This is a genomic window from Maricaulis maris, assembly GCF_003634045.1.
In the GTDB taxonomy this organism is placed as follows: Bacteria; Pseudomonadota; Alphaproteobacteria; order Caulobacterales; family Maricaulaceae; genus Maricaulis; species Maricaulis maris.
Genome location: NZ_RBIM01000002.1, coordinates 508549 through 550183, shown reverse-complemented (window position 1 = coordinate 550183; position 41635 = coordinate 508549). Strand labels below are relative to the sequence as shown.

The 41635-nt window shown below is 61.6% G+C and carries 46 protein-coding genes and 1 tRNA gene (1 of these 47 cut by a window edge); all 47 read left to right on the top strand.

Annotation, left to right across the window (positions count from 1 at the left end; all coding sequences use genetic code 11):
* Positions 1-3 precede the first annotated feature (3 nt).
* Positions 4-1194, top strand: a complete 1191-nt coding sequence (gene tuf, locus C7435_RS05815; RefSeq protein WP_121210354.1) for an elongation factor Tu — start codon at positions 4-6, stop codon at positions 1192-1194.
* 233 nt (positions 1195-1427) lie between these two features.
* On the top strand, positions 1428-2189 hold the full coding sequence (locus C7435_RS05810; protein ID WP_121210361.1) for a 2OG-Fe(II) oxygenase: 762 nt from the start codon (positions 1428-1430) through the stop codon (positions 2187-2189).
* Positions 2186-4315: a tetratricopeptide repeat-containing sulfotransferase family protein gene (locus C7435_RS05805; RefSeq protein ID WP_121210360.1), complete on the top strand. Its 2130-nt coding sequence runs from the start codon at positions 2186-2188 to the stop codon at positions 4313-4315. Before C7435_RS05810 ends, C7435_RS05805 begins: the two co-directional genes overlap by 4 nt.
* A complete protein-coding gene (locus C7435_RS05800) occupies positions 4312-6105 on the top strand; it encodes a tetratricopeptide repeat protein (RefSeq protein WP_121210359.1) in 1794 nt (597 codons plus the stop codon). Before C7435_RS05805 ends, C7435_RS05800 begins: the two co-directional genes overlap by 4 nt.
* A 278-nt stretch (positions 6106-6383) precedes the next feature.
* Entirely contained in the window at positions 6384-9278 is a 2895-nt protein-coding gene (locus C7435_RS05795) for a TonB-dependent receptor domain-containing protein (protein ID WP_121210358.1), read from the top strand.
* A 145-nt stretch (positions 9279-9423) separates the two neighbouring features.
* Positions 9424-10419 (top strand): methyltransferase domain-containing protein, encoded by a 996-nt coding sequence (locus C7435_RS05790; RefSeq protein ID WP_121210357.1) that lies wholly within the window; start codon positions 9424-9426, stop codon positions 10417-10419.
* A 120-nt stretch (positions 10420-10539) separates the two neighbouring features.
* Positions 10540-10615 (top strand) — tRNA-Trp (locus tag C7435_RS05785).
* 81 nt (positions 10616-10696) lie between these two features.
* Positions 10697-10957 carry a preprotein translocase subunit SecE gene (gene secE, locus C7435_RS05780; RefSeq protein ID WP_121210356.1) on the top strand — a complete coding sequence of 87 codons (261 nt, stop codon included), beginning with the start codon at positions 10697-10699 and terminating at the stop codon, positions 10955-10957.
* Positions 10958-10968: 11 nt separating this feature from the next.
* Positions 10969-11502 (top strand): transcription termination/antitermination protein NusG, encoded by a 534-nt coding sequence (gene nusG / locus C7435_RS05775; RefSeq protein WP_075189491.1) that lies wholly within the window; start codon positions 10969-10971, stop codon positions 11500-11502.
* 98 nt (positions 11503-11600) lie between these two features.
* Positions 11601-12029, top strand: a complete 429-nt coding sequence (gene rplK / locus C7435_RS05770; protein ID WP_075189490.1) for a 50S ribosomal protein L11 — start codon at positions 11601-11603, stop codon at positions 12027-12029.
* Between the two features lie 4 nt (positions 12030-12033).
* Positions 12034-12732, top strand: coding sequence for a 50S ribosomal protein L1 (gene rplA, locus C7435_RS05765; protein WP_075189489.1), 699 nt, complete (start codon positions 12034-12036; stop codon positions 12730-12732).
* 303 nt (positions 12733-13035) lie between these two features.
* Positions 13036-13551 carry a 50S ribosomal protein L10 gene (rplJ, locus tag C7435_RS05760; RefSeq protein WP_075189488.1) on the top strand — a complete coding sequence of 172 codons (516 nt, stop codon included), beginning with the start codon at positions 13036-13038 and terminating at the stop codon, positions 13549-13551.
* 57 nt (positions 13552-13608) lie between these two features.
* Complete coding sequence (gene rplL / locus C7435_RS05755; RefSeq protein WP_075189487.1) at positions 13609-13980, top strand: 50S ribosomal protein L7/L12; 372 nt, start codon at positions 13609-13611, stop codon at positions 13978-13980.
* Positions 13981-14192: 212 nt separating this feature from the next.
* Positions 14193-18266, top strand: a complete 4074-nt coding sequence (gene rpoB / locus C7435_RS05750; protein ID WP_075189497.1) for a DNA-directed RNA polymerase subunit beta — start codon at positions 14193-14195, stop codon at positions 18264-18266.
* 66 nt (positions 18267-18332) lie between these two features.
* A complete protein-coding gene (gene rpoC / locus C7435_RS05745; RefSeq protein ID WP_121210355.1) occupies positions 18333-22550 on the top strand; it encodes a DNA-directed RNA polymerase subunit beta' in 4218 nt (1405 codons plus the stop codon).
* Positions 22551-22878: 328 nt separating this feature from the next.
* Positions 22879-23250, top strand: a complete 372-nt coding sequence (gene rpsL / locus C7435_RS05740) for a 30S ribosomal protein S12 (protein WP_011643738.1) — start codon at positions 22879-22881, stop codon at positions 23248-23250.
* Between the two features lie 11 nt (positions 23251-23261).
* On the top strand, positions 23262-23732 hold the full coding sequence (gene rpsG / locus C7435_RS05735) for a 30S ribosomal protein S7 (protein ID WP_011643737.1): 471 nt from the start codon (positions 23262-23264) through the stop codon (positions 23730-23732).
* A gap of 39 nt (positions 23733-23771) precedes the next feature.
* Positions 23772-25847 carry an elongation factor G gene (gene fusA, locus C7435_RS05730; RefSeq protein WP_075189485.1) on the top strand — a complete coding sequence of 692 codons (2076 nt, stop codon included), beginning with the start codon at positions 23772-23774 and terminating at the stop codon, positions 25845-25847.
* Between the two features lie 53 nt (positions 25848-25900).
* On the top strand, positions 25901-27091 hold the full coding sequence (gene tuf, locus C7435_RS05725) for an elongation factor Tu (protein ID WP_121210354.1): 1191 nt from the start codon (positions 25901-25903) through the stop codon (positions 27089-27091).
* Positions 27092-27172: 81 nt separating this feature from the next.
* Positions 27173-27487 carry a 30S ribosomal protein S10 gene (rpsJ, locus tag C7435_RS05720; RefSeq protein WP_011643734.1) on the top strand — a complete coding sequence of 105 codons (315 nt, stop codon included), beginning with the start codon at positions 27173-27175 and terminating at the stop codon, positions 27485-27487.
* Positions 27488-27491: 4 nt separating this feature from the next.
* Positions 27492-28298, top strand: a complete 807-nt coding sequence (gene rplC / locus C7435_RS05715; protein ID WP_075190876.1) for a 50S ribosomal protein L3 — start codon at positions 27492-27494, stop codon at positions 28296-28298.
* Positions 28295-28930, top strand: coding sequence for a 50S ribosomal protein L4 (gene rplD, locus C7435_RS05710; RefSeq protein WP_075190875.1), 636 nt, complete (start codon positions 28295-28297; stop codon positions 28928-28930). Before rplC ends, rplD begins: the two co-directional genes overlap by 4 nt.
* A gap of 1 nt (position 28931) precedes the next feature.
* The gene (locus C7435_RS05705; RefSeq protein WP_075190874.1) at positions 28932-29228 is read left to right on the top strand and encodes a 50S ribosomal protein L23; all 297 of its coding nucleotides are present in this window, start codon (positions 28932-28934) and stop codon (positions 29226-29228) included.
* Between the two features lies 1 nt (position 29229).
* Positions 29230-30066: a 50S ribosomal protein L2 gene (gene rplB, locus C7435_RS05700; protein WP_121210353.1), complete on the top strand. Its 837-nt coding sequence runs from the start codon at positions 29230-29232 to the stop codon at positions 30064-30066.
* 10 nt (positions 30067-30076) lie between these two features.
* A complete protein-coding gene (gene rpsS, locus C7435_RS05695; protein ID WP_011643729.1) occupies positions 30077-30355 on the top strand; it encodes a 30S ribosomal protein S19 in 279 nt (92 codons plus the stop codon).
* Between the two features lie 3 nt (positions 30356-30358).
* Entirely contained in the window at positions 30359-30739 is a 381-nt protein-coding gene (rplV, locus tag C7435_RS05690) for a 50S ribosomal protein L22 (RefSeq protein WP_075190871.1), read from the top strand.
* Positions 30739-31443, top strand: coding sequence for a 30S ribosomal protein S3 (gene rpsC, locus C7435_RS05685; protein WP_075190870.1), 705 nt, complete (start codon positions 30739-30741; stop codon positions 31441-31443). Before rplV ends, rpsC begins: the two co-directional genes overlap by 1 nt.
* 11 nt (positions 31444-31454) lie before the next feature.
* Positions 31455-31868 (top strand): 50S ribosomal protein L16, encoded by a 414-nt coding sequence (gene rplP / locus C7435_RS05680; RefSeq protein ID WP_011643726.1) that lies wholly within the window; start codon positions 31455-31457, stop codon positions 31866-31868.
* A 13-nt stretch (positions 31869-31881) separates the two neighbouring features.
* Positions 31882-32088: a 50S ribosomal protein L29 gene (gene rpmC / locus C7435_RS05675; protein WP_075190869.1), complete on the top strand. Its 207-nt coding sequence runs from the start codon at positions 31882-31884 to the stop codon at positions 32086-32088.
* A 2-nt stretch (positions 32089-32090) separates the two neighbouring features.
* On the top strand, positions 32091-32327 hold the full coding sequence (gene rpsQ, locus C7435_RS05670; protein ID WP_047162728.1) for a 30S ribosomal protein S17: 237 nt from the start codon (positions 32091-32093) through the stop codon (positions 32325-32327).
* A 41-nt stretch (positions 32328-32368) separates the two neighbouring features.
* Positions 32369-32737, top strand: coding sequence for a 50S ribosomal protein L14 (gene rplN / locus C7435_RS05665; RefSeq protein WP_075190868.1), 369 nt, complete (start codon positions 32369-32371; stop codon positions 32735-32737).
* Positions 32737-33051 (top strand): 50S ribosomal protein L24, encoded by a 315-nt coding sequence (rplX, locus tag C7435_RS05660; protein ID WP_075190867.1) that lies wholly within the window; start codon positions 32737-32739, stop codon positions 33049-33051. The genes rplN and rplX overlap by 1 nt, the downstream gene beginning before the upstream one ends.
* On the top strand, positions 33044-33604 hold the full coding sequence (rplE, locus tag C7435_RS05655) for a 50S ribosomal protein L5 (protein WP_075190866.1): 561 nt from the start codon (positions 33044-33046) through the stop codon (positions 33602-33604). Before rplX ends, rplE begins: the two co-directional genes overlap by 8 nt.
* A gap of 49 nt (positions 33605-33653) precedes the next feature.
* The gene (gene rpsN / locus C7435_RS05650) at positions 33654-33959 is read left to right on the top strand and encodes a 30S ribosomal protein S14 (RefSeq protein ID WP_075190865.1); all 306 of its coding nucleotides are present in this window, start codon (positions 33654-33656) and stop codon (positions 33957-33959) included.
* 16 nt (positions 33960-33975) lie between these two features.
* Positions 33976-34374, top strand: coding sequence for a 30S ribosomal protein S8 (gene rpsH / locus C7435_RS05645; RefSeq protein ID WP_075190864.1), 399 nt, complete (start codon positions 33976-33978; stop codon positions 34372-34374).
* Between the two features lie 12 nt (positions 34375-34386).
* Positions 34387-34920: a 50S ribosomal protein L6 gene (gene rplF, locus C7435_RS05640; protein ID WP_075190863.1), complete on the top strand. Its 534-nt coding sequence runs from the start codon at positions 34387-34389 to the stop codon at positions 34918-34920.
* 8 nt (positions 34921-34928) lie between these two features.
* Complete coding sequence (rplR, locus tag C7435_RS05635; protein ID WP_075190862.1) at positions 34929-35291, top strand: 50S ribosomal protein L18; 363 nt, start codon at positions 34929-34931, stop codon at positions 35289-35291.
* A 12-nt stretch (positions 35292-35303) separates the two neighbouring features.
* On the top strand, positions 35304-35927 hold the full coding sequence (rpsE, locus tag C7435_RS05630) for a 30S ribosomal protein S5 (protein ID WP_075190861.1): 624 nt from the start codon (positions 35304-35306) through the stop codon (positions 35925-35927).
* A gap of 12 nt (positions 35928-35939) precedes the next feature.
* Positions 35940-36125, top strand: a complete 186-nt coding sequence (gene rpmD, locus C7435_RS05625) for a 50S ribosomal protein L30 (RefSeq protein WP_011643715.1) — start codon at positions 35940-35942, stop codon at positions 36123-36125.
* Between the two features lie 39 nt (positions 36126-36164).
* The gene (gene rplO / locus C7435_RS05620; RefSeq protein WP_075190901.1) at positions 36165-36644 is read left to right on the top strand and encodes a 50S ribosomal protein L15; all 480 of its coding nucleotides are present in this window, start codon (positions 36165-36167) and stop codon (positions 36642-36644) included.
* Between the two features lie 33 nt (positions 36645-36677).
* A complete protein-coding gene (gene secY / locus C7435_RS05615; protein WP_075190860.1) occupies positions 36678-38018 on the top strand; it encodes a preprotein translocase subunit SecY in 1341 nt (446 codons plus the stop codon).
* Positions 38015-38581: an adenylate kinase gene (locus tag C7435_RS05610; RefSeq protein ID WP_075190859.1), complete on the top strand. Its 567-nt coding sequence runs from the start codon at positions 38015-38017 to the stop codon at positions 38579-38581. Before secY ends, C7435_RS05610 begins: the two co-directional genes overlap by 4 nt.
* 144 nt (positions 38582-38725) lie before the next feature.
* Positions 38726-39094 carry a 30S ribosomal protein S13 gene (gene rpsM / locus C7435_RS05605; RefSeq protein WP_075190858.1) on the top strand — a complete coding sequence of 123 codons (369 nt, stop codon included), beginning with the start codon at positions 38726-38728 and terminating at the stop codon, positions 39092-39094.
* 11 nt (positions 39095-39105) lie between these two features.
* Positions 39106-39495, top strand: coding sequence for a 30S ribosomal protein S11 (gene rpsK, locus C7435_RS05600; protein WP_075190857.1), 390 nt, complete (start codon positions 39106-39108; stop codon positions 39493-39495).
* A 74-nt stretch (positions 39496-39569) separates the two neighbouring features.
* Entirely contained in the window at positions 39570-40589 is a 1020-nt protein-coding gene (locus tag C7435_RS05595) for a DNA-directed RNA polymerase subunit alpha (RefSeq protein ID WP_011643709.1), read from the top strand.
* 45 nt (positions 40590-40634) lie between these two features.
* Positions 40635-41057, top strand: a complete 423-nt coding sequence (gene rplQ / locus C7435_RS05590) for a 50S ribosomal protein L17 (RefSeq protein WP_075190856.1) — start codon at positions 40635-40637, stop codon at positions 41055-41057.
* An 89-nt stretch (positions 41058-41146) separates the two neighbouring features.
* Positions 41147-41635: the 5' end (the start) of a Do family serine endopeptidase gene (locus tag C7435_RS05585; RefSeq protein WP_170150345.1), read on the top strand. It continues 915 nt past the right edge of the window; only the first 489 of its 1404 coding nucleotides appear in the window; its start codon is at positions 41147-41149; its stop codon lies beyond the right edge, outside the window.

The following is a 41635-nucleotide window of genomic DNA, read 5'->3' as shown; positions in this document are numbered from 1 at the left end:
TCGATGGCGAAGGAAAAGTTTGAGCGCACCAAGCCGCACGCGAACATCGGCACGATTGGTCACGTTGACCATGGCAAGACGACGCTGACGGCTGCGATCACGATGGTACTGGCGGAAGCATCCGGCGGTACGGCGAAGGGTTATGACGAGATTGACAGTGCGCCGGAAGAAAAAGCGCGCGGCATCACCATCTCGACGGCTCACGTTGAATACGAGACGGCCAACCGTCACTACGCCCACGTTGATTGCCCGGGCCACGCTGACTATGTGAAGAACATGATCACGGGTGCGGCGCAGATGGACGGCGCGATCCTGGTTGTGAACGCCGCTGACGGCCCGATGCCGCAGACGCGCGAACACATCCTGCTGGCGCGCCAGGTTGGCGTTCCGGCGCTGGTGGTCTTCCTCAACAAGGTCGACCAGGTCGACGATGAAGAACTGCTCGAGCTGGTGGAAATGGAAGTTCGCGAACTTCTGTCCTCCTACGAGTTCCCGGGCGACGACCTGCCGATCGTGGCCGGTTCGGCCCTGGCGGCTGTTGAAGGCCGTGACGACCACATTGGCAAGGACAAGATCCTTGAGCTGATGGCGGCTGTCGACGACTACATCCCGACGCCTGAGCGTCCGATCGACCAGCCTTTCCTGATGCCGATCGAGGACGTGTTCTCGATCTCGGGCCGCGGCACGGTTGTGACCGGCCGTATCGAGCGCGGTGTCGTCAAGGTTGGTGAAGAGATCGAAATCGTCGGTGTTCGTGACACCTCGAAGACGACCTGTACCGGCGTTGAAATGTTCCGCAAGCTGCTCGATCAGGGCCAGGCCGGCGACAATGTCGGTGTGCTGCTGCGCGGCGTCGATCGTGAAGGCGTCGAGCGTGGCCAGGTTCTGGCCAAGCCGGGCTCCATCACGCCGCACCACAAATTCGTGGCAGAAGCCTATATCCTGACCAAGGAAGAGGGTGGCCGTCACACGCCGTTCTTCACCAATTACCGTCCGCAATTCTACTTCCGCACGACCGACGTCACCGGCGTCGTGACGCTGAACGAAGGCACGGAAATGGTGATGCCGGGCGACAATGTCGAAATGAATGTCGAGCTGATCGTGCCGATCGCCATGGAAGAGAAGCTCCGCTTCGCCATCCGTGAAGGTGGCCGCACCGTTGGGGCAGGTGTGGTCTCTAAGATTATTGAATAGTCTTTGAGGCAAACCGGCCGGCCCAACCGTCAGCAAGATCTGGCGGCGCCGGCGTCGTCTCGAAAATCATCGAGTAGACACACCCGATATCGACGCAAGAATGCGGCGCGCTCCTCGTGGAGCGCGCCGTTTTCGTTTGCGCCAGGGCTGGCGCTTGCTGACCGCTCATCTGGACACCGCCGAGTGGCGTGGATAGGTGTTTTCGGTCCGTTTGTTACAGGTAGTGACCCGCCATGGCCGATACACTCGATCTTCGCCTCAATCCGGCCCTTGATGCCGCCGAGTGGGCGAGCCGTTATGCCGAGATGCCGCTGGTCCAGATCCCCGACGTGTTCGAGCCTGACCTTGCCGAGCAGATCAGCGCCCTCCTGCGGGAGACGCTGAATTGGCGCCTGGTCTTCCCCGAACCGACGCCGCACGGCGAGGACGTCATTGTCCAGCTGACCCAGCAGGACGTCCAGCGCATGGGCCGCGAAGCGGTTGCAGCCCAGATCGGCGCGGTGATGCAGCGGGCGCAGAAAAATTACGGCTATCTCTACGACGCCTATCCGATGATCCAGGCCTATACCTCGCACTGGGATCCGGGGCATCCGATCCACCGGGTGACCGAGTTTCTCAACTCCCGCGAATTTCTCGATTTCGGCCAAGCCGTGACTGGGGCGCCACTGGTGACCAAGGCCGATGCCCAGGCGACCCGCTATGCGCGGGGTCATTTTCTGACACGCCATGTCGATGAGGGGCATGAGCGTGAGCGTGTTGCCGCCTATACGCTTGGCTTCACGCGCAATTGGCAGACCGATTGGGGCGGCCTGCTGATGTTGATCGAGGACGGGCTGGACGTGTCGCGGGCCTTCCTGCCGCGTTTCAACATGCTGTCGATATTCGACGGGCGACGCATGCATGCGGTCAGCCCGGTTGCGCCATTTGCCGGCGAGGGCCGCTATCAGATCACCGGCTGGTTTCGCAATGACCCCGCCGCCGGGGCGGCAGGATGAGCGATCCGCGTCTTGCCGAGGCCGGGCAACGCCGGCTGGCCGAGGATTTCGCGGGGGCTCGCGGCCTGTGCGATGCCGTCCTCGCCGAGATGCCGGATAATGCCGAGGCGATGGCGATCCAGGGCGTCTGTGCCCTGGAGACCGGGGACTTGGCCGCCGGCAGCAGCTGGCTCGACCGCGCCGAGGCGGCCGATCCGGCCAATGCCTCGGCGCCGCTTTATCGCTCGATCCAGCATGAAATGTCCGGCAATCTTGCTGCTGCCCTCGAGGCCGCAAGCCGGGCAGCGACGCTCGCGCCGGGCCGGTTCGACGTCCAGGGCCGGTTGGGTGATGTCGCGGGCCGGGCCGGGGTCTATGACCTGGCCGGGGACGCGTTGTCGCGGGCGCTCGAGATCGAACCGCAACATCCTGCCGCGGCCCATCTCGCCCTGATGCTGGCCGCGGCGCGCCTGGAGACGGGCGACTTTGCCGCTGCCCGCAAGGCGGCCCGCAGTGCGGAGACCGGCGGGCTGGCCGGTTCACCGGACTTGCTGCGCGTACAGGCGATGGTGTCGCGTCAGCTCGGTGACTGGGTCGCCATGAGCGATCAGGCCGGGCGCTGGCTGGCTGCCGCGCCGGACGATGAGGAAGCACGCGGCGCGCTGGCGCTCGCGCTGGGTGAGCAGGGTTATTATCGCCGTGCCGTCGAGATATTCCGGCCGGTTGTCGATGCCCATCCCGGGGACGCGGAAAACTGGGCCGCGCTGGGGCGCTTGATGATCGGGGCGCGTGACATGGCCTCGGCCCGGTCTGCTTTCCAGCGTGCACTGTCGCTGGATGATGCCTGCGCCGAAGCGAGTTTCGGCCTGGCCCGGATCGAGACCATGTTCGGTCATACCGACGAAGCCATCGCCCTGGCCCGCCAGACCCTGGAACATGATCCGGCCCAGCTGGAAGCCTATGGCATGTTGTGCGAACTCACCCGCGGCGCCTTGCCGGAAGTCGATATCGAGCGCCTGCAGGCGGAGATCGACCGGCCCGACCTGGCCGTTGATCGCAAGGCGATCGGCCTGTTTGCGCTGGGCGATTGTCGTCACGCCGCCAAGCAGCGTGATGCCGCCTTCGCCGCCTGGCGCGCGGCCAATTCTTGCAAGCATGTCCAGCACACGGGCAAGGCCCGTTCAGCCTATGACCGCGGTGCCCACGAAGCCCGCGTCGACCGGCTGATCGCCGCGTTTGACGAGGTTGATACCACCGCACCGGTCATGGGCACGGGACCGACACCGGTCTTTATCGTCGGCATGCCCCGCTCTGGCACCACGCTGTTGGAGGCGGCCCTGGCAGCGCACGAAGATGTGGTCGGTGGTGGCGAGTTGAGCGCCATGATCGTCATTCTTGCGGAGTTCGAGCGCTGGGCGAAGCAGGACCGCTATAGCGGTGGCCCCATTCCCGAGGCCCGGCTGGAGGCCTGGCGCGCCCGTTATCTCGGCCAATACGAGGCGCACGGGCTTGAGGGCGCGCGCTGGGTGACGGACAAACAACCCTCCAACTTCCTCGCCATCGGCCTGATCAGGCAGATGTTTCCCGACGCACCGGTGCTGCATATCCGCCGCAAGCCCGTTGAGACGGCCTTTTCGATCTATCGCCGCAATTTCTCGCGCATGTGGCCTTTTGCCCATGACCTCGGGGACATCGCCCATTACTACGCCCACCAGGCGCGGATCGGCGATCATTGGGCGCGGCATTATCCCGGCCGGGTCACGACGATCCAGTACGAAGACTTCGTGCGCGATTTCGAGGACCGGCTGCGCTACATCCTGGCCCGCACTCGGATCGGCTGGTCGCGTGCCTGCCTGGAATTCTACAAGCAGGATCGCGCGGTGATGACGTTTTCCGCGTTGCAGGTCCGGCGGGCGCCATCGCCGCAGCATCTCGACAGCACGACCCCCTATCGCGACTGGCTCGGCGCCTTTGACGATGAGCTGTCCTGCTGGCCGGTCGATCCGGACACCGGTGCCTGGACCGGACATGATGCCGACAATCATCCCCATGAAAATGCCGACGATGACACGGGTCGGCGCCGGCCCTCAAGCGGCGGCGGTATCGGCGCCTGGCTTGACCGGTTGCGGGGGCGGGCACGGTCATGATCGAGACGCTGCAGAGGGCCGCAGGTCTGCTGCAGGCTGGCCGCTTAGCAGACGCTGTTGATCTGTTGGACAAGGTCCTGTTGGCGACACCGGGACAGGCTGACGCTCTGATGTTGCGGGCCATGGCGCGCAGCCGGGCTGGCGATGATCCCGGCGCCTGCGCCGACTTTGCTGCCGCCGCCGACAGCCACTCCCAACCTGCCGTCGTCCATAATAATTTCGGCAATCATCATGGCCGGGCCGGACGGAGTGGGGCGGCGGTTGACGCCTACCGGCGCGCGATCGAACTGGCTCCGGACTATTTTGATGCCCGGCTGAACCTCGCCCTGACCCTGTCGGGCGGCGATGATTTTGACGCCGCCGAGGCAGCGTTGGACGATGTGTTGGCGCTCCGGCCGGGGCATGCCGGAGCGTTGAATGCGCTGGGAAATCTGGCGCGCCGGCGCGGCGATGATGTGGCGGCTGAGCGCGCGTTCACGGCGGCGATTGCCAGTGATGACCGGGCCGTCCTGCCGCGGATCAATCGCGGTGCGCTGTTGCGCGAGGCGGGCCGACTGGCGGAGGCCTGCACCGATCTTGAACAGGCCTGCCAGCTGGCGCCTGGCATGGCCGAGGCTCACGCCCAGCTTGGCCACAGCCTGCGCACGCGGCTCGATATTGCCGGTGCCGAGCGGGCCTATCGGCAGGCCTTGTCGCTGGCGCCGTTCGATGCGGGCTATCACGCCGACCTCGCCAGTCTCCTGTTCGAGGCGGGGCAAGGTGCTTCAGCACTGGACAGTCTCAAACAGGCAATCACGGCAAGTGGTGATCCGCAGCTCAACGCCCTGCTCGCGCGGCTGTTGATGCGCAGCGGCGACGCTGTTGCTGCCCGGGCCGCGGCCGATGCAGCCCTGGCGCGCGATCCCGCGGCTGTGGCGGCGGCCATGGTCCGCAGCGAGTTGAGTTTGCGGACAGGCGATGCCGCCGCTGCGCTGGTTGATGCGCGGCGGGCCTTTGCCATGTCAGAGGGCCAGGATTGGGCCGCCCGGCACGGTCTTGCCGAAGCCTTGCTGGTGAATTCAGCCTGGGCTGAGGCTGTCGATGTGTTGACCGTCGACCCGCCGGCGGAACACTTGCAAAAACACCTTGCCCTGCAGTCGGTCGCCTGGCGCCAAACCGGCGATGCCCGTTATGCCCGCCTGTGCGACTATGACCGTTTCGCGCGCAAGATGCCGATCACGCCGCCGCCCGGCTATGCCTCGCTGGCCGATTTCAACGAGGCGCTGGCGGAGCGAATCGAGGCCTTGCACGCCGATGGCGCCGCGCCGCTGGAACAGACCCTGTATGGCGGCACACAGTCAGCCGGTCGTTTGTGGAACAGCGATGACCCGGTGATTCGCGAATTGGCGATGGCGTTGCAGGATTTGTCCCGAAAATATCTGGCTGAATTGCCCGAGGACCCGGATCATCCGTTTCTGGCGCGCAATACGGGGCGGGCGCGGCTGGCCGGGGCCTGGTCCGTGCGTCTCCGCTCCGGTGGCGGGCATGTGGATCATGTCCATCCGGCCGGCTGGGTGAGTGCCAGCTACTACGTGAAAATACCGAAGCGTGTTCTGGATGGCGAGCGGGACGGATGGCTCCGGCTGGGCGTGCCAGGCCTGCCAGGTTTGGCGCTTCCGGCCGAGCGCTACATTCTGCCCGAGCCGGGCCACGCGATTTTCTTCCCGTCCTTCTTCTGGCATGGCGTTGAGCCGTTCCAGGGCGATGAGTTGCGGATCACCGCACCGTTCGACCTTCTGCCCGATCCCTGAGCAAGTTTCGTTGATCGACCTGCTGGTACGACATCGCTACTTTCCGGCTGCTTTCGTCTGCGACAAACCTGCAACAGTGTATCGCAAAGACCGATTGTGACGGTGTGATGTCATTGACCCCCCCGAAATCGCAGACGTACCTTGCAGAAATGGAAAGCTTTCGGGCGATCCGAATCTGAGGGGGGCTCAAAACTCACGTGACTGAGTGAGCCCATCCTTTCCGTATACCTTACTCGGAGGGATTAAGAGTGAGATCCAAGTCCTTGAAGACTTGCCTGATGGCAAGCACGCTGATCAGCGGTCTGGCCGTCGCGGCTCCCGCTGTAGCACAAGACGACGACGTCGTTGTCGTAACCGGTTCGCGCATCCAGCGTACCGATACGGTGGCGCCGAGCCCGATCACGAACGTGTCTGCTGAGCAGCTCGCGGTTGTGAACACGGTCAACACCGAAGACTTCATCAACACCCTGCCGCAAGTCGTTCCGGCGTTCGACTCGACCTCGAACAACCCGGGTAACGGTACGGCAACGGTCAGCCTGCGTGGCCTCGGCACGACCCGTACGCTCGTCCTCGTCGACGGCATGCGCTTCGTCGGTTCCGGTCCGGCCCAGGTCGTCGACCTCAACAACATCCCGTCCGCGCTTGTCGACTCTGTCGACATCGTGACCGGTGGTGCTTCGGCCGTTTACGGTTCGGACGCTGTTGCCGGTGTTGTCAACTTCATCATGAAGGATGACTTCGAAGGCGTTGAGATCAACGCGTCGCAGGAACTTTCGCTGGGTGACCTCGATGGTGAGATCACGACCCTGTCGATCACGATGGGCGGCAATTTCGACGATGGTCGGGGTAACGCTGTCATCTCCATGGGTTACACCAACCGCCAGGCCGTCTTCCAGGGTGACCGCGAGTTCTCGCAGCTGACGAATTGGGATCCGGGTCCGGGCAATGCTGCCGACGGCTTCATCGCCGGTGGCTCGTCGAACATTCCGGGTACCCGTATCCGTGGCGCGACCACGTCCAACTTTGGCCTCACCACGGCTGATGTCGAGACGTTCGACGGCGATTGTGTCGGTAACACCTGCTCGGGCTTCTTCGTGAACGAGCAAGGCCAGGTTCGTGGCATGCGTTTCGGTAACCCGAACGACACCTACAACTATGCGCCGTCCAACTACCTGCAGCTGCCGCAAGAGCGCTACAACTTCTCGGCCTTCGCGACCTATGAAGTGAATGAGCATTTCGAGCTGTACGGTCGTGGCGTTTACGCCAACAACGTCGTTGATTCCCAGCTGGCTCCGACGCCGGCCGGTGTGACCCTGAACGTTGACCTGTCCGACCCGAACATCCCGGCCGACCTTCTGGCTCTGATGACGAACGATGTCAGCATTGCGGACGATCCGCTGACACCGAATGTTGATGAGTCTTACACCGGTTCCAACAATGGTGACGGCACTGCCACCATTCGTACCTCGCGTCGTTATGAAGAGCTCGGCACGCGGAACTCGCTGCGTGATACGAGTTCCTACCAGCTGGTGTTCGGCGCTCGCGGCGACATCAACGAAAATTGGTCGTATGACGCGTTTGCGAACTACTCGCGCTCGTCCATCTCGCAGATCCAGACGGGCAACCTGTCCGTTTCGGCCCTGCAGGATGCCGTCCTTTGCCACCAGGCCGCGACCGGTTGTTCGGCCCCGTACGTCAACATCTTTGGCGGCCCGGGTTCGATCTCGGCTGAAGGTGCTGCGTACATCTCGCGTACCGGCGCCCAGATCGACAATGTCGAGCTGTTCCAGACGGTTGCGACGGTGAACGGCGAGCTGCCGATGTTCCAACTGCCGACGGCCGAATACGCCCCGGCCCTGGTCCTCGGTGTCGAGTATCGTGAATCATCCGCTGAATCGATCCCTGACTCCGTGCTTGGCCCGGACGTTCGTGGCTTCAACTCCTCCCTGCCGGTTGCAGGTGTGGTTGATGTCTACGAGTTCTTCGCTGAAGCCGAAGTTCCGTTGGTGACCGGCAAGGCGATGATGGAATCGCTGAGCCTGAACCTTGCCTTCCGTACCTCTGAGTACAACACGGTCGGCAACACCGAGACCTTCGCTGTGGGCCTTGGCTGGCAGATCAACGACCAGATCCGTCTGCGTGGTAACTTCAACCGCGCCGTTCGTGCTCCGAACGTCAACGATCTGTTCGCTCCGTTCACCAACGGCTTCCCGGGCGCAACCGACCCGTGCTCCGGCGGTGCCAACGGTTCCTACTCGGCCGCTACGATCGACGCGACCTGTACGGCTGCCGGCGTTCCGGCTGGCCAGCTTGGCGCAGCGTTCCAGGGCAATGCCCAGATGGAAGCCCTGTTCGGTGGTAACACCAACCTGGGTGCGGAAACGGCTGATACCTTCACCATCGGTGCGGTCATCGAGCCGAGCGCGATCGAAGGTCTGACCATCCAGCTCGATTACTACAACATCGAGATCCAGGATGCGATTTCCACGGTTCCGCTCCAGACGCTGCTGAACGAATGCCACCTGACCGGCATTCAGGCATCGTGTGACACCCTGTATCCGGCTGGTGGCGGTACCCCGTCGCGTAACCCGAATACCGGTGAAATGGGCGCCAGCGGCTTCCTGCCGAACCTGTCGCCGATCAACGTGGCAACGCTCACGGCTGTGGGTTTCGACCTTCGCGTCGATTACTCCTTCGCCGCTGACGTGATCGGCCTGCCGGGCGACATGGCTGTCACCTACTATGGTGGCTTTGTCTCCGAAGCAGACTTCACCACGTCGGCTTCGTCGCCGGTCATCGAATGTGCAGGCCTCTATGGTCTGGACTGTGGTGAGCCGACGCCGGAGTACAAGCACTCCATGCAGACGTCCTGGTACACGGGTCCGTTCACGACCTCGCTGCGCTGGCGTCACATTGGTGCGCTTGATGCCGATGGCACCACGGCAGCTGCGGTTTCCGACCTGTCGGACGACATCGTTGCGAAGAACTACTTCGACGTCACGTTTGCCTATGACGTGAACGAAGCCTTCACGGCGACGATCGGTGTGACCAACTTCACCGACACCGACGTTCCGGAACTCGGTTCGACCGCGTCGGAGCAGGCTAACACCTGGCCGGCAACGTACGAAACGCTGGGCCGTCGCCTCTTCGTGGGTGGCCGCCTGCGCTTCTAAGCGTAAGCTGATACCGAAATGGGGAAGGGCGGGCCGTTTGGCCCGCCCTTTTTCTTTGTCCGTTTTGCCACTTGGCGGTGGCGACGTGTTGCGCTGGCTGCCCGTGCGGTTTGCGCCGCAGACTTGACTGGGTCACCTTTGCGCCATGTCACGACGCTCCAACAGAACCAAGGCTCAGGCGGCGTGGACGCAGTTCTGGTCGCAGGCTGCCTCGGCGCCGGACCATCGTTTTCGCGATGGCCAGACTTCACACGTGTTGCGGTCGCACTGGGCCGGCATTTTCGATCAGCATTTCCATCCGGGGGCCTCGGTTTCCGTGCTCGACGCGGCCTGCGGGGAGGGCGAGCTGGTCCGGCTTGCCCATAACTGCGCTGGACCCGTCGAAAATCTCGACCTGAAACTGCACTGCACCGACATTGCCCCGGCGGCGGTTGCCGCGGCGGCCGGGGCTGTTGCGACCGATGCCGTGCTTCCGGTGGTGGCCGACAGTGCCGCCTTGCCCTTTGCGACGGCCAGCTTCGACTGTGTGGTCAGCCAGTTCGGTCTGGAATATGCCGGTGAGGACGCCTTTGCCGATGCCGCGCGCGTGACGGCGGCGGACGGCGGCCTGCACGCCCTCGTGCACCGTCGCGGCGGCGCCATCGAGCAGGAATGCGTCGCCAATCTCGCCTTGCTTGATGCGGTTCGTGACAGCGGTCTCCTGCGCCGGCTCGACCGCCTGGTCGCGATCGCGGCGCGGCACGCCGTCGGCAAGGCGGCACCGGCCGCCCTGCAGCGGGCCATGCAGGCGCTCGCAACGGCTCTGGACGCGGTCGGCGAGGTTTTGCGGGGTGCCGCACCCGGCGCTGCCCGGACGCTCCTGACCCGGCTCTGGCAGGATTGTTCGACAGTTGCCGGTCGCGCCGGTCATTACGCACCCGGTGAGCTGGAGACCTGGCTTGCCGCCCATGGCGCCGAGTTGGACGCCTACGCGCATCGCATGCGCTCGATGATTGCCGCCGCCCGGGATGATAGCGGGATCGCGGTGATTGTCCGGAATCTGGAAGCGGGCGGGCTGCCGGCGGTGGCCATTGACGAGGTGAGGGGGGCGAATGGACAGCAAAGTCTCGCCTGGTCGATCTCGGCGCGAACCGGCCCGTAACAAGGGCCGCAACGCAGGAATGTGTGTTTTAGCTGTTTTCTTATGCGGCCCCGCATTGTAGACAGCTGCGCTTCGGATGTGGCGGTGGCACGATCACCGTGATATCTCGCGCGCGGTCCTAGGGGTGTAGCTCAGTTGGTAGAGCATCGGTCTCCAAAACCGAGGGTCGGGGGTTCGAGTCCCTCCGCCCCTGCCAGGCCGTATGGAATTTCAGGTGGTTGCGCATGATGCGCTCCACCTCTTGAATAGAGGGCCCGAGCGGGCCAGATGGACTTGAATGACGCGGAACGCGAAGAATACGACGCCGGCCAAAGGCAAGGCTGAAGCGGCGGCACCCAAGAAAAAGGGTGCTGGTCCGTTCCAATACCTGTCCCAGGTCCGTCAGGAAGCCCGCAAGGTGACCTGGACGACGCGCCAGGAGACCTTGGTCTCGACCGTGCTTGTGCTGATCCTCTCGGTGATCGCCATGCTGTTCTTCTGGGGTGTCGACTGGGTCATCAGTTCGAGCATCCAGTTCATTCTCGCTCTCGGCGCCTAGGAGGAGGCTGTATGTCTGCCAAGTGGTACATCGTGCATGCCTATTCGAACTTCGAGAAGAAGGTCGCTGACGCGATCCGCATCGAAGCATCGATCCAGGGGCTGGAAGACAAGTTCGAGGAAATCCTCGTCCCGACCGAGGATGTCGTTGAAGTTCGCAAGGGCCGCAAGGTCAATGCCGAGCGCAAATATTTCCCGGGCTATGTCCTCGTGAAGATGGACATGACCGACCAAGCCTATCACCTCGTCACCTCGACCGCGAAAGTCACCGGCTTTCTCGGCTCGGGCAAGAAGCCGATCCCGGTTTCCGAGAATGAGGTCAAGCGGATCCTCGGCCAGATGGAAGAGGATGCGGAGCGTCCGCGTCCGACCGTCAGCTATGAGATCGGCGAGACCGTCAACGTCATCGACGGTCACTTCCAGAGCTTCAACGGTGTTGTCGAGGAAGTGGACGATGAAAATGGCCGCCTGAAGGTTGCCATCAACATTTTCGGCCGGGCCACCCCGGTCGAGCTGGAATACGCTCAGGTCGAAAAGATCCAGTAGCGTGTAACTGCGGGAGATGCCGGCGCCAAGTCCATGCCGGGTCGTACCGCAAACCCCCGAGGGCGCGATTGGCGCGTCCTTGATTATGGAGTGGGAACATGGCCAAGAAAATTGCCGGCTATATCAAGCTGCAAGTGCCTGCCGGCGCTGCAAACCCGTCCCCGCCGATCGGCCCGGCCCTGGGTCAGCGCGGCGTGAACATCATGGAATTCTGTAAGGCCTTCAACGCGAAGACCCAGGAGATGGAAAAAGGGATGCCGATCCCGACCACCATCACTGTCTTCTCCGACAAGTCCTTCACCTTCGTCACGGCGACCCCGCCGGCCAGCTTCTACCTGAAGAAGGCCGCGAAGATCCAAAAAGGATCGAGCACGCCGAGCCAGGCGATGGCTGGTTCGGTCTCGCTGGCCCAGTGCCGCGAGATTGCTGAAGCGAAATTCGCCGACCTCAATGCGAACGATCTCGATCAGGCGACCAAGATCATCGCCGGTTCCGCCCGTTCCATGGGCCTGCAGGTGACGGAGTAAGATCATGGCTAAACTCGGAAAACGCCTTTCGGCTGCGCGCGAGACCTTTGATCGCGACACGCTGTACTCGATCGACGACGCCGTCGCTCACGTGAAAACCAATGCCAAGGCCAAGTTCGATGAAACCATCGAGCTTGCCATCAATCTGGGTGTCGACCCGCGCCATGCCGACCAGATGGTCCGTGGTGTGTGCAACCTTCCGAACGGCACCGGCCGCTCGGTCCGCGTTGCCGTCTTCGCCAAGGGCCCGAAGGCTGAAGAGGCCACCAAGGCCGGTGCCGACGTCGTCGGTGCGGAAGACCTGATGGAACAGATCCTCGGCGGCAACATCAATTTCGACAAGGTCATCGCGACCCCGGACATGATGCCGCTGGTCGGTCGTCTCGGTAAGGTGCTCGGCCCGCGCGGCATGATGCCGAACCCGAAGGTCGGCACGGTCACCATGGACGTCACCAAGGCTGTCGAGGCCTCCAAGGGTGGCGCCGTGGAATTCCGCGTCGAAAAGGCTGGCATCATTCACGCCGGTGTCGGCAAGGCGAGCTTCACCGAAGCGGCCCTGGCCGAAAACGTTCGTGCGCTGGTCGACGCGATCGTGAAAGCCAAGCCGTCGGGCGCCAAAGGCACCTATGTACGCCGGATTGCCCTGTCTTCGACAATGGGTCCGGGCGTAAAAATCGATACGTCTGGCGCCGTTTCGGCGTAAAAGACTTGAGTTTCAGCCCGGACCGGATTATCCGGCCGGGCTGTTCCGGTCCGATTCACGTGTTTTGTGGGTCGGCCGGCCTGTCCGAGATCACAGGGAGTGGGCCGCAAGGTGCCGCTTTAATCCAATTCGGGCCCTGTGTGAGACAGAGCGAGATCGATCTGGCCTTGTTTGAGGTCTGTCGGTTCAAGCCCTGGGACAGGACGCGTCATGACGGCGTCCAACCCGCAATGGGGGAAGACGCAGTGATGGCGTTTTCACCGAACCGTCCACGGTGGACGGTTCAAACAGGGAGTCCGCAAAATGGATCGCAATCAAAAAGAAGCGACCGTTGAAGAGCTGAATGGCGTCTTCTCGGAAGCTGGATCCGTTGTGATTGCTCACTATACGGGCATGACCGTTGCGGAAATGACGGGACTGCGCACCAAGCTCCGCGAGCTGGGTGGCACGTTCAAGGTGGTGCGTAACCGCCTCGCCAAGATCGCACTGCAAGGCAAGCCGGGTGAGGGCGCCGCTGACCTGTTCACAGGTCCGGTGGCAATCGCTTACTCGGAAGACTTTGTGGCCGCGCCGAAGGTGATGGTCGAGTACGCCAAGGATAACAAGAAGCTCGTCATTCTCGGCGGTTTCATGGAAGAGGATGTGTTCGACGCCGCCGGCATTGACGCGCTCTCCAAGATGCCGTCCCGCGAAGAGCTTATTGCCACCATCTCGGCCCGCCTCATGGGGCAGGCCTCCCAGGTCGCCCAGCGCCTCATGGCACCGGGTCAAGGTCTGGCGGGGGCGATCGACGTCATCCGCGAGAAGGCCGACGCCTGATCACGTCATTCTCCGCTTTCGAACTGACACACTGAACATCGACAAGGAATTGAACAAATGGCTGATGTAGCTAAACTCTGCGACGAACTTCTCGCCCTTACCATCCTTGAAGCCAAGGAACTGAACGATCTTCTCGAAGAAAAAGGCATCAAGGCAGCAGCTGCTGTCGCCGTTGCCGGTCCGGCTGGCGGTGGCGATGCCCCGGCTGCTGAAGAGAAGGACGAGTTCGACGTTGTCCTCACGGGTGCTGGTGACAAGAAGATCAACGTCATCAAAGAAGTCCGCGCCATCACGGGCCTGGGCCTGAAAGAAGCCAAGGATCTGGTTGAAGGCGCGCCGAAGGCCGTCAAGGAAGCCGCTCCGAAAGCTGAAGCGGAAGAAATCAAAGCCAAGCTGGAAGCCGCTGGCGCCAGCGTTGAGCTGAAATAGTCTCGCTTCGGCGTGACTGACACGGTGCTACGGGCGCGTGGGGTATTCCTGCGCGTCCGTTAGCCCGTCTTTGGAATACCCGATCCGGCCGCTGTCGTTCCAGGCCGGATTGTCGAACGGAACGGGCTGTCACAGGTCCTGACCAACGGAACGGCGCCGCGGGGGCGATCCCCGCATACAACTGCGCAGTGCTGTCTGCGAAGGGAGCCGACATGGGTCTGTCGTTCACCGGCAAAAAGCGGATTCGCAAGTCTTTCGGACGTATTCCGGAAACCGTTGCGATGCCGAATCTCATTGAAGTCCAGAAGTCCTCATACGAGCACTTCCTGATGAAAGAGGTGCCTGCCGCCGAGCGCGACGACACCGGCATGCAGGCGGTCTTCAAGTCCGTCTTCCCGGTCAAGGATTTCGCCGAACGGGCTGTCCTCGATTTCGTGTCCTACGAGTTCGAGCCGCCGAAGTTCGACGTCGAAGAGTGCCAGCAGCGCGACATGACGTTCGCCGCGCCACTCAAGGTCAAAATGCGTCTCATCGTGTTTGATGTGGACGAGGAAACCGGTGCCCGCTCCGTCAAGGACATCAAGGAGCAGGACGTCTACATGGGCGATATCCCGCTCATGACCGACAAGGGCACCTTCGTGGTCAACGGTACCGAGCGCGTGATCGTTTCGCAGATGCACCGCTCGCCGGGCGTCTTCTTCGATCACGACCGCGGCAAGACCCATGCCTCGGGCAAATACCTGTTCGCTGCCCGCATCATCCCGTATCGCGGTTCCTGGCTCGACTTCGAGTTCGACGCCAAGGACGTGGTCCACATGCGTCTCGACCGCCGCCGTAAACTGCCGGCGACGACGCTTCTGTACGCGCTGGGCCTGGACAAGGAAGAGATTCTCTCGACCTTCTATTCCACGGTCACCTACAAGAGCTCCAAGAAGGGCTGGACGGTTCCTTACGTGAAGGAACGCTGGCGTGGTGTGAAGCCGGTGCGCGACCTGGTCGACGCCAAGACGGGCGATATCATCGCTCCGGCCGGCAAGAAGATCTCCGCCCGCGCCGCCAACAAGTTCGCTGAAGACGGTCTGGCCGCTCTGCTGGTGTCCGACGAGCATCTGCTCGGCGGTTACCTGGCCGACGACATGGTCAATCTGGAAACTGGTGAAATCTTTGCCGAAGCCGGCGACGAAATGAGCGAGGAAATCCTCGAGACGCTGAAGAATACTGGCGTCAAGGAACTCAACCTGCTCGACATCGATCCGGCTACCGGCGTGGGTCCCTACATCCGTGCGACCCTGGCCGCCGACAAGAATGACAGCCGTGAACAGGCGCTGGTGGACATCTACCGCGTCATGCGTCCGGGTGAGCCGCCGACGGCGGAAACCGCCGAGGCGATGTTCCAGGGCCTGTTCTTTGATCCGGAGCGTTATGACCTCTCGGCCGTTGGTCGCGTGAAAATGAACATGCGCCTTGATCTGGATGCGCCGGACGACATGCGCACCCTGCGCAAGGAAGACATCCTCGCGGTCCTCAAGACCCTGGTCGACCTGCGCGATGGTCGCGGCGAAATCGACGATATCGATAATCTCGGCAATCGCCGGGTGCGTTCGGTCGGCGAGCTGATGGAAAACCAGTACCGCATCGGTCTCCTGCGCATGGAGCGCGCGATCAAGGAACGCATGTCCTCGGTCGATATCGAGACGGTCATGCCGCACGACCTGGTCAACGCCAAGCCGGCTGCCGCTGCCGTGCGGGAATTCTTCGGCTCCTCGCAGCTGTCGCAATTCATGGACCAGACCAACCCGCTGTCGGAAGTCACCCACAAGCGTCGTCTCTCGGCGCTTGGCCCGGGTGGTCTGACCCGCGAACGTGCCGGCTTCGAAGTCCGCGACGTGCACCCGACCCATTACGGCCGGATCTGCCCGATCGAGACACCGGAAGGCCCGAATATCGGCCTCATCAACTCGCTCTCGACCTTCGCCCGTGTCAACAAGTACGGCTTCATCGAGAGCCCCTACCGCAAGGTTGAGCACGGCAAGCTGACCGAGCAGGTCGACTATCTGTCGGCGATGCAGGAGTCACGCTACGCGATTGCCCAGGCAAACGCCCATGTGAACGAGAAGGGCGAGCTGGACAATGAGTTCGTCAACTGCCGCGTCGCCGGTGATGTGACGCTCGTGCCGCGTGAAGATGTGGAATATATCGACGTGTCGCCGAAACAGGTTGTTTCGGTTGCTGCGGCGCTCATTCCCTTCCTCGAAAACGATGACGCCAACCGCGCCTTGATGGGTTCGAACATGCAGCGTCAGGCCGTGCCGCTGGTGAAGGCGGAAGCCCCGCTGGTCGGTACCGGCATGGAAAGCATTGTGGCCCGCGATTCCGGTGCCGCGATCGCCGCCCGCCGGACCGGTGTGATCGAGCAGGTCGATGCGACCCGTATCGTCATCCGGGCGACCGAAGATCTCGATGCTGCCAAGTCCGGCGTCGACATCTATCGCCTGTCCAAGTTCCAGCGGTCGAACCAGTCGACCTGTATCAACCAGCGCCCGATCGTGCGTGTGGGTGACCAGGTTCATGCCGGTGACATCATCGCGGATGGCCCGTCCACCGATCTCGGCGAGCTTGCGCTCGGCCGGAATGTGGTCGTCGCCTTCATGCCGTGGAATGGCTATAATTTTGAGGACTCGATCCTGATCTCCGAGCGCATCGTGCGCGACGACGTCTTCACCTCGATCCACCTCGAAGAGTTCGAGATCGCGGCCCGCGACACCAAGCTCGGCCCGGAAGAAATCACCCGTGACATTCCCAATGTCGGCGAGGAAGCCCTGCGCAATCTCGACGAAGCCGGTATTGTTGCGGTCGGTGCGGAAGTCGCTGCCGGCGACATTCTCGTCGGCAAGGTGACGCCGAAGGGCGAAAGCCCGATGACGCCGGAAGAAAAGCTTCTGCGCGCCATCTTCGGTGAGAAGGCCTCCGACGTCCGTGACACCTCGCTGCGCATGCCGTCCGGTGCCACCGGCACGGTCGTGGAAGTCCGCGTCTTCAACCGTCATGGTGTCGACAAGGATGAGCGCGCGATTTCGATCGAGCGTGAAGAGATCGAACGTCTCGGCAAGGACCGCGATGACGAGCTCGCCATCCTCGAGCGCAACATCTATCAGCGTCTGGGTGATCTCCTGCTCGGCAAGACGGCGGTTTCCGGACCGCGCGGCTTCGCCAAGGGCGAGGTTTCACAGGACGCGCTTGATGAGACCCCGCGCAGCGGCTGGTGGCGTATCGGCCTCGACGACGAGAAGGCGATGGCCGAAGTCGAAGCCCTGCAAAAGCAGTATGACGACTCGAAAGCCCGTCTCGACCGTCGCTTCGAAGACAAGGTCGACAAGCTCCAGCGCGGCGATGAAATGCCGCCGGGCGTGATGAAGATGGTCAAGGTCTTCGTCGCGGTGAAGCGCAAGCTTCAGCCGGGCGACAAGATGGCCGGCCGTCACGGCAACAAGGGTGTCATCTCCAAGATCAATCCGATCGAGGACATGCCCTTCCTGGCCAATGGCGAGGCGGTGGACATCGTCCTCAACCCGCTCGGCGTGCCGTCGCGGATGAATGTCGGACAGATCCTTGAAACCCACCTGGGTTGGGCTTGCCGTGGTCTCGGCAAGCAGATCGGTGAGGCTTATGACGCCTACAAGCGTGATGGCAGCACGGCGACGCTCAAGTCCGAGCTGGACAGGGTCTATGAAGGCGATGAACTGCCGGAAACCGATGCCGACATTGCTGAGCTGGGCCGCAACCTGGCCAATGGCGTGCCGATCGCGACCCCGGTCTTCGACGGTGCCCGTGAGCCGGATGTGGCGCATTGGCTGGAAAAGGCCGGCTTTGATCCGTCCGGCCAGTCGACGCTCTATGACGGCCAGACCGGTGAGCCCTTCCGCCGCAAGGTGACGGTGGGTGTGAAGCACCTTCTGAAGCTGCACCACCTGGTGGACGACAAGATCCACGCCCGTTCCATCGGCCCGTACAGCCTTGTGACCCAGCAGCCGCTGGGTGGTAAGGCCCAATTCGGTGGCCAGCGCTTCGGCGAGATGGAAGTGTGGGCACTGGAAGCTTACGGTGCAGCCTACACGCTGCAGGAAATGCTGACGGTGAAGTCGGATGACGTGGCCGGCCGGACCAAGGTCTATGAGGCCATTGTCCGCGGCGACGACACTTTCGAAGCCGGCGTTCCGGAAAGCTTCAACGTGCTTGTCAAGGAAATGCGTTCTCTCGGCCTCAATGTCGAACTGAAGAACGGCTAAGGCTGAACCATATTTTGCGGGGCAGGGCTCTCCCTGTCCCGCTTGCCCCTTTTGGGAGACGGCGACATGAATCACGACGTCATGAACATCTTCAATCCGGCTGCCGAAGGCCCGTCCTTCGACCGGATCCGCATTGCCCTGGCCAGCCCGGAGAAAATCCACTCCTGGTCCTTCGGCGAAGTGAAAAAACCCGAGACCATCAATTACCGGACTTTCAAGCCCGAGCGCGACGGCCTGTTCTGTGCCCGCATCTTCGGCCCGGTGAAGGACTATGAGTGCCTGTGCGGCAAGTACAAGCGCATCAAGTACAAGGGCATCGTCTGCGAGAAGTGCGGCGTTGAAGTCACCCTGGCGCGCGTCCGTCGCGAGCGCATGGGTCACATCGAGCTGGCCGCTCCGGTCGCCCATATCTGGTTCCTGAAATCCCTGCCGTCGCGGATCGCCATGATCCTCGATATGGCGCTGAAGGATGTCGAGCGGGTTCTCTATTTCGAGAATTACGTCGTCATCGAGCCGGGCCTGACCCCGCTTCAGCCCTTCCAGCTGCTCTCTGAAGAAGAGTATATGGAAGCGCAGGACGAGTATGGCGAAGACGCCTTCACGGCCGGTATCGGCGCTGAAGCGGTCCGCGAAATCCTCATCAACATGGATCTGGAAGCCGAGTGCGCCAAGGTCCGTGAGGACATGAAGGAAACCGGTTCCGAGCTGAAGCTGAAGAAGTACGCCAAGCGTCTCAAGCTGATGGAAAACTTCCTCACTTCGGGCAATCGTCCGGAGTGGATGATCATGACGGTCATTCCGGTGATTCCGCCGGAACTGCGTCCGCTCGTGCCGCTTGATGGTGGCCGTTTCGCGACGTCGGACCTCAACGATCTCTATCGCCGCGTCATCAACCGCAACAACCGCCTCAAGCGCCTCATCGAGCTGCGCGCGCCGGACATCATCATCCGCAACGAAAAGCGGATGCTGCAGGAATCCGTCGACGCCCTGTTCGACAATGGCCGTCGCGGCCGCGTCATCACCGGTGCCAACAAGCGCCCGCTGAAATCGCTGTCCGACATGCTCAAGGGCAAGCAGGGCCGCTTCCGCCAGAACCTGCTCGGCAAGCGCGTCGACTATTCCGGCCGTTCGGTCATCGTGGTCGGCCCGGATCTCAAACTGCACGAGTGCGGCCTGCCCAAGAAGATGGCGCTCGAGCTGTTCAAGCCCTTCATCTATGCGCGTCTCGACGCCAAGGGCCTGTCCGGCACGGTCAAGCAGTCCAAGAAGTTGGTCGAGAAAGAGCGTCCGGAAGTCTGGGACGTGCTCGACGAGGTCATCCGCGAGCACCCGGTCATGCTGAACCGGGCGCCGACGCTGCACCGTCTGGGCATCCAGGCCTTCGAGCCGAAGCTCATCGAAGGCAAGGCGATCCAGCTGCATCCGCTGGTCTGTGCGGCCTTCAACGCCGACTTTGACGGTGACCAGATGGCTGTTCACGTGCCGCTCTCGCTGGAAGCCCAGCTGGAAGCGCGCACGCTGATGATGTCGACCAACAACATCCTGTCGCCGGCCAATGGCAAGCCGATCATCGTGCCGTCGCAGGATATCGTGCTGGGCCTGTATTACCTGTCCATCATCAAGGACAACGAGCCGGGCGAGGGCATGGCCTTCGGCAGCCGCGCCGAGCTGGAAGCGGCTCTCGAGTCGGACGTCATCACCCTGCACACCAAGATCAAGGCGCGCTGGGAAGGCATTGATGTCGACGGCAATCCGATCACCAAGGTGATCGAGACCACGCCGGGCCGGAAGATGATTGTCGACCTCCTGCCCAAGCATCCGAAAATGCAGCCCGAGCTGATCGGTGAGCTTCTGACCAAGAAGGCTATCGGTGCCCTGATTGATCAGGTCTATCGTCACTGTGGTCAGAAGGCGACGGTGATCTTCTGTGACCAGATCATGGGTCTCGGCTTCAAGGAAGCGGCCAAAGCCGGCATCTCCTTCGGCAAGGACGACATGCTGATCCCGGACGCCAAGGCCGATCTGGTCGGGGCGACCCGTGACATGGTGTCGGACTATGAGCAGCAATATGTCGACGGTCTGATCACCAAGGGCGAGAAGTACAACAAGGTCGTCGATGCCTGGGCCAAGTGTACGGACAATGTCGCTGACGCCATGATGGACGAGATTTCCAAGACGACGGTCGGCGAAGATGGCCGCACCTCGGAAGTGAACTCGGTCTACATGATGGCCCACTCCGGCGCCCGTGGTTCGAAGAACCAGATGAAACAGCTGGCCGGCATGCGCGGCCTGATGGCCAAGCCGTCCGGCGAGATCATCGAAACGCCGATCATCTCGAACTTCAAGGAAGGCCTGACCGTTCTTGAATACTTCAACTCCACCCACGGTGCCCGTAAGGGCTTGGCCGATACGGCCCTGAAGACGGCGAACTCGGGTTATCTGACCCGCCGTCTCGTCGACGTCGCCCAGGACTGCATCATCACCGAGGAAGATTGCGGCACCTCCGAGTGCTTCGAGATTTCCGCGGTTGTTGATGGCGGTGATGTTGTTGTGTCGCTGGAACAGCGCATCCTCGGCCGTACCCTGGCCCAGGAAGTCAAAGATCCGGCGTCCGGCGAAGTGATCTGTCCGGCTGACACCTATATCGATGAAGATCTCGCGCTCGCGATCGAGATGGCCGGCGTCCAGTCCGTCTGGGCTCGTTCGCCGCTCACCTGTGAGACCCGCGTCGGTGTCTGTGCCACCTGTTACGGCCGTGACCTGGCCCGCGGCACGCGCGTCAATATCGGTGAAGCTGTCGGCGTTATCGCCGCCCAGTCGATCGGTGAGCCGGGTACCCAGCTGACGATGCGGACCTTCCACATCGGCGGTACGGCCCAGGTCTCCGAACAGTCCTTCATCGAAGCCGGTTCGGAAGGTCATGTGACCTTCAAGAACCCGTCAACGGTGACCAATTCCGATGGCGACCTGATTGCGCTGTCGCGCAATATGCAGCTCGTGATCGTGGATACCGAGGGCAAGGAGCGCGAAAGCTACAAGCTGGGCTACGGCACCAAGCTGAAGGTCAAGGAAGGCGACAAGACCACCCGTGGCCAACGCCTCGGCGAGTGGGACCCGTACACGGCCCCGGTCGTGTCGGAAGTCGGCGGCAAGGTGAAATTTGTCGACATCGCCGAAGGCGTGTCGGTGAAGGAAGAGACCGACGAAGCCACCGGTATCGCCTCCAAGGTGGTCATCGACTGGCGCGGTTCCGCCAAGGCCAATGCCCTGCAACCGACCATCGTCGTGCAGGACGAGAGCGGCGAGCCGATCAAGCTCTCTTCCGGTTCCACGGCCAGCTACATGCTCGCCGTGGGGGCCATCCTTTCGGTCGCCGATGGCGACATGGTGCGTCCGGGTGACATTGTCGCCCGTATCCCGACCGAAGGCGCCAAGACCCGGGACATCACCGGTGGTCTGCCGCGTGTTGCGGAACTGTTCGAAGCCCGTCGTCCCAAGGATCACGCTGTCATCGCGGAGATCACGGGGCGGGTCGAGTTCGGCCGCGACTACAAGAACAAGCGCCGTATCGCGATTGTTCCGGAGGGCGATGACGCCGAGAAGGTCGAATACCTGGTGCCCAAGGGCAAACACCTGACCTGTCAGGAAGGCGATGTGATCCAGAAGGGCGAATACCTGCTCGACGGTCACCCGGCGCCGCACGACATCCTGGCGATCCTGGGTGTGCCGGCGTTGGCCAACTACCTGATTGACGAGATCCAGGAGGTCTATCGACTGCAGGGCGTGCCGATCAACGACAAGCACATCGAAACGATCGTTCGTCAGATGCTGCAGAAGATCGAGGTCAAGGATCCGGGCGACAGCACCTATCTGGCGGCCGAGCAGGTCGACAAGATCGAGTTCATTGAGACCAATGAGCGTCTCGAGGCCGAAGGCAAGCGCATGGCGACGGGTGACCCGGTCCTGCTGGGCATCACCAAGGCGTCGCTGCAGACGCGCTCCTTCATCTCGGCAGCCTCCTTCCAGGAAACGACCCGCGTCCTCACCGAGGCGGCCGTCCAGGGCAAGGAAGACACGCTCGAGGGTCTCAAGGAGAACGTCATCGTCGGACGCCTGATTCCCGCCGGTACCGGCTCGATCATGCGTCAGTACCAGGCGATCGCTGATGATCTGGATGCGGACATGCTCGCCGAGCGCGAAGCGGCCGTTGAGGCAGAGGGTCTTCCGACCGAAATTGCCGAGGCAGCTGCTGAGGAAATGGCCGCTGAAGACGGTGCGAACTAAGCATATTCAGGGGCGATATCCCTGTAATAACTGAGAAAAGGCCGCCGGGTGACCGGCGGCCTTTTTGTATGGGCTGATGCCGGGCCCGGGCGCCTCAGAAAACCTCTGAACAAGCGCTTGACGAATGCGAGTCGCGTGCGTAGTTTCCGCGCTCGTTTGAAGGACGGGCCGTAACCCACGCGGTTAGACGTCGTCCACGGTAACGGAAAAACCCCAGACGCCGCCGTGCGAACCTCGTGTTCGGACGTCGGGGTCATTCTTTGCGTCCATCAGCATTTCAACATGCTGGGGGGCGTGGTTGTTGAGATTAGGAACGGATTAGAGCGGGATGCCAACAATCAACCAGCTCATTCGCAAGCCGCGAAAAGACAAGCCGAAGCGCAACAAGGTGCCGGCCCTGCAGGCTTGCCCGCAGCGCCGTGGTGTCTGCACGCGCGTCTATACCACGACCCCGAAAAAGCCGAACTCGGCCTTGCGGAAAGTCGCCAAAGTGCGTCTGACCAACGGGCACGAAGTTGTGAGCTACATCCCGGGTGAGGGGCACAATTTGCAGGAACACTCAGTTGTCCTTATCCGCGGTGGTCGCGTGAAGGATTTGCCGGGTGTCCGCTATCACATTCTTCGCGGCGTTCTGGATACCCAGGGCGTCAAGGACCGCAAGCAACGCCGTTCGAAATACGGCGCCAAGCGTCCTAAGTAAGGGAGACGTTCATGTCGCGTCGTCACCGCGCAGAGAAACGCGAGATCTTTCCGGACCCGAAGTTCGGGGATCGCGATCTCACCAAGTTCATGAACTACATCATGCTCGACGGCAAAAAATCCGTCGCCGAGCGCATTGTCTATGGCGCTCTCGAGATTGTCGAAGAGAAGCTGAAGCGCGAGCCGATCCGCGTCTTCCACGATGCCCTGGACAATGTGGCCCCTGAGGTCGAGGTCCGCTCCCGCCGTGTTGGTGGTGCGACCTATCAGGTGCCGGTTGAAGTCCGCGCCGAGCGCAAGAAAGCCCTGGCCATTCGCTGGCTGACGGGTGCTGCTCGCGGCCGTAATGAAAATACGATGCGCGAGCGTCTCGCTGCTGAAATGATGGATGCCTCCGCCAATCGCGGGACCGCCGTCAAGAAGCGCGAAGACACGCACCGGATGGCGGAAGCCAACCGCGCTTTCTCGCACTACCGCTGGTAACCCCTTACAGGCACAGACCCGTACCAAGGACCCTGACAAATGGCCCGCGACTACAAAATCGAGGACTACCGCAATTTCGGCATCATGGCGCACATTGATGCTGGCAAGACGACGACGACCGAGCGGATCCTCTATTACACCGGCAAGTCCCACAAAATTGGTGAAGTGCACGATGGTGCCGCCACCATGGACTGGATGGAGCAGGAGCAGGAGCGTGGCATCACGATCACCTCGGCTGCGACGACCTGTTTCTGGAACGGCAAGCGTCTGAACATCATCGACACGCCCGGCCACGTTGACTTCACCATTGAAGTCGAGCGTTCGCTGCGTGTTCTTGATGGTGCCGTGTGCTGCCTGGACGCCAATGCCGGTGTCGAGCCGCAGACCGAAACGGTCTGGCGTCAGGCCGACCGTTACAAGGTTCCGCGCATGGTGTTCATCAACAAGATGGACAAGCTGGGCGCCGACTTCTTCAACTGTGTCCAGATGATCAAGGATCGCCTCGGCGCCACGCCGCTGTGCGTTCAGCTGCCGATCGGCTCGGAAACCGAGTTCGAAGGCGTGATCGACCTGGTTATCATGAAGGAGCTCGTCTGGAAGGGTGAGGGCCTGGGCGCCGAGTGGGAAGTTCGCGACATTCGTGCCGAGCTTGCTGACAAGGCTGCCGAGTACCGTGAGGCGCTGGTCGAGACGGCTGTCGAGCAGGATGAAGCTGCGATGGAAGCGTACCTTGAAGGCGAAGAGCCTTCCGAGGAGCTTCTCAAGTCGCTGATCCGCAAGGGCTGCATCTCGCTGGCTTTCAATCCGATCCTGTGCGGCACGGCCTTCAAGAACAAGGGTGTCCAGCCGCTGCTCGACGCCGTGGTCGATTTCCTGCCGAACCCGACCGAGGTTCCGGCGATCAAGGGTATCGACTTCAAGACCGAGGAAGAAGTGACGCGTCGCGCCAGCGATGACGAGCCGACCTCGCTCCTGGCCTTCAAGATCATGAACGACCCGTTCGTCGGTTCGCTGACCTTTGCGCGCATGTATTCCGGTCACCTTGAGACGGGCGTGTCCCTGCTCAACACGGTGAAGGACAAGAAAGAGCGCATCGGCCGCATGCTGTTGATGCACTCCAATTCGCGTGAAGACATCAAGGAATGCTTCGCCGGCGATATCGTCGCGATCGCAGGTCTGAAGGATACGACCACGGGCGACACGCTGTGTGACCCGATGAAGCCGGTCATCCTCGAGCGCATGGAATTCCCGGATCCGGTGATCGAGCTGGCCATCGAGCCGAAGTCGAAGGCCGACCAGGAAAAGCTCGGCGTTGCCCTGCAGCGTCTGGCCGCCGAGGATCCGTCCTTCCGCATGAAGACCGACGAAGAATCCGGCCAGACCATCATTGCCGGCATGGGCGAGCTTCACCTCGACATTCTCGTTGATCGCATGAAGCGCGAGTTCAAGGTCGAAGCGAATGTCGGTGCGCCGCAGGTGGCTTATCGTGAATCGCTGGGCCAGAAGGGTCTCGTCGACTACACGCACAAGAAGCAGTCGGGCGGTTCGGGCCAGTTTGCCCGCGTCAAGATCGAATTCGGTCCCGGCGAGCCGGGTTCGGGCTTTGTGTTCGAATCCAAGATCGTCGGCGGCAACGTCCCGAAGGAATACATCCCGGGTGTCGAGAAGGGTCTCAAATCCGTCATGGATGGTGGTCTGATTGCCGGTTTCCCGGTGATCGACGTCCACGCCATGCTGGTCGATGGCGCCTATCACGACGTCGACTCCAGCGTTCTCGCCTTCGAGATCGCGGCTCGCGCCGCTTTCCGCGAAGCCAAGGCTCATTGCGCGCCGAAGCTTCTCGAGCCGATCATGAAGGTCGAGGTCGTGACGCCGGACGAATATACCGGTGGTGTCATTGGCGATTTGAACTCCCGCCGGGGTCAGATTGCCGGTCAGGAAATGCGCGGCAACGCCACCGTCGTGAACGCGATGGTGCCGCTGGCGAACATGTTTGGCTACGTCAACAACCTGCGGTCTGCGACCCAGGGCCGGGCGCAGTTCACGATGCTTTTCGACCACTATGAGGCGGTTCCCAAGGCCGTCGAACAAGAAGTCATCGCCAAGTCCGCCTAAGCGGACCTCTGGTCACAGTAAAACAACGAACACACGGATTTCGGAGCGAGATCATGGCGAAGGAAAAGTTTGAGCGCACCAAGCCGCACGCGAACATCGGCACGATTGGTCACGTTGACCATGGCAAGACGACGCTGACGGCTGCGATCACGATGGTACTGGCGGAAGCATCCGGCGGTACGGCGAAGGGTTATGACGAGATTGACAGTGCGCCGGAAGAAAAAGCGCGCGGCATCACCATCTCGACGGCTCACGTTGAATACGAGACGGCCAACCGTCACTACGCCCACGTTGATTGCCCGGGCCACGCTGACTATGTGAAGAACATGATCACGGGTGCGGCGCAGATGGACGGCGCGATCCTGGTTGTGAACGCCGCTGACGGCCCGATGCCGCAGACGCGCGAACACATCCTGCTGGCGCGCCAGGTTGGCGTTCCGGCGCTGGTGGTCTTCCTCAACAAGGTCGACCAGGTCGACGATGAAGAACTGCTCGAGCTGGTGGAAATGGAAGTTCGCGAACTTCTGTCCTCCTACGAGTTCCCGGGCGACGACCTGCCGATCGTGGCCGGTTCGGCCCTGGCGGCTGTTGAAGGCCGTGACGACCACATTGGCAAGGACAAGATCCTTGAGCTGATGGCGGCTGTCGACGACTACATCCCGACGCCTGAGCGTCCGATCGACCAGCCTTTCCTGATGCCGATCGAGGACGTGTTCTCGATCTCGGGCCGCGGCACGGTTGTGACCGGCCGTATCGAGCGCGGTGTCGTCAAGGTTGGTGAAGAGATCGAAATCGTCGGTGTTCGTGACACCTCGAAGACGACCTGTACCGGCGTTGAAATGTTCCGCAAGCTGCTCGATCAGGGCCAGGCCGGCGACAATGTCGGTGTGCTGCTGCGCGGCGTCGATCGTGAAGGCGTCGAGCGTGGCCAGGTTCTGGCCAAGCCGGGCTCCATCACGCCGCACCACAAATTCGTGGCAGAAGCCTATATCCTGACCAAGGAAGAGGGTGGCCGTCACACGCCGTTCTTCACCAATTACCGTCCGCAATTCTACTTCCGCACGACCGACGTCACCGGCGTCGTGACGCTGAACGAAGGCACGGAAATGGTGATGCCGGGCGACAATGTCGAAATGAATGTCGAGCTGATCGTGCCGATCGCCATGGAAGAGAAGCTCCGCTTCGCCATCCGTGAAGGTGGCCGCACCGTCGGCGCCGGCGTCGTCTCGAAAATCATCGAGTAGACTACTTATCCGACCGGGGCGGTGCCGCAGGTATCCGCCCCGGTTTGCTCTTTTTGAAAGTTAAGAAACGGGATCGGTTTGATGGAACGTCAAAACATCCGCATTCGCCTGAAGGCGTTCGATCACCGGGTTCTGGATAATTCCACCCGGGAGATCGTTTCGACAGCCAAGCGCACGGGCGCCAACGTCCGTGGTCCGATTCCGCTGCCGACGCGCATCGAGAAATTCACGGTGTTGCGCTCGCCGCACATCGACAAGAAGTCGCGCGAGCAGTTCGAGATCCGGACGCACAAGCGCCTTCTCGACATCGTCGACCCCACTCCGCAAACCGTGGACGCGCTGATGAAGCTCGACCTGTCGGCCGGTGTGGACGTCGAGATCAAGCTGGGAGCGTAAGATTATGCGCCAGGAAGATCGCAGAACAGGCGTGATTGCCCGCAAGCTGGGCATGACGCGCATTTTCGCCGAAGATGGCTCGCACGTGCCTTGCACGGTGCTGCACATGGACAATGTCCAGGTCGTGTCTCACAAGACCGCCGACCGGGATGGCTATGTCGCGCTCCAGCTGGGTGCCGGTGAAGCCAAGGCCAAGCGCACGCCGAAGGCGATGCGCGGTCACTTCGCCAAGGCCAAGGTTGCGCCCAAGCGCAAGCTGGTCGAATTCCGCGTCGCTGAAGACGCGCTGATTGAAGTCGGCTCCGAGCTGACCGCGGACCATTTCGTTCCGGGCCAGAAAGTGGACGTCGCCGGCATTTCGATCGGTAAGGGTTTTGCAGGTGCCATGAAGCGCCACGGTTTTGGCGGCCTTCGTGCCACGCACGGTGTGTCAATCTCGCACCGTTCGCATGGTTCGACCGGTCAGTGTCAGGATCCGGGCAAGGTCTTCAAGGGCAAGAAAATGGCTGGTCACATGGGCGCTGTCCGCGTGACCACGCAGAATATCGAAGTCGTCCGTGTTGACGTCGATCGCGGCATTGTCCTGGTCAAGGGCGCTGTTCCGGGTTCGGCAGGCGGCTGGGTCGAGCTGCGCGATGCAGTCAAGGGTCACGGCGATGCCGAGCTCCCGGTTCCGGGCAAGTTCCGCACGCTGGACGAACTGAATGCACCGGCTCCGACCGAAGTGGTTGAGAACGAGGCTGCTCCGGCTGATGCCGACAACGCGGCCCCGGAAGCTGCGGCTGACGGTGAAGAAGGAACGCAAGCATGAAGATCGAGGTCAAAACCCTCGCGGCGAAAGACGCCGGTGCGATCGATCTCGACGATGCCGTCTTCGGCATTGAAGAGGTGCGCTCCGACCTTCTGCAGCGCGTTGTGAAGTGGCAGCTGGCCTCCCGCCAGCAGGGCACGCACAAAACGCTCGGCCGCTCTGAAATCAACCGCACCAAGAAGCGTTTCGGTCGCCAAAAAGGCGGCGGTACGGCGCGTCACGGTGCCCGGTCTGCCCCGCAATTCGTCGGTGGCGGCAAGGCTCACGGTCCGCGCGTCCGCAGCCACGCTCACGAGCTTCCCAAGAAGGTCCGTGCGCTGGGTCTGCGTCATGCGCTGTCCGCCAAGCTCGGTGCCAAATCGCTGATCATCATTGATGATGCCGCGCTCGACGCACCGCAGACGAAGGCGCTTCGGACGTCGTTTGAAGGTCTGGGCATTTCCAACGCCCTGGTCATCTCCGGGACGGAAGTGAACGAGAATTTCGCCAAGGCGGCTCGCAACCTGCCGTGCATCGATGTTCTGCCCGCCCAGGGCCTGAATGTTTATGACGTGCTGCGTCGCGACACCCTGGTGCTGACGAAGGCTGCCGTGGAACAGATCCACGCCCGCCTCAGCGCGAAGGAGGCTTAAGATGTCGGCTGCTGCGCGCCATTACGACACGATCCTGAGCCCGGTGATCACCGAGAAGTCCACCCTGCTTTCGGAAGAAAGCAAGGTTGTCTTTTTCGTGCCGCTCTCTGCCAACAAGAAGGAGATCGCGGAAGCGGTCGAAGAGCTCTTCAAGGTGAAGGTGACGGCTGTGAACACCATCAAGGTTCACGGGAAGACAAAGCGGTTCCGGGGTATCGCCGGACGCCGCAATGACCAGAAGAAAGCGGTCGTGACTCTCGCAGAGGGTCACTCGATCGACGTGACGACGGGTCTGTAAGATGGCTTTGAAAACATTCAAACCGACTTCTCCGGGCCGCCGTGCCCTGGTGCTGGTGGATCGCTCCGCCCTGCACAAGGGACGCCCCGAGAAAACACTGGTTGAAGGCCTCACCAAAAAGGGTGGCCGCAACAATATGGGTCGCATCACGGCCCGCCGGCGGGGTGGTGGCGCGAAGCGTCTCTACCGTCTGGTCGATTTCAAGCGCCGCAAGTGGGACATTCCCGCGACGGTCGAGCGTCTGGAATATGATCCGAACCGGACAGCCTTCATCGCCCTCATCAAGTATGAGGACGGGGAAAAGGCTTATATCCTGGCTCCGCAGCGTCTTTCCGAAGGCGATACGGTGATCGCGGCCGCCAAGGCCGACGTGAAGCCGGGCAATGCCATGCCGCTGAAGGCGGTGCCGGTTGGCACCATCCTTCACAATGTCGAGATGAAGCCGGAGAAGGGTGGTCAGATCGCCCGTTCCGCCGGTGCCTATGTTCAGCTGGTCGGCCGCGATGCCGGCTACGCCCAGATCCGTCTGGCTTCGGGTGAACTGCGCATGGTCTCGGACAAGTGCATGGCGACGGTCGGTGCGGTTTCCAACCCGGACCACCTCAACATCAACCTCGGCAAAGCCGGTCGCAATCGCCATCTCGGCAAGCGCCCGTCTGTTCGCGGCGTTGTCATGAACCCGGTCGACCACCCGCATGGTGGTGGTGAAGGCCGCACCTCTGGTGGTCGCCATCCGGTGACCCCGTGGGGCAAGCCGACCAAGGGTGCCAAGACACGCAAGAACAAGTCGACCGACAAGTTCATCATCCGCTCGCGCCACGAGCGCAAGAAGCGATAGGGAGCAGACGATGCCTCGCTCTGTCTGGAAAGGTCCGTTCGTCGACGGCTATCTGCTGAAAAAAGCGGAAAAGTCGCACGAGGGCGGACGCAAGCAAGCGATCAAGACCTGGTCGCGCCGTTCCACCATCATGCCGCAATTCGTGGGCCTGACATTCCAGGTTCACAACGGCAACAAGTTCGTGCCTGTGCTGGTGACCGAAGACATGGTCGGCCACAAGCTCGGCGAATTCTCTCCGTCGCGGACCTATTACGGTCACGCTGCGGACAAAAAAGCCAAGCGGAGATAAGCGATGGGACAGTCTTCCAATCCCCGTCGCGTCGCTGACAATGAAGCGCGCGCCAAGCTGCGGATGATCCGCATCAGCCCGCAAAAGCTGAACCTCGTTGCCGCGCTCATCCGTGGCAAGAAGGTGGAGCGCGCCTTGGCCGACCTGGAATTTTCGCGCAAGCGCATTTCCAAGGACGTCAAGAAAGCCCTCGAGTCTGCGATCGCCAATGCCGAGAACAATCACGGCCTGGATATCGACAGCCTCGTGGTGTCGGAAGCCTTCGTCGGCAAGAACCTGGTCATGAAACGGTTTCGGGCCCGTGCACGCGGACGCGGCGCAAAGATCCTGAAGCCGTTTTCCGAGCTCACCATCGTGGTGCGCGAAGTCGAGGAGGCCGCCTGATGGGTCAGAAAGTCAATCCGATCGGTCTGCGCCTTGGCGTCAACCGTACATGGGAATCCCGCTGGTATGCCGGCGCTGGCGAATACGCCAAGCTGCTGCATGAAGACATCAAGATCCGGAAGATGCTCAAAGAGCGTCTGAAGAATGCCAGCGTGTCCAAAATCGTCATCGAACGCCCGCACAAGAAGTGCCGCGTCACGGTCCACACGGCGCGTCCGGGTGTTGTGATTGGCAAGAAGGGTTCGGACATCGAGACGCTCCGCAAGGAGTTGTCGAAAATGGTCGACGGCGAGGTTTTCCTGAACCTCGTGGAAGTGCGCAAGCCGGAGATCGACGCGACCCTGGTGGCCGAGTCCATCGCCCAGCAGCTCGAGCGCCGCGTGGCTTTCCGCCGTGCGATGAAGCGTTCGATGCAGTCGGCGATGCGCATGGGCGCCAAGGGCTGCAAGATCGTCTGCGGCGGTCGTCTTGGTGGTGCGGAAATCGCACGTACCGAGCAGTATAATGAGGGCTCTGTCCCGCTTCATACGCTGCGCGCCGACATCGATTATGGCACCTGCGAAGCCAAGACCGCGATGGGTATCATCGGTATCAAGGTCTGGATCTACAAGGGTGAGATCATGGAACACGATCCGAACGCCCAGGAGCGCCGTCTCCAGGAGTCCGGTGAACAGCGCGCCCGTTCGGGCCGCCAAGCCGCGTAAGGAATTCAGCCATGCTGCAACCGAAACGCACGAAATTCCGCAAGGCGCACAAAGGCCGTATCAAGGGTGCAGCGAAGGGTGGCTTCACGCTGAACTTCGGCTCCTACGGTCTCAAGGCGCTGCAGCCGGAACGCGTTACCGCGCGCCAGATCGAAGCCACGCGTCGGGCGATCACTCGCCACATGAAGCGTGCTGGTCGCGTGTGGATCCGCATCTTCCCGGATGTGCCGGTTTCCAAGAAGCCGACCGAAGTCCGGATGGGTAAAGGTAAGGGCTCGCCCGAGTTTTGGGCGTGCAAGGTCAAGCCCGGCCGCATCATGTTCGAGATCGACGGTGTTCCCGAAAATGTTGCGCGCGAAGCCCTGGAACTGGGCGCCGCGAAACTGCCGGTCAAGACGAAAATCGTCGCCCGGCTGGGCGAATAGGGAGAACACAACGATGAAATCCGTTGACGTTCGCGCCATGACCGAAGACCAGCTTAAGGACGCGCTCCTCAAGCTGAAGCAAGAGCAATTCAATCTGCGGTTCCAGCAGGCCTCCGGCCAGATGGAAAATACCGCTCGCTACGCCCAGATCCGCCGCGATGTCGCGCGTATCCGGACCGTTCAAGGCGAGCGCAAGTCGCAGCAAGAGCAAGGGAGCTAGCGATGCCGAAGCGTATCCTGCAAGGCGTCGTGGTTAGTGACAAAGGTGCCAAGACCATCGTGGTGCGTGTGGAACGGACTTTCCTCCACCCGCTGCTGCGCAAGACGGTCCGTCGCACCAAGCGCTACCATGCGCATGACGAAGCCAATGCGTTCAAGGTGGGTGACCAGGTCCAGATTCAGGAATGTGCACCCAAGTCGAAATTGAAGCGGTGGGAGGTGGTCACCGTCGAGGCGTAAGCCCCGCGGAAGGACCCCACCTGTCCTAAGGAGGATCTTCAATGATCCAGATGCAATCCAATCTGGACGTGGCAGACAATTCTGGCGCCCGTCGTGTTCAGTGCATCAAGGTGCTTGGCGGAGCCAAGCGTCGCTATGCCCACGTCGGCGACATCATTGTGGTGTCCGTCAAGGAAGCCATTCCGCGTGGTCGCGTGAAGAAGGGTGACGTCCGCAAGGCCGTCGTCGTTCGCGTGGCCAAGGACATCAAGCGCAAGGACGGTTCCGTCATTCGCTTTGATGGCAACGCGGCTGTGATCATCAACAATAACAACGAGCCGCTCGGCACGCGTATTTTCGGACCGGTTCCACGCGAACTTCGCGCCAAGAACCACATGAAGATCGTGTCGCTGGCGCCGGAGGTGCTGTAATGGCTGCCAAGATCAAGAAGGGCGACAAAGTCGTCATTCTCGCCGGCCGTGACAAGGGCAAGACCGGCGAAGTCACCAAGGTTCTGCCGACCGAGGACCGTGTCATCGTGGCCGGCGTGAATGTGGTCAAGCGCCACACGCGTGCGACCCAGACCGACCAGGGCGGCATCAAGGAAAAGGAAGCCTCGATCCACGTCTCGAACGTGGCGCTGGCTGATCCGAAAACCGGCGAAGCGACCCGTGTCGGCTTCAAGATTGAAGACGGCAAGAAAGTCCGCATCGCCAAGAGCTCGGGCGAGGTTATCGATGTCTGATACCGCCACATACACACCGCGTCTCCGCACGAAGTACAATGAAACCATTCGTGCGGCGATGAAGGAAAAATTTGGCTATGCCAACGACCTGATGATCCCGCGTCTCGACAAGATCGTGATCAATATGGGCGTCGGTGAGGCCTCCCAGGACTCCAAGAAGATCAAGGGTGCCCTGGAAGATCTCGAAGCCATTTCCGGCCAGAAGCCGGTCAAGACGGTTGCCAAGAAATCCATCGCGGGCTTCAAGCTCCGCGAGGAGCAGGTGATCGGCGCGAAAGTGACCCTGCGCCAGGATCGTATGTACGAATTCCTGGACCGCCTGATCACGATCGCCCTGCCGCGCGTGCGTGACTTTCGTGGGCTCAATGGTAAGAGCTTCGACGGTCGCGGCAATTACGCGATGGGTCTGAAAGAACATATCGTGTTCCCGGAAATCGACTACGACAAGGTCGAGAAAATCCGGGGTATGGATATCGTTGTCTGCACCACCGCAGCCAATGATGAGGAAGCGAAGGCCCTGCTGGCCGAGTTCGATTTCCCCTTTACGAACTAACGCAGCAGGAGAGCAAAGCCGTTCGGGCTTTGCGCGCAGGAGGACTTAAATGGCGAAAACTTCCGCAATCGAGCGCAACTTGAAGCGTGCGCGTCTGGCCAAGCGTTATGCGGCCAAGCGTGAACAGCTCAAGGCGATCGCTCGCAATCAGGAATTGCCGGTTGAGGAGCGTTTTGCTGCTCAGCTGAAACTGGCTGAATTGCCGCGCAATTCGGCGGTTACCCGCATCCGGAACCGGTGTGAGATCACCGGTCGGCCGCGTGCATTCTATCGCAAGCTCCGCATGTCGCGTATCGCGATGCGTGACTATGCCAGCCAGGGTCTGATCCCCGGCATGGTCAAGTCGAGCTGGTAAGAGAGGAGACGAAGAGATGTCTGTGAACGATCCTCTCGGCGATATGCTGACCCGTATCCGCAATGCGCTGATGCGCAACAAGCGGACCGTCAACACGCCGGCCTCGGCCCTGCGCCGCCGCGTGCTCGACGTTCTCAAGTCGGAAGGCTACATCCGCGATTACGCGGAAGTGGAACACGCTTCCGGCATGAAAGAGTTCGAGATCGAACTGAAGTATTTCGAAGGTGACTCGGTCATTTCGGAGATCAAACGTATCTCCAAGCCGGGCCGCCGCGTCTATTCCGGCGTCAAAGACCTTCCGCTCGTCCAGAACGGCCTCGGCATTGCAATCCTGTCCACGCCCAAGGGCGTGATGTCGGATTCGACTGCTCGCGAGTCCAATGTGGGCGGCGAGATTCTCTGTCACGTCAGCTAAGGGAGCGAACCAATGTCACGTATCGGTAAACTCCCGGTAGCCATTCCCGGCGGCGTCACGGCGACGCTTTCGGAGACGGCGCTGACCGTCAAGGGTCCCAAGGGCGAATTGTCCATGACCTTTGTGGATGAAGTGAATGTCGAGCAGGGCGAAGATGGCATTGTCATCAAGCCGCGCGACGAGACCAAGAAAGCCCGTGCGATGTGGGGCATGCAACGTGCCCTGGTCGCCAACCTGGTTCAGGGGGTCACGGCAGGCTACGAGAAAAATCTCGAGCTGGTCGGCGTTGGTTACCGCGCCCAGATGCAGGGTTCGTCCCTGAAGCTGTCGCTCGGCCTGTCCCATGACGTTGTCTATGACGCGCCGGACGGCATCACCATCGCTGTCGGCAAGCCGACCGAGGTGAAGATCACGGGCGCTGACAAGCAGCGTGTTGGCCAGGTGGCCGCCGAGATCCGCCGCTTCCGTCCGCCGGAGCCTTACAAGGGCAAGGGCATCAAATATGTCGGCGAGTACATCCGCCGCAAAGAAGGCAAGAAGAAGTAGGGCGAGCGATGAAAACTCAACGCGAAAAATCGGTCCGTCGCGCCCAGCGCACCCGGATCCGTCTGCGCAAGTTCGCCAACGGCCGTCCGCGGCTGTCGGTCCACCGGTCTTCGAAGAACATCTATGCCCAGATCATCGACGATGTGTCGGGCAAGACGGTTGCTTCTGCCTCCTCTCTCGAGGACGCCGCTCAAAAAGAGCATGGCAAGGGCTGCGACACGAAGGCTGCCGAGATCGTCGGCAAGCTGATCGCCGAGCGCGCTGTCAAGGAAGGCGTCAAGGACGTCGTCTTCGACCGTGGCGGTTACATCTTTCACGGGCGTGTCAAAGCGCTCGCAGAGGCGGCCCGCGAGGGCGGCCTGAACTTCTAAGGGAGCGGACGTATGGCTCATCAGAACGAGCAACAGCGCGGGAATGACCGCGGCGACCGCGGCGACCGTGGCCGCGGCCGCGGCCGTGGCCGGGACCGCGACCAGGAACGTGATGACGAACTTGTCGACAAGCTCGTCCACATCAACCGCGTCGCCAAGACGGTGAAGGGTGGCCGGAACTTCCAGTTCGCAGCCCTCGTCGTCGTCGGTGACACCAAGGGCCGCGTCGGCTTCGGACAGGGTAAGGCACGCGAAGTGCCGGAAGCCATCCGCAAGGCGACCGACGAAGCCAAGAAGAACATGGTTCGCGTTCCGCTGCGCGAAGGCCGCACCCTGCACCATGACGGCAAAGGCCGTCACGGCGCCGGCAAGGTCGTGCTGCGGGCGGCGCCTCCGGGTACCGGCGTCATCGCCGGCGGTCCGATGCGCGCCGTGCTGGAAACCCTCGGGGTCCAGGACGTGGTTGCCAAGTCGGTTGGCACGTCCAACCCGTACAACATGATCCGCGCCACCATGGACGCGCTGAAGTCGCAGTCGAGCCCGCGCTCGGTTGCTGCAAAGCGTGGTCTCAAGGTCGGTGATCTGGTGAACCGCCGTGATGACGGCGCGTCCTCACCGGAAGCGATCGAAGCGTAAGGACCGGATACAATGGCCAAAAAGACCATCCGCGTGCGCCAGACGGGTAGCGCCATCCGCCGCCCGAAAGATCAGCGCGCCACGCTTGTCGGCCTCGGTCTCAACAAGATCGGTCGCGAGCGCGAGCTTGAGGATACACCGTCTGTCCGCGGCATGATTGCCAAGGTCAGCCACATGGTGGAAATCGTCGAGGAGTAGGTCCCGCAAGGGAAACCGCTCCATCGAATGGAGAACGACATGCGTCTCAATGAATTGCGCGACAATGACGGTGCGACCAAGATCCGTACCCGCGTCGGCCGTGGTATCGGTTCCGGCAAGGGCAAGACCGGTGGTCGTGGTGTCAAAGGCCAGAAATCCCGTTCGGGTGTGGCCATCAAGGGCTTTGAAGGCGGTCAGATGCCGCTTCACATGCGTCTGCCGAAGCGGGGCTTCAACAAGCCGAACCGCAAGGCATGGGCAGAAGTGAATCTCGGCCGTATCGAGAAGGCAATTGCCGAAGGCAAGATCGACGCGAAAAAGCCGATCGATGCCGACGTCCTGATCGCAGCGGGCCTCGTCCGCCGCGCCCTGGATGGCATTCGCCTCCTTGCGAAGGGCGAGCTCAAGTCCAAAGTAGAGATCACCATTGCCGGTGCCTCCAAGACCGCGATTGCCGCTGTCGAGAAGGCCGGTGGCAAGGTGACCCTCACCGCCGTGGCCGACGACGCCGCGGAATAAGCGACTTCACGCCGACCTTTTAAGGACGTCTTCATGGCTTCAGCTGCCGAACAGCTTGCTGCGAACATGAACTTCAGCTCCTTCGCGAAAGCGAAGGAGCTGCAGCAACGCATCTTGTTCACGATCGGGATCCTGATCGTCTACCGTATTGGTACTTTCGTGCCGATTCCGGGGATTGATCCGGACCAGTACGCACGCGTGTTCGATTCCCTGGGCGGCCAAGGCCAGGGAATTCTGGGCATGTTCAACATGCTCGGCGGCGGTGCCGTCGAACGCATGGCGATCTTCGTGCTCAATGTGATGCCGTACATCTCGGCCTCGATCATCATGCAGCTGATGGCCGCCACCATTCCCAGCCTTGAAAAGCTGAAGAAGGAAGGGGGCGAGCAGGGCCGTCAGCAGATAAACCAGTACACCCGCTATCTCACGGTTTTCCTGGCGACCGGCCAGGCCTTTGCGATCGCCATCGGCATGAATACGCCGAACAGTGACGGTATTGCGCTGGCGCTCAATCCGGGGCCCTTCTTCATTGCCTCGACCGTGATCACGCTGGTGGGCGCCACCATGCTGCTGTTGTGGCTGGGTGAGCAGATCACTGCACGCGGGGTCGGCAACGGGGTCTCGCTGATCATCTTCGCCGGCATCATCTCGGCGGTGCCGGGCGTGATTGGCGGCGCGTTGTCGCAGGCCTCTTCGACCGGTGACGGTACCGTCCTGGTGGTCGGCACCGTGCTGATCCTGGCCGGCCTGCTGCTGGTGGTGTTCATGGAACGCTCCCAGCGCCGTCTCCTGGTCCAGTATCCCAAGCGCCAGCAAGGCAACCGGATGGTGGGTGGCGACACCTCCTTCCTGCCGCTCAAGCTGAATACGGCCGGCGTCATTCCGCCGATCTTCGCCTCTTCGCTGCTGTTGCTGCCGGCGACCGCAGCCAGCTTCCAGGCCCAGTCCGGTGCCGGATGGCTGCAGACCGTCGTGGCCTATCTCGGGCCGGGCGCACCGCTCTTCATGGTGCTCTACGCCGCCATGATCATCTTTTTCTGCTTCTTCTACACCTCGGTTGTCTTCAACCCGGAAGATACCGCCGAGAATCTGCGGAAGTATGGTGGTTTCCTGCCAGGCATTCGTCCCGGCAAGCGGACCGCGGAATATATCGACTACGTCCTGTCCCGCCTGACCCTGATCGGGGCCCTTTACCTGGTCCTGGTCTGCATGGTGCCGATGCTGATGAATCCGCAGACGGCGCTGGGTGGCACATCCCTGCTCATCGTCGTTTCGGTGACGCTGGACACGGTTTCCCAGATTCAATCCCACCTGCTGGCACACCAGTATGAGGGGCTGATCAAGAAGTCGAAGCTGCGGGGACGTAAACGATGAACATAATCCTGTTCGGCCCGCCGGGCTGCGGCAAGGGCACCCAATCCAAGCGGCTGGTGACAGAGCGCGGCTGGGTGCAGCTCTCCACCGGAGACATGTTGCGCGAAGCGAAGGCGGCCGGGACAGAATTGGGTCAGCGGGTGGCCGCGATCATGGATGCCGGCAATCTGGTGTCCGACGAGATCGTGATCGAGCTGATCGAGGAAAGACTGCCGGAAGCGGAAGCCGCCGGCGGTGCGATCTTCGATGGTTTCCCCCGCACGGTGGCCCAGGCAGAGGCTCTCGATGCCGCGTTGGCAAAGCGTGGCGCCAAGGTTGATGCGGTTGTCCGCCTTCTGGTGGACGACACTGAATTGGTCGCACGCATGGAAAAGCGTGCGGCGGAAGAAGGACGTGCCGATGACAATATCGATGCGTTCAAAGTACGACTGAAAGCCTACCAGGATCAGACCGCGCCGCTGATCCCGTTTTACGCCCAAGCGGGCAAGATTCGGGAAGTTCCCGGCATGGGATCCATGGACGAGGTTGCAGCAGGAATTGCTGCGGCTCTCGAAGAGAAGTGACACACACCTGTTGCAACCCCATTGACGGGGTGGCAACGCTGACTGTAGATAGCGCCCTTCGCGAAACGGGCGAGCTGAAGCGGCGACCGAAAGGTTGCCCCTTGGGCCGTCCGTGAATGGCGTTCAGAATTTGGGAGATGGAAAGTGGCCCGTATTGCCGGCGTCAATATTCCGACGAATAAGCGCGTAGAGATCGCGCTTCGCTACATCCACGGCATTGGCCCGGCCAAGGCGAAGGAGATCTGCGAGCAGGTTTCCATCACGCCCGAGCGCCGCGTCAGTGAACTGACGGATGCAGAAGTCCTGCAAATCCGCGAAGTGATCGATCGTGATCACCAAGTGGAAGGGGATCTGCGCCGTGAGGTGGCTGTGAACATCAAGCGTCTCATGGACCTGGGTAACTACCGTGGCTTGCGCCACCGTCGTGGCCTGCCGGTTCGTGGCCAACGCACTCACACCAATGCGCGTACGCGCAAAGGTCCCGCCAAGCCGATTGCCGGCAAGAAAAAGTAGGGCCCTGACCGATGGCTAAAGATACTGGCCGCGTTAAGCGGCGCGAACGGAAGAACATCACGTCGGGCGTCGCTCACGTGAGTGCCAGCTTCAACAACACCATGGTGACCATCACGGACGCCCAGGGAAATGCGATTTCCTGGTCTTCCGCCGGTCACATGGGCTTCAAGGGCTCGCGCAAGTCGACCCCTTATGCCGCCCAGATGGCTGCTGAAGACGCCGGCAAGAAGGCGATTGAGCACGGAATGAAGACCATCGAAGTGAAGGTCTCCGGTCCGGGTTCGGGGCGCGAAAGCGCGCTGCGTGCGTTGCAGTCGGTGGGTTTCACCATCACCACCATCCAGGACGTTACGCCGATTCCGCACAACGGTTGCCGTCCGCCGAAGCGCCGTCGCGTCTAGTACGCGGCTCGCATTTCGCCTGTTGAACGCGCCGGCGGTCCAACCCGTACGGCTGATGAAGGGGCAGTAAGAACGTGATCGAGAAGAACTGGCAAGAACTCATCCGCCCGATGAAGCCGGAAATCGAGCCGGGACATGATCCCGCGCGCCAAGCCAAGATTGTCGCCGAGCCGCTGGAGCGTGGCTTCGGCATGACGCTGGGCAATGCGCTGCGTCGTGTCCTGCTGTCCTCGCTTCAGGGTGCAGCAGTGACGAATGTCCACATTGACGGCGTCGTCCACGAGTTTTCGTCGATCGACGGCGTTCGTGAAGACGTCACCGACATCGTGCTGAACATCAAGCAGATCGCCCTGCGCATGCATGGCGAAGGTCCCAAGCGTGTCGTTCTCAAGAAGTCCGGCCCCGGTATCGTCACCGCTGGTGATATCGAGGAAACGGCCGATGTCGAGATCGTCAACAAGGACCTGGCTCTGTGTACGCTGGACGAAGGTGCGGAAATCCGCATGGAGTTCACCATCAACACCGGCAAGGGCTATGTCCCGTCCGAGCGTAACCGCCCGGAAGATGCCCCGATCGGCCTGATCGGCGTTGATGCGCTCTACAGCCCGGTCAAGCGTGTGTCGTACAAGGTCGAGAACACCCGTGAGGGGCAGGTTCTGGACTATGACAAGCTGACGCTTGAAGTTGAGACGGACGGAACCGTCACCCCGGAAGATTCCGTGGCCTTCGCCGCGCGCATCCTCCAGGACCAGTTCCAGATCTTCATCAACTTCGAAGAAGCTGTCGAGGCGCGTCCGGCCGAGGATGACAAGCCCGAGCTCGACTTCAACCCGGCGCTTCTGCGCAAGGTCGACGAGCTGGAACTGTCGGTGCGTTCGGCGAACTGCCTGAAGAACGACAACATCGTCTACATCGGTGACCTGATCCAGAAGTCCGAGGCGGAAATGCTCCGCACGCCGAACTTCGGGCGCAAGTCGCTTAACGAGATCAAGGAAGTTCTCGCCCAGATGGGTCTGCATCTTGGCATGGAAGCGCCGAACTGGCCGCCGGAGAACATCGAAGATCTTGCCAAACGTTTTGAGGATCACGTCTAGGCAGCCGCCGAGAGGCGCCTGAACCGGACCTGAGGAGATAAAGCCATGCGTCACGGCATCGCACACCGCAAGCTTAACCGCACCCATTCGCACCGCAAGGCGATGCTGGCCAACATGGCTGCCTCGCTGATCGAGCACGAGCAAATCGTCACCACCTTGCCGAAAGCCAAGGAACTGGCACCGTTTGTCGACAAGCTGATCACGCTGGCCAAGCGCGGCGACGTGCACGGCCGCCGTCAGGCCATGTCCAAGGTCCGCAATGAGGACCAGGTCAAGAAACTGTTCGACACGCTCGGCGGTCGCTATTCCGAGCGCGATGGTGGTTACACCCGCGTTCTGAAAGCCGGCTTCCGTCACGGTGACAATGCCCCGATGGCGGTCATCGAGCTGGTCGACCGCGACCCGTCTGCCAAGGGTGCCGCCGACCGCGCGCGCCTCGAGGAAGAAGGCGGTATGACTGAGGAGTAAGCTCCCGGTCAGCACAAGTTCAGGAAAAGGCGGCTTTGCTTCAGCAGGGCCGCCTTTTTCGTGCCCGCAATCCAGCCTATATGGGTGCCATGATACGAACAGTCCTCTTTGCCTGCCTCCTCGCGTCTGCGCCTGCAGCCGCCCAGGAGATCGACCTTGCCGGTGCCGCTGATGACCGGGTTGTCCCGGAGAGCCGGATGGACATGCAGATGTCCTTCGCGCCATTGGTGCGTGAAGCCACCCCGGCCGTCGTCAACGTCTTCTCGCGCCGCGTGGTTGCCAATCAGCACCCCTTTGCCAATGACCCCTTCTTTTCGCGCATGTTCCGCAGTCAGCCGCGCGAACAGAATTCGCTGGGTTCCGGCGTCATCGTCGATGCGTCCGGTGTGATCGTGACCAATAACCACGTCGTGGCCGGTGCGACCGAATTGCGCGTGGTCCTGGCCGACCGGCGGGAGTTCGAGGCTCGGATCCTGCTCACCGACGAAGCGACTGACCTGGCCGTGCTGCGTGTTGAAACCAGTGAACCCTTGCCGGTCCTGCCTTTCGACCGGTCCGGTGATATCGAGGTCGGCGAT

Bases quoted from the DNA above. Each gene is read 5' to 3' on its own strand.
- tuf (WP_121210354.1), top strand. From the start codon at position 4: ATGGCGAAGGAAAAGTTTGAGCGCACCAAGCCGCACGCGAACATCGGC.
- C7435_RS05810 (WP_121210361.1), top strand. From the start codon at position 1,428: ATGGCCGATACACTCGATCTTCGCCTCAATCCGGCCCTTGATGCCGCC.
- C7435_RS05805 (WP_121210360.1), top strand. From the start codon at position 2,186: ATGAGCGATCCGCGTCTTGCCGAGGCCGGGCAACGCCGGCTGGCCGAG.
- C7435_RS05800 (WP_121210359.1), top strand. From the start codon at position 4,312: ATGATCGAGACGCTGCAGAGGGCCGCAGGTCTGCTGCAGGCTGGCCGC.
- C7435_RS05795 (WP_121210358.1), top strand. From the start codon at position 6,384: ATGGCAAGCACGCTGATCAGCGGTCTGGCCGTCGCGGCTCCCGCTGTA.
- C7435_RS05790 (WP_121210357.1), top strand. From the start codon at position 9,424: ATGTCACGACGCTCCAACAGAACCAAGGCTCAGGCGGCGTGGACGCAG.
- secE (WP_121210356.1), top strand. From the start codon at position 10,697: ATGACGCGGAACGCGAAGAATACGACGCCGGCCAAAGGCAAGGCTGAA.
- nusG (WP_075189491.1), top strand. From the start codon at position 10,969: ATGTCTGCCAAGTGGTACATCGTGCATGCCTATTCGAACTTCGAGAAG.
- rplK (WP_075189490.1), top strand. From the start codon at position 11,601: ATGGCCAAGAAAATTGCCGGCTATATCAAGCTGCAAGTGCCTGCCGGC.
- rplA (WP_075189489.1), top strand. From the start codon at position 12,034: ATGGCTAAACTCGGAAAACGCCTTTCGGCTGCGCGCGAGACCTTTGAT.
- rplJ (WP_075189488.1), top strand. From the start codon at position 13,036: ATGGATCGCAATCAAAAAGAAGCGACCGTTGAAGAGCTGAATGGCGTC.
- rplL (WP_075189487.1), top strand. From the start codon at position 13,609: ATGGCTGATGTAGCTAAACTCTGCGACGAACTTCTCGCCCTTACCATC.
- rpoB (WP_075189497.1), top strand. From the start codon at position 14,193: ATGGGTCTGTCGTTCACCGGCAAAAAGCGGATTCGCAAGTCTTTCGGA.
- rpoC (WP_121210355.1), top strand. From the start codon at position 18,333: ATGAATCACGACGTCATGAACATCTTCAATCCGGCTGCCGAAGGCCCG.
- rpsL (WP_011643738.1), top strand. From the start codon at position 22,879: ATGCCAACAATCAACCAGCTCATTCGCAAGCCGCGAAAAGACAAGCCG.
- rpsG (WP_011643737.1), top strand. From the start codon at position 23,262: ATGTCGCGTCGTCACCGCGCAGAGAAACGCGAGATCTTTCCGGACCCG.
- fusA (WP_075189485.1), top strand. From the start codon at position 23,772: ATGGCCCGCGACTACAAAATCGAGGACTACCGCAATTTCGGCATCATG.
- tuf (WP_121210354.1), top strand. From the start codon at position 25,901: ATGGCGAAGGAAAAGTTTGAGCGCACCAAGCCGCACGCGAACATCGGC.
- rpsJ (WP_011643734.1), top strand. From the start codon at position 27,173: ATGGAACGTCAAAACATCCGCATTCGCCTGAAGGCGTTCGATCACCGG.
- rplC (WP_075190876.1), top strand. From the start codon at position 27,492: ATGCGCCAGGAAGATCGCAGAACAGGCGTGATTGCCCGCAAGCTGGGC.
- rplD (WP_075190875.1), top strand. From the start codon at position 28,295: ATGAAGATCGAGGTCAAAACCCTCGCGGCGAAAGACGCCGGTGCGATC.
- C7435_RS05705 (WP_075190874.1), top strand. From the start codon at position 28,932: ATGTCGGCTGCTGCGCGCCATTACGACACGATCCTGAGCCCGGTGATC.
- rplB (WP_121210353.1), top strand. From the start codon at position 29,230: ATGGCTTTGAAAACATTCAAACCGACTTCTCCGGGCCGCCGTGCCCTG.
- rpsS (WP_011643729.1), top strand. From the start codon at position 30,077: ATGCCTCGCTCTGTCTGGAAAGGTCCGTTCGTCGACGGCTATCTGCTG.
- rplV (WP_075190871.1), top strand. From the start codon at position 30,359: ATGGGACAGTCTTCCAATCCCCGTCGCGTCGCTGACAATGAAGCGCGC.
- rpsC (WP_075190870.1), top strand. From the start codon at position 30,739: ATGGGTCAGAAAGTCAATCCGATCGGTCTGCGCCTTGGCGTCAACCGT.
- rplP (WP_011643726.1), top strand. From the start codon at position 31,455: ATGCTGCAACCGAAACGCACGAAATTCCGCAAGGCGCACAAAGGCCGT.
- rpmC (WP_075190869.1), top strand. From the start codon at position 31,882: ATGAAATCCGTTGACGTTCGCGCCATGACCGAAGACCAGCTTAAGGAC.
- rpsQ (WP_047162728.1), top strand. From the start codon at position 32,091: ATGCCGAAGCGTATCCTGCAAGGCGTCGTGGTTAGTGACAAAGGTGCC.
- rplN (WP_075190868.1), top strand. From the start codon at position 32,369: ATGATCCAGATGCAATCCAATCTGGACGTGGCAGACAATTCTGGCGCC.
- rplX (WP_075190867.1), top strand. From the start codon at position 32,737: ATGGCTGCCAAGATCAAGAAGGGCGACAAAGTCGTCATTCTCGCCGGC.
- rplE (WP_075190866.1), top strand. From the start codon at position 33,044: ATGTCTGATACCGCCACATACACACCGCGTCTCCGCACGAAGTACAAT.
- rpsN (WP_075190865.1), top strand. From the start codon at position 33,654: ATGGCGAAAACTTCCGCAATCGAGCGCAACTTGAAGCGTGCGCGTCTG.
- rpsH (WP_075190864.1), top strand. From the start codon at position 33,976: ATGTCTGTGAACGATCCTCTCGGCGATATGCTGACCCGTATCCGCAAT.
- rplF (WP_075190863.1), top strand. From the start codon at position 34,387: ATGTCACGTATCGGTAAACTCCCGGTAGCCATTCCCGGCGGCGTCACG.
- rplR (WP_075190862.1), top strand. From the start codon at position 34,929: ATGAAAACTCAACGCGAAAAATCGGTCCGTCGCGCCCAGCGCACCCGG.
- rpsE (WP_075190861.1), top strand. From the start codon at position 35,304: ATGGCTCATCAGAACGAGCAACAGCGCGGGAATGACCGCGGCGACCGC.
- rpmD (WP_011643715.1), top strand. From the start codon at position 35,940: ATGGCCAAAAAGACCATCCGCGTGCGCCAGACGGGTAGCGCCATCCGC.
- rplO (WP_075190901.1), top strand. From the start codon at position 36,165: ATGCGTCTCAATGAATTGCGCGACAATGACGGTGCGACCAAGATCCGT.
- secY (WP_075190860.1), top strand. From the start codon at position 36,678: ATGGCTTCAGCTGCCGAACAGCTTGCTGCGAACATGAACTTCAGCTCC.
- C7435_RS05610 (WP_075190859.1), top strand. From the start codon at position 38,015: ATGAACATAATCCTGTTCGGCCCGCCGGGCTGCGGCAAGGGCACCCAA.
- rpsK (WP_075190857.1), top strand. From the start codon at position 39,106: ATGGCTAAAGATACTGGCCGCGTTAAGCGGCGCGAACGGAAGAACATC.
- rplQ (WP_075190856.1), top strand. From the start codon at position 40,635: ATGCGTCACGGCATCGCACACCGCAAGCTTAACCGCACCCATTCGCAC.